This window comes from Nocardioides sp. NPDC006303, from assembly GCF_040613175.1.
Classification (GTDB): Bacteria; Actinomycetota; Actinomycetes; order Propionibacteriales; family Nocardioidaceae; genus Nocardioides.
In genome coordinates, this window is the sequence record NZ_JBEXRR010000016.1 from 1 (window position 1) to 56,880 (window position 56,880).

The 56,880-nt window shown below is 68.1% G+C and carries 52 protein-coding genes and 1 tRNA gene (1 of these 53 only partly in view); 16 read left to right on the forward strand and 37 right to left on the reverse strand.

Going from position 1 to position 56,880, the window contains the following annotated elements:
- Together ABZY89_RS14090 and ABZY89_RS14095 are read right to left on the reverse strand one after the other, a co-directional pair.
- Positions 1–1,018 (reverse strand): hypothetical protein (locus ABZY89_RS14090; RefSeq protein ID WP_355228053.1); only part of this gene is annotated, 1,018 nt, incomplete at its 3' end.
- A gap of 10 nt (positions 1,019–1,028) precedes the next feature.
- A complete protein-coding gene (locus ABZY89_RS14095) occupies positions 1,029–2,240 on the reverse strand; it encodes an SAM-dependent methyltransferase (protein ID WP_355228055.1) in 1,212 nt (403 codons plus the stop codon).
- 240 nt (positions 2,241–2,480) lie between these two features.
- On the opposite strand from ABZY89_RS14095, the gene ABZY89_RS14100 reads away from it, so the two are divergent.
- Positions 2,481–2,852, forward strand: a complete 372-nt coding sequence (locus tag ABZY89_RS14100) for a DUF4267 domain-containing protein (protein ID WP_355228057.1) — start codon at positions 2,481–2,483, stop codon at positions 2,850–2,852.
- A 20-nt stretch (positions 2,853–2,872) separates the two neighbouring features.
- Here the strand turns inward: ABZY89_RS14100 and ABZY89_RS14105 are convergent, their stop codons facing one another.
- A complete protein-coding gene (locus ABZY89_RS14105; RefSeq protein WP_355228059.1) occupies positions 2,873–5,671 on the reverse strand; it encodes an FAD-binding and (Fe-S)-binding domain-containing protein in 2,799 nt (932 codons plus the stop codon).
- Positions 5,672–5,822: 151 nt separating this feature from the next.
- Between ABZY89_RS14105 and ABZY89_RS14110 the strand changes: the two genes are divergently transcribed.
- Both ABZY89_RS14110 and ABZY89_RS14115 read left to right on the forward strand, forming a co-directional pair.
- Entirely contained in the window at positions 5,823–7,181 is a 1,359-nt protein-coding gene (locus tag ABZY89_RS14110) for an MFS transporter (protein ID WP_355228061.1), read from the forward strand.
- A gap of 19 nt (positions 7,182–7,200) precedes the next feature.
- Positions 7,201–8,160, forward strand: a complete 960-nt coding sequence (locus ABZY89_RS14115) for an ornithine cyclodeaminase family protein (RefSeq protein ID WP_355228063.1) — start codon at positions 7,201–7,203, stop codon at positions 8,158–8,160.
- A gap of 175 nt (positions 8,161–8,335) precedes the next feature.
- Here ABZY89_RS14115 and ABZY89_RS14120 read toward each other — a convergent pair whose 3' ends face one another.
- Positions 8,336–9,280: an NUDIX domain-containing protein gene (locus ABZY89_RS14120; protein WP_355228065.1), complete on the reverse strand. Its 945-nt coding sequence runs from the start codon at positions 9,278–9,280 to the stop codon at positions 8,336–8,338.
- On the reverse strand, positions 9,280–10,512 hold the full coding sequence (locus ABZY89_RS14125) for a geranylgeranyl reductase family protein (RefSeq protein WP_355228067.1): 1,233 nt from the start codon (positions 10,510–10,512) through the stop codon (positions 9,280–9,282). Before ABZY89_RS14125 ends, ABZY89_RS14120 begins: the two co-directional genes overlap by 1 nt.
- Positions 10,513–10,638: 126 nt before the next feature.
- Here ABZY89_RS14125 and ABZY89_RS14130 point away from each other — a divergent pair, with 126 nt between their 5' ends.
- Genes ABZY89_RS14130 through ABZY89_RS14140 form a run of 3 tightly spaced genes read left to right on the forward strand, consistent with a single transcriptional unit; the run spans position 10,639 to position 13,430 of the window.
- Positions 10,639–11,697, forward strand: a complete 1,059-nt coding sequence (locus tag ABZY89_RS14130) for an iron ABC transporter permease (protein WP_355228068.1) — start codon at positions 10,639–10,641, stop codon at positions 11,695–11,697.
- A 12-nt stretch (positions 11,698–11,709) separates the two neighbouring features.
- On the forward strand, positions 11,710–12,678 hold the full coding sequence (locus ABZY89_RS14135; RefSeq protein ID WP_355228070.1) for an ABC transporter substrate-binding protein: 969 nt from the start codon (positions 11,710–11,712) through the stop codon (positions 12,676–12,678).
- Entirely contained in the window at positions 12,675–13,430 is a 756-nt protein-coding gene (locus ABZY89_RS14140; RefSeq protein ID WP_355228072.1) for an ABC transporter ATP-binding protein, read from the forward strand. The genes ABZY89_RS14135 and ABZY89_RS14140 overlap by 4 nt, the downstream gene beginning before the upstream one ends.
- Positions 13,431–13,438: 8 nt before the next feature.
- Here the strand turns inward: ABZY89_RS14140 and ABZY89_RS14145 are convergent, their stop codons facing one another.
- The 4 genes from ABZY89_RS14145 to ABZY89_RS14160 form a co-directional block, all read right to left on the reverse strand.
- Positions 13,439–13,924: a pyridoxamine 5'-phosphate oxidase family protein gene (locus tag ABZY89_RS14145; protein ID WP_355228074.1), complete on the reverse strand. Its 486-nt coding sequence runs from the start codon at positions 13,922–13,924 to the stop codon at positions 13,439–13,441.
- 23 nt (positions 13,925–13,947) lie between these two features.
- Positions 13,948–15,015, reverse strand: coding sequence for a glycerophosphodiester phosphodiesterase family protein (locus ABZY89_RS14150; protein ID WP_355228075.1), 1,068 nt, complete (start codon positions 15,013–15,015; stop codon positions 13,948–13,950).
- Between the two features lie 30 nt (positions 15,016–15,045).
- Positions 15,046–15,507 (reverse strand): DUF4232 domain-containing protein, encoded by a 462-nt coding sequence (locus tag ABZY89_RS14155; RefSeq protein ID WP_355228077.1) that lies wholly within the window; start codon positions 15,505–15,507, stop codon positions 15,046–15,048.
- A gap of 305 nt (positions 15,508–15,812) precedes the next feature.
- Positions 15,813–16,199 (reverse strand): helix-turn-helix domain-containing protein, encoded by a 387-nt coding sequence (locus ABZY89_RS14160; RefSeq protein WP_355228079.1) that lies wholly within the window; start codon positions 16,197–16,199, stop codon positions 15,813–15,815.
- Positions 16,200–16,310: 111 nt separating this feature from the next.
- On the opposite strand from ABZY89_RS14160, the gene ABZY89_RS14165 reads away from it, so the two are divergent.
- The gene (locus ABZY89_RS14165; protein WP_355228081.1) at positions 16,311–17,192 is read left to right on the forward strand and encodes a zinc-binding dehydrogenase; all 882 of its coding nucleotides are present in this window, start codon (positions 16,311–16,313) and stop codon (positions 17,190–17,192) included.
- Between the two features lie 53 nt (positions 17,193–17,245).
- Here the strand turns inward: ABZY89_RS14165 and ABZY89_RS14170 are convergent, their stop codons facing one another.
- The 15 genes from ABZY89_RS14170 to rplJ all read right to left on the reverse strand — a co-directional run bounded on the left by ABZY89_RS14170 (position 17,246) and on the right by rplJ (position 38,061).
- Positions 17,246–21,121 carry a DNA-directed RNA polymerase subunit beta' gene (locus ABZY89_RS14170; protein ID WP_355228083.1) on the reverse strand — a complete coding sequence of 1,292 codons (3,876 nt, stop codon included), beginning with the start codon at positions 21,119–21,121 and terminating at the stop codon, positions 17,246–17,248.
- A gap of 88 nt (positions 21,122–21,209) precedes the next feature.
- The gene (rpoB, locus tag ABZY89_RS14175) at positions 21,210–24,680 is read right to left on the reverse strand and encodes a DNA-directed RNA polymerase subunit beta (RefSeq protein ID WP_355228085.1); all 3,471 of its coding nucleotides are present in this window, start codon (positions 24,678–24,680) and stop codon (positions 21,210–21,212) included.
- Between the two features lie 349 nt (positions 24,681–25,029).
- On the reverse strand, positions 25,030–25,971 hold the full coding sequence (locus tag ABZY89_RS14180) for a DnaJ domain-containing protein (RefSeq protein ID WP_355228087.1): 942 nt from the start codon (positions 25,969–25,971) through the stop codon (positions 25,030–25,032).
- Complete coding sequence (locus tag ABZY89_RS14185; protein WP_355228089.1) at positions 25,968–26,600, reverse strand: hypothetical protein; 633 nt, start codon at positions 26,598–26,600, stop codon at positions 25,968–25,970. Before ABZY89_RS14185 ends, ABZY89_RS14180 begins: the two co-directional genes overlap by 4 nt.
- Before the next feature lie 136 nt (positions 26,601–26,736).
- Complete coding sequence (locus ABZY89_RS14190) at positions 26,737–28,005, reverse strand: MlaD family protein (protein ID WP_355228090.1); 1,269 nt, start codon at positions 28,003–28,005, stop codon at positions 26,737–26,739.
- Positions 28,002–29,477, reverse strand: a complete 1,476-nt coding sequence (locus ABZY89_RS14195) for an MCE family protein (RefSeq protein WP_355228092.1) — start codon at positions 29,475–29,477, stop codon at positions 28,002–28,004. The genes ABZY89_RS14190 and ABZY89_RS14195 overlap by 4 nt, the downstream gene beginning before the upstream one ends.
- Positions 29,477–30,616, reverse strand: coding sequence for an MCE family protein (locus ABZY89_RS14200; protein ID WP_355228094.1), 1,140 nt, complete (start codon positions 30,614–30,616; stop codon positions 29,477–29,479). Before ABZY89_RS14200 ends, ABZY89_RS14195 begins: the two co-directional genes overlap by 1 nt.
- Positions 30,613–31,587, reverse strand: coding sequence for an MCE family protein (locus ABZY89_RS14205; RefSeq protein WP_355228095.1), 975 nt, complete (start codon positions 31,585–31,587; stop codon positions 30,613–30,615). Before ABZY89_RS14205 ends, ABZY89_RS14200 begins: the two co-directional genes overlap by 4 nt.
- Complete coding sequence (locus tag ABZY89_RS14210; RefSeq protein ID WP_355228097.1) at positions 31,584–32,636, reverse strand: MlaD family protein; 1,053 nt, start codon at positions 32,634–32,636, stop codon at positions 31,584–31,586. The genes ABZY89_RS14205 and ABZY89_RS14210 overlap by 4 nt, the downstream gene beginning before the upstream one ends.
- Positions 32,633–33,994: an MCE family protein gene (locus tag ABZY89_RS14215; protein ID WP_355228098.1), complete on the reverse strand. Its 1,362-nt coding sequence runs from the start codon at positions 33,992–33,994 to the stop codon at positions 32,633–32,635. Before ABZY89_RS14215 ends, ABZY89_RS14210 begins: the two co-directional genes overlap by 4 nt.
- Positions 33,991–34,818 (reverse strand): ABC transporter permease, encoded by an 828-nt coding sequence (locus tag ABZY89_RS14220; RefSeq protein ID WP_355228099.1) that lies wholly within the window; start codon positions 34,816–34,818, stop codon positions 33,991–33,993. Before ABZY89_RS14220 ends, ABZY89_RS14215 begins: the two co-directional genes overlap by 4 nt.
- A 12-nt stretch (positions 34,819–34,830) precedes the next feature.
- On the reverse strand, positions 34,831–35,616 hold the full coding sequence (locus ABZY89_RS14225; protein WP_160025586.1) for an ABC transporter permease: 786 nt from the start codon (positions 35,614–35,616) through the stop codon (positions 34,831–34,833).
- Complete coding sequence (locus ABZY89_RS14230) at positions 35,616–36,602, reverse strand: ABC transporter ATP-binding protein (protein ID WP_355228100.1); 987 nt, start codon at positions 36,600–36,602, stop codon at positions 35,616–35,618. The genes ABZY89_RS14225 and ABZY89_RS14230 overlap by 1 nt, the downstream gene beginning before the upstream one ends.
- A gap of 397 nt (positions 36,603–36,999) precedes the next feature.
- Entirely contained in the window at positions 37,000–37,386 is a 387-nt protein-coding gene (gene rplL, locus ABZY89_RS14235) for a 50S ribosomal protein L7/L12 (protein ID WP_141802532.1), read from the reverse strand.
- Between the two features lie 93 nt (positions 37,387–37,479).
- Complete coding sequence (gene rplJ / locus ABZY89_RS14240) at positions 37,480–38,061, reverse strand: 50S ribosomal protein L10 (protein ID WP_141802531.1); 582 nt, start codon at positions 38,059–38,061, stop codon at positions 37,480–37,482.
- A gap of 246 nt (positions 38,062–38,307) precedes the next feature.
- On the opposite strand from rplJ, the gene ABZY89_RS14245 reads away from it, so the two are divergent.
- Positions 38,308–39,297, forward strand: coding sequence for an aldo/keto reductase (locus ABZY89_RS14245; protein WP_355228103.1), 990 nt, complete (start codon positions 38,308–38,310; stop codon positions 39,295–39,297).
- A gap of 153 nt (positions 39,298–39,450) precedes the next feature.
- Here ABZY89_RS14245 and ABZY89_RS14250 read toward each other — a convergent pair whose 3' ends face one another.
- Entirely contained in the window at positions 39,451–40,185 is a 735-nt protein-coding gene (locus ABZY89_RS14250; protein WP_355228105.1) for a hypothetical protein, read from the reverse strand.
- Between the two features lie 266 nt (positions 40,186–40,451).
- Here ABZY89_RS14250 and ABZY89_RS14255 point away from each other — a divergent pair, with 266 nt between their 5' ends.
- The gene (locus tag ABZY89_RS14255; protein WP_355228107.1) at positions 40,452–41,666 is read left to right on the forward strand and encodes an MFS transporter; all 1,215 of its coding nucleotides are present in this window, start codon (positions 40,452–40,454) and stop codon (positions 41,664–41,666) included.
- On the opposite strand, the gene ABZY89_RS14260 is transcribed toward ABZY89_RS14255, so the two are convergent.
- A complete protein-coding gene (locus tag ABZY89_RS14260; protein ID WP_355228263.1) occupies positions 41,646–42,350 on the reverse strand; it encodes a maleylpyruvate isomerase family mycothiol-dependent enzyme in 705 nt (234 codons plus the stop codon). The two genes, ABZY89_RS14255 and ABZY89_RS14260, sit on opposite strands and share 21 nt — an antisense overlap.
- A gap of 107 nt (positions 42,351–42,457) precedes the next feature.
- On the reverse strand, positions 42,458–42,997 hold the full coding sequence (locus ABZY89_RS14265; RefSeq protein ID WP_355228109.1) for a CGNR zinc finger domain-containing protein: 540 nt from the start codon (positions 42,995–42,997) through the stop codon (positions 42,458–42,460).
- A 64-nt stretch (positions 42,998–43,061) separates the two neighbouring features.
- Here ABZY89_RS14265 and ABZY89_RS14270 point away from each other — a divergent pair, with 64 nt between their 5' ends.
- A complete protein-coding gene (locus tag ABZY89_RS14270) occupies positions 43,062–44,246 on the forward strand; it encodes an MFS transporter (protein ID WP_355228111.1) in 1,185 nt (394 codons plus the stop codon).
- 10 nt (positions 44,247–44,256) lie between these two features.
- On the opposite strand, the gene ABZY89_RS14275 is transcribed toward ABZY89_RS14270, so the two are convergent.
- The 6 genes from ABZY89_RS14275 to rplK form a co-directional block, all read right to left on the reverse strand.
- Positions 44,257–45,012, reverse strand: a complete 756-nt coding sequence (locus ABZY89_RS14275) for an amino acid ABC transporter ATP-binding protein (protein WP_355228113.1) — start codon at positions 45,010–45,012, stop codon at positions 44,257–44,259.
- Positions 45,012–45,830 (reverse strand): amino acid ABC transporter permease, encoded by an 819-nt coding sequence (locus ABZY89_RS14280; RefSeq protein WP_355228115.1) that lies wholly within the window; start codon positions 45,828–45,830, stop codon positions 45,012–45,014. The genes ABZY89_RS14275 and ABZY89_RS14280 overlap by 1 nt, the downstream gene beginning before the upstream one ends.
- Complete coding sequence (locus ABZY89_RS14285; protein ID WP_355228117.1) at positions 45,827–46,618, reverse strand: transporter substrate-binding domain-containing protein; 792 nt, start codon at positions 46,616–46,618, stop codon at positions 45,827–45,829. Before ABZY89_RS14285 ends, ABZY89_RS14280 begins: the two co-directional genes overlap by 4 nt.
- 79 nt (positions 46,619–46,697) lie before the next feature.
- Positions 46,698–48,272, reverse strand: coding sequence for a carboxylesterase family protein (locus ABZY89_RS14290; protein WP_355228119.1), 1,575 nt, complete (start codon positions 48,270–48,272; stop codon positions 46,698–46,700).
- 255 nt (positions 48,273–48,527) lie between these two features.
- Positions 48,528–49,244, reverse strand: a complete 717-nt coding sequence (rplA, locus tag ABZY89_RS14295; RefSeq protein WP_355228121.1) for a 50S ribosomal protein L1 — start codon at positions 49,242–49,244, stop codon at positions 48,528–48,530.
- Between the two features lie 61 nt (positions 49,245–49,305).
- Complete coding sequence (rplK, locus tag ABZY89_RS14300; RefSeq protein WP_141802520.1) at positions 49,306–49,734, reverse strand: 50S ribosomal protein L11; 429 nt, start codon at positions 49,732–49,734, stop codon at positions 49,306–49,308.
- Between the two features lie 212 nt (positions 49,735–49,946).
- On the opposite strand from rplK, the gene ABZY89_RS14305 reads away from it, so the two are divergent.
- Entirely contained in the window at positions 49,947–51,140 is a 1,194-nt protein-coding gene (locus ABZY89_RS14305) for a lytic murein transglycosylase (RefSeq protein WP_355228123.1), read from the forward strand.
- A gap of 143 nt (positions 51,141–51,283) precedes the next feature.
- Here the strand turns inward: ABZY89_RS14305 and ABZY89_RS14310 are convergent, their stop codons facing one another.
- The 4 genes from ABZY89_RS14310 to ABZY89_RS14325 form a co-directional block, all read right to left on the reverse strand.
- On the reverse strand, positions 51,284–51,748 hold the full coding sequence (locus ABZY89_RS14310) for a hypothetical protein (RefSeq protein ID WP_355228125.1): 465 nt from the start codon (positions 51,746–51,748) through the stop codon (positions 51,284–51,286).
- 237 nt (positions 51,749–51,985) lie between these two features.
- Positions 51,986–52,792: a transcription termination/antitermination protein NusG gene (gene nusG / locus ABZY89_RS14315; protein WP_355228127.1), complete on the reverse strand. Its 807-nt coding sequence runs from the start codon at positions 52,790–52,792 to the stop codon at positions 51,986–51,988.
- 62 nt (positions 52,793–52,854) lie between these two features.
- Complete coding sequence (gene secE, locus ABZY89_RS14320; RefSeq protein WP_160025598.1) at positions 52,855–53,130, reverse strand: preprotein translocase subunit SecE; 276 nt, start codon at positions 53,128–53,130, stop codon at positions 52,855–52,857.
- A 16-nt stretch (positions 53,131–53,146) separates the two neighbouring features.
- Positions 53,147–53,219, reverse strand: a tRNA-Trp gene (locus tag ABZY89_RS14325).
- Between the two features lie 128 nt (positions 53,220–53,347).
- On the opposite strand from ABZY89_RS14325, the gene ABZY89_RS14330 reads away from it, so the two are divergent.
- The 5 genes in view from ABZY89_RS14330 to rlmC are tightly spaced (at most 15 nt apart) and all read left to right on the forward strand, a layout consistent with a single transcriptional unit that may run on beyond the window.
- A complete protein-coding gene (locus ABZY89_RS14330; protein WP_355228129.1) occupies positions 53,348–54,631 on the forward strand; it encodes an aminotransferase class I/II-fold pyridoxal phosphate-dependent enzyme in 1,284 nt (427 codons plus the stop codon).
- The gene (locus ABZY89_RS14335) at positions 54,628–55,689 is read left to right on the forward strand and encodes an adenosine deaminase (RefSeq protein WP_355228131.1); all 1,062 of its coding nucleotides are present in this window, start codon (positions 54,628–54,630) and stop codon (positions 55,687–55,689) included. The genes ABZY89_RS14330 and ABZY89_RS14335 overlap by 4 nt, the downstream gene beginning before the upstream one ends.
- A gap of 15 nt (positions 55,690–55,704) precedes the next feature.
- The gene (locus tag ABZY89_RS14340; RefSeq protein WP_355228133.1) at positions 55,705–56,409 is read left to right on the forward strand and encodes a DUF4190 domain-containing protein; all 705 of its coding nucleotides are present in this window, start codon (positions 55,705–55,707) and stop codon (positions 56,407–56,409) included.
- A gap of 3 nt (positions 56,410–56,412) precedes the next feature.
- Positions 56,413–56,817, forward strand: coding sequence for a DUF4190 domain-containing protein (locus ABZY89_RS14345; RefSeq protein ID WP_355228135.1), 405 nt, complete (start codon positions 56,413–56,415; stop codon positions 56,815–56,817).
- 3 nt (positions 56,818–56,820) lie between these two features.
- Positions 56,821–56,880: the start of a 23S rRNA (uracil(747)-C(5))-methyltransferase RlmC gene (gene rlmC / locus ABZY89_RS14350; RefSeq protein ID WP_355228137.1), read on the forward strand. It continues 1,053 nt past the right edge of the window; 60 of the gene's 1,113 nt are visible here — the first part of the coding sequence; its start codon is at positions 56,821–56,823; the stop codon falls past the right edge of the window.

A 56,880-nucleotide genomic window follows, 5' to 3' on the forward strand; every position in this document is an offset into this window, starting at 1 on the left:
CTACACGATGGCCGACCAGCTGGCGTACCGGATGAAGCAGCGTCCGGTCCGGCTGGCGGCGGCGACCTCCACGGTCGTCGTCTCGATCTTCTACCACCAGGGCGATCGGGCCGGCGGAACCGCCGTCGTCGGCACCCTTGTCGCCGACGTCCTCCTCAGTCGCCGGCTCGTCTGCGTCCGGTGTCGGGTCGGCGGTCGGGTCGGCCGTCGGGGACGGCTCGTCGCCGAGCACCTCACCGACCAGCTCGGGGTCGACTCGGATCACCTCGGCGCGGATGCCCTCGCTGGTCACGACGACCTCGCCCTTCGAGGTGACCCCGATGGCCTCGCCCTGCTCCTGGTCGGGGGTCCGGAAGGAGCCCACCCGGTCCATCGAGGGCCAGGCGTAGATCGTGGCGGAGTAGTAGCCGCGTACGACCAGGTGCTTGCCGTCGGGGAAGAAAGCGCCGTCGGTGGCCATCGGGATGACCGGGGCGACCTCCTTCAATCGGTTGGGGCCGTCAGGGTCGAGACGCCTCGGCACGGCGTAGAGCCGCCCGCCTCCCCAGTCCTTCGTGGCGACGAAGACGCGGCCGTCGGGGTGGGCCAGCAGGGACTCGGCGTTGTGCGGCCCGTCGGGGTAGACGAGCTCGTAGACGGTCGGCGAGACCGTGCGCTCGCCCCGCCCGACGCGTACCTTCGCGATCCTGATCGAGTCCCAGACGCTGTTGTTGTCGCCGATGTCCCCGACCCAGACGTGGTTGCGACCGGCGGGCGCGAGGCCTTCGACGTCGACCGGGTCGGCGGCCCAGTGGGTCACGCCGACCGTGTCACCGCGCGAGTCGACGGTGAAGACGCGGCCACTGTCCCCGGAGTCGTTGGTGGTGGCGTACAGACCCTTGCCGAGCGGCGTCAGGGCGCTGGCCTCGCTGATGGTCGGGTCGGTGAAGGCGAAGAGCACGTCGTCGCCGGCGGCGCTCGCGGGCACTGCCGAGATCAGCACCAGCCCGAGTGCGCCCGCGGCGACGACCGCCTTCATCGCCCGGATCTCATCGCTCCGCGAGCAGCTCGCCGAGCTTCGGACGTACGCCCCACTCGGCCACGAGCTCGTCGTACTCCTTCTTCACCGAGCCGCCCTTGACCGGCGAGCCGGTGCGGATCGCGCGGAGCATGGTGTTGCGCGGGGTGTGCTGGCTCTCCACGAACTGCACCACCTCGACGCGGTAGCCGGACAGGCGAAGCAGGCTCGCACGCAGGGCGTCGGTCAGCGTGTCGGCGAAGCGCTCGCGGAGGATGCCGTGACGAGTGAGCATGGAGTAGGGCGCCGGAGTCGGGGCCTTGCGCAGCTGGGCGGCGATGTCGTGATGGCAGCACGGCGCGGCCAGCACCAGCGGCGCCTCCCACTCGATCGCGCGGGCGAGGGCGTCGTCGGTGGCGGTGTCACAGGCGTGCAGAGCGAGCACCACGTCAGGCTTCTCGTCGAGCTGTACGCCCTCGATCGTCCCGGCCACGAACTCGGCGTGCACTCCCAGCTCGTCAGCGATCTTCGAGTTGTGCTCCCGCGACTGCTCCTTGACGTCGACGCCGGTGACGACGACGGGCAGCTCGCGGACCTCGGTGAGGTAGCGCTGGGCCGCAAAGGTGAGGTAGCCGTTGCCGGCGCCCAGGTCGATGATCCGCAGCGGCTCCTCGGCGGTGGGCGTGCGGACCTTGCCGGACTTCATCGCGTCGGTCAGGGCGGCGTCGAGCTGGCGCAGGAACTCCTCGACCTGGCGGTACTTCGCCTGGCGCGACGGCTTCAGCTTCCCGTCCTTGTCCGAGAGTCCGAGCACCCGGAAGACCGGGTCGGACTCCGGCAGCAGCCGCTCTTTCGCCTGGTCATGGCCGCGTTCGGCCTCGACCGGAGCGGTCAGCTCCGTGGTCGACACGAGTGCCGTCGTCGGCGACTTCGCCTGGATCTGGGTCTGCTCGGTCGCGGTCGTCACGACCCAGTTGGCGAACGGTACGTCGAGCAGGTCGTCGAGCGCGGTCGGGTCACCGACCGGGTGGTTCGCGGTGAACGCCTGGGTCGCGTCGTACGTCGTGATCTGCAGGTGCCGCCCGGCCTTCAGGTCGACGTAGCGGATCTCGGCGCGACGCCACTTCGGCGTGCTGCCGCGCTGCTTGCCCGACGCGACCGCCTTGACCAGCTGCTCGGGATCGAGGATCACCGATCGCATCCGGTTCAGCGCCCGCAACAGCGGCTCGGACTCCCTGCTCAACTCAGCACCCCGGCAATGACGACCACCAGCAGAAGCGCGACCAGCGCGCCGGGAATGATCATTCGGCGGTAACGCGGGTTCACCGCTTCAGTCTAGGCGCGGGCCACACCCCAACGCCCATCGCCGAGGCCCGTCGCTCCCGAACGTCCCCGGGACAGAAATCTAGCAACGCTAGACACCCGCCGCTCTCGTCGCTAGCATTGCTAGAAAATCTGGCATCGAAAACACAGGGAGCTACAGATGCTGTACACCATCGGAATGGTCCTGATCTGGATCGTCGCCCTCGGGATCATCTACGTCGGCGTGATGTACCTACTGAGGAACGAGGCCAACGCCGCCGGCTTCGGCCTCCCGGTCCTACCCGCCCCCGAGGCCCGCGCCTGGTGGCAGCTCAAGGGCGTACGCGACATCGCCAGCGGCCTCGTTCTGATCCCGCTGATCTTCGTGGAACCCGACGCCGTGCCGTGGGTGGTCCTCGTCGAGGCCATGATCCCGGTCGGCGACATGCTCGTGATTCTCGGCAACCGAGGGAGCAAGGCGCGCGCCTTCGGGGTCCACGGACTCACCGCGGCCGTGATGCTCATCGCCGTGGCGCTGCTCTGGCTGGGCTGATCCAGCCGGGCCGACCACCTTCAGACGCGCGAGGCGAAGAGCTCCGCGAGGTGCATCGTGGGGACCGAGGCGAGGTCGTCGAGCTGGACGCGGCACGACATCCCGTCGGCCAGGATGACGGCGTCGGGGTGGGACCGGACAGCCGGGAGCAGGTGGGTCTCCGCGACCGCGACCGACACCTCGTAGTGCCCCTCCTCGACCCCGAAGTTGCCGGCCAGGCCGCAGCAGCCGGAGACCCGGGTGACCTTCGCGCCGGCCTGGGTCAGCAGCGCCTCGTCGTCGACCCAGCCCAGGACGGCGTGCTGGTGACAGTGCGGCTGGGCGACGACCTCGACCCCGGTCAGGTCGGGCAGCGTCGCCCGGCCCTCGCCCACCAGCCGCTTCACCAGCTCGGCGAAGGTGAGCATCCCGTCACGTACGACCTCGGCCTCGGGCAGCGCCGAGAGCTCCACGGAGTCCGAACGCAGCGTCGCGGTGCACGACGGCTCCAGGCCGACGACGGGGACGCCGGAGGCGACATAGGGGGCGAGCGTACGCACGGTCTTCTCCATGATCTTCCGCGCGTCGTCGAGCTGGCCGGTGGTGATCCAGGTGAGCCCGCAGCAGGCTTTCTCACCGATCACGCGGACTGTCAGGCCCTGCGACTCGAGCCAGGCGATCGCGCCATGGCCGGACTGGGCGAAGAAGTGGTCGGTGAAGGAGTCGGCCCAGATCCACACGTCCGGGGTCTCGGGGAGCTTCGCGGTCGGCGCCGACCGCTTCAGCGTCTTCGGCGCGAACGCGGGGATCGAGCGCCTCTGGTCGATGCCGGCGGTCTTCTTGGCGATCTTGGCGAGCGGTGAGATCTTCAGGGACGCGTTGGCCATGCCGGTGAACGGCGCGGCGAGCCGCGCCCACTTCGGCAGCTGCCCGAGAAGAGCGTGCGAGCGCGGCCGCCGCTCCCCGAGGACGTCGTGCTTCTGGTAGAGCGCCTCGGACTTGTACGTCGCCATGTCGATGCCCGTGGGGCAGTCGGAAGCACACCCCTTGCAGGCCAGGCACAGGTCGAGCGCCTCGCTCACCGCGGGGTCGCCGAGCCCACCGACGAGCGACCCGTCGAGCGCCTCCTGGAGCACCCGCGCGCGTCCACGGGTCGCGTCCTTCTCCTCGCGGGTCGCGAGGTAGGAGGGGCACATCACTCCGGCGGTCTTCGGGGCCACGCACTTGCCGACGCCGGTGCAGCGGTGCACGGCAGCACCCAGGTCACCGGAGTCGTGGATCAGCCGCAGGCCGGTCCGGGGAAGGGCACGGGGTCGCACCGGACGCAGGTCGTCGGTGATCGATGCGGGCCGCACGATGTTGCCCGGGTTGAGCAGCTCCGAGGGGTCACAGATGCCCTTGACCTGCTCGAAGAGATCGATGGAGGTGGAGTCGTACATGATCGGCAACAGCTCCGAGCGCACCCGCCCGTCACCGTGCTCGCCCGACAGCGAGCCGCCGTAGGTCACCAGCTGCGTGGCGCACGCGGTCATGAACTCACGGAACACCTGGGCCGACTCCGGCGCGTCCGGCGCGAACGGGAAGTCGATGCGGCAGTGGATGCAGCCGTCGCCGAAGTGGCCGTAGGGGTAGCCGTGCAGACCGAAGTCCGAAAGGATTCCCTCGAAGTCACGCAGCCAGGCACCGAGGTGCTCCGGCGGGACCGCGGCGTCCTCCCAGCCGGAGTGGGCCGGCGTGGGCAGCGAGACCCCGGCCAACCCGGCACCGTCCTCGCGGATCCGCCACAGCGCGGCCGCCTCGAGCGGATCGACGACCACTCGCGACTCGAGCGCACCCGACTCCGCGGCGATACGTTTCACCAGGTCAGGAGCGTCCTGTCCGGCGACCTCGACCATCAGCCAGCCGGCCCCCTTGGGCAGGTCCGGCACCGCGCGGCCCTTGGCGCGCACCAGGTCGGCGATCCGGGCGTCCATACCCTCGCACGCGATCAGCCTCCCCGGCGCCACCCGCAGGAGCGCAGGCACCGCGTCGGCGGCCTCCGCCATCGTCGGGTAGCCGAGCACCAGCAGCAGCCGCCCGGGCGAGTCCTCGACGAGCCGCACGGTCGTCTCCAGGATGGTCGCCAGGGTGCCCTCGGTGCCGGCCAGGAACCGGTCGACCCGACCGCCCTTCTCGGGCAGCAGGTGCTCGAGCGAGTAGCCCGAGACCTGGCGCCCGAACCGGCCGAACTCGGTCCGCACGTGCCCGAGGTTGGCGCCGACGAGCGCTTGGAGCCGCTCCGCGGTCTCCCCGGTCGAGACACCATCCGCGTAGATAGCCTGCTCGCCGTTGCCGAAGAGCACGGTCAGCGCCTCGATGTTGTCGACGGTGCGGCCGTAGCCCAGGGCACGGTTGCCGCAGGCGTTGTTGCCGATCATCCCGCCGATGGTGCAGCGGGTGTGGGTGGACGGGTCGGGCCCGAAGCGCAGCCCGTGCGGCGCCGCCGCCCGCTGCAGGTCGGCGTGCACGACGCCCGGGTCGATCCGCGCGGTGCGCGCCTCCGGGTCGATCTCGTAGATGGTCCGCAGGTCCCGCGTGTCCACGACGATCCCGGACCCGACGGCGTTGCCGGCGATCGAGGTGCCCGCACCTCGCATCGTCACCGGCGCCCCGGTCGAACGGGACACCGCGTGCACCGCGAGCAGCTCGTCGCGGGACTGCGGCCGTACGACGACGGAGGGCACGACCCGGTAGAGGCTCGCGTCGCTGGAGTAGAGCGCCCGGGCCAGCGGCGAGTCGTCGACCCGGCTGATCCCCTGGTTGCGCAGCTCATTCGCCAGATCCGAGGCAGTCGCATTCACCCGCTCATTGTCACAGACCTCGGCACGGTCACCGGTCAGCGCCCACCGTCGGCGACCACAACCCGAACCCGTCTCAGTGAGCGATATTCGACTCTCATATAATGGGACGGCCCGCGAGAGCGCGGGCACTTCCAGACCTCGGAGAGAGACCATGTCCGCCACCCCCGCACCGGCCAACCCGCGCTCGCGCGTGCTCGTCGCCAGTCTCATCGGGACGACGATCGAGTTCTACGACTTCTACGCGTACGCCACCGCAGCCGTCCTCGTCTTCCCCGCCCTCTTCTTCCCGGCCGGCGACCCGACCACCGCGCTCCTGGCGAGCTTCGCCGTCTTCGGCGCCGCGATGGTCGCCCGCCCGATCGGCGCGATCTTCTTCGGCCACCTCGGCGACCGGCTAGGCCGCAAGACGACCCTGGTCATCTCGCTGCTCACCATGGGCATCGCGACCTTCCTGATCGGTGCGCTCCCGACGTACGAGACCGTCGGCTGGGTCGCCACCGCGCTGCTCGTGCTGATGCGCCTGGCCCAGGGCTTCGCGCTCGGCGGCGAGTGGAGCGGTGCGGCCCTGGTCGCGACCGAGAACGCCCCCGAGGGCAAGCGCGCCATCTACGGTACGTTCCCGCAGCTCGGCGCGCCGCTGGGCTTCATCCTCGCCAACGGCCTCTTCCTGGCCATCGCGGCACTGCTCTCCGCTGAGGGCGCCGACCCGACCAGGCCGTCCGAGGCGTTCCTGGAGTGGGGCTGGCGCGTGCCGTTCCTCTTCTCCGCCGTCATGGTCGTCGTCGGCCTGTGGGTCCGGCTGCGCCTGGTCGAGAGCGACGTGTTCACCAAGAGCCAGGACGCCGGCCTGGTCCGCAAGGTCCCACTGGCCTCGGTCGTGCGCAACCAGGGCAAGCAGCTGGTCCTCGGCACCTTCTTCATGCTCGCGACCTACGTGCTCTTCTACCTGATGACCGCGTTCTCGCTGTCGTTCGGCACTGCCGCCAAGGACCTCGCCGTCCCCGGCCTGGGCTACGGCTACACGAGCTTCGTGCTGATGCTGATCTTCGGCGTGATCTTCTTCGGCATCTTCACCATGGTCTCCGGGCCGCTGGCCGAGCGCTTCGGCCGGCGCCGGCTGCTGATCGCGGTCACCCTCGGGATCATCGTCTTCGGCCTGGCCTGGGTGCCGCTCGTCAACGCCGGCACCGTCGGCGTACTCCTCTGGCTGGTTCTCGGCTTCTCCTTGATGGGCCTCACCTTCGGCCCGATGGGTGCGCTGCTGCCGGAGCTGTTCCCGACCAGCGTGCGCTACACCGGCTCCGGCATCTCCTACAACGTCGCCTCGATCCTCGGCGCCGCGGTCGCGCCGTTCATCGCGGTCGCGCTGTGGAAGCAGGCCGACGGCTCGCCGGTCCTGGTCGGCGTCTACCTCTCCGTGATGGCCGTGATCACCCTGATCTCGCTGATCATCGGCAAGGAGACCAAGGACGTGGCGCTCGAGGAGACCCCGGAGAAGACCTCGGTCTGACGGGTCTACGGTGGGCGGGGTGACCGTCAGGATCCTCTCCGCCACAGACGTACGCAGCATCTTCACGCCCCGCCTCGCGCTGGAGTCCCAGCGCGAGGCGTTCACCCGACTCGGAGCCGGGGAGGCCGTCCAGCCTCCCCGGCTCCTCGTGCCCGGACCGGACGAGTCGGTCTCGTTCTGCTACTCCTCCCGGATCGCCCCCGGCGCCCCAGCGGTGAGCAAGTTCGGCAGCGTCAACCCGGCCAACGCCGCCCGCGGGCTGGGTGCCGTGCACTCGGTCATCACGGTCCTCGACGCCGACACCGGTGCACCGCGCGCGATCATCAACGGCGACAGCGTCACCGGCCTGCGCACCTCGGCCGCGACCACCCTCGCCATGCAGCAGGTCGCGCCCGATGCCGAGAACGTCCTCGTCGTCGGCACCGGCGCCCAGGCTCGCGCCCACCTCGCGGCTTTCGCCGTCACCCATCCCTCCGCCGACCTCTGGGTCTTCGGCCGGAACCCGACCGCCGCCAGCGAGATCGCCGCCGAGCACGGCGCCGCCGCGAAGGCAGACCTGGAAGAGGCCGTACGCAGCGCCGACATCGTCGTCCTCTGCACCTCGTCCCTCACCCCGGTGATCGAGGACGCCTGGGTCACCGACGGCACCACCGTGGCCAGTGTCGGTTCCTTCGCCCCCGACCGCGTCGAGCTGCCACCGTCGCTGCTGTCGCGCTCCACGGTCGTCGTCGACTACCGCCCCTCGGCCCTGACCGACTCCGGCCCCGTCGTTCAGGCCGTCGCGTCCGGTTCGATCGACCCGGAACGGATCACCGAACTGGGCTCGCTCCTGATCGGCAACGTCGCCCTCGACCGCAGCTCGGCGGACGTCCTCACCTACCTCTCGGTCGGCGTAGGCGTCCAAGACGCAGCCGCCGCCAGGTTCATCCTGACAACAGCCGAAGAGCAAAACGCAGGCACCCTGGCCGCCCTGGACTGACCCCGCGAGAAGTCAGAATCTGGCGCCGAGACGTCAGTTCTTGGCGCCGAAGAGTCAGTCCTCGGCGTCGAGATGTCGATTTATGCCGTCGACATGTCGATTTTCCGTACGCCACATCGGCGGCAAACGCTGACCTCTCACCGTCAGAAATCGACGTCTCGGCGTCAGATTTCGACTACTCGGCGCCAGATTTTGACGCTTCGGCGGCTAGGGCTGCTTGCACCACGTCTAGGAGGGGGAGGCTCTCCAGGTCGGCGCGGGGCACCCAGCGGACGTCGTCGGTCGTGCCGTTCTGCTCGACCACCCTAGGGTTGGCGCCGTCGGGGACGGTCGCGGCGAAGATCAGGTGGACGCCGTGGAACTCCTCGTGACGACCGCTGGGGGCGGTGCCGGTGATGTTCACGTCGTGCACATCGAGCACGGCGCCGACCTCGCAGGTGAGGCCGCACTCCTCGACCACCTCGCGTACCAGCGCCTCGCGCGGCTGCTCGCCGAAGTCGACCCCGCCACCGGGCAGCGTCCAGGTGCCCGAGTGGTAGCCGAGCGGCGAGATCCGGGTGAGCAGGATCGCGTCGTCGGAGGGGCGGGTGATGAAGGCGTACGCCGCCAACCGCTGCATCCGCGACGGCTTGTGCACCTCGAGGGCGTCGGTGACCAGCGGAGACGTCGGGATCTCGCCGCTCGTCACAGCGGCCAAAGGCAGCCAGGCCGCCTCCGCGGTGGACCCGTCGACCTCCATCGTCTGCGGCTCGGGAGCGTCGTGAGGCACCCAGCCGTCGTAGACGATCCGGATCGCGTGGGAGTTGACCCGCCGGCCCAGCCGCCAGGCCTTGGCCTGATGGACCGAGTAGACCCGCGCCTCGACACCGACCTCGACCGGCACCCCGGCCTCCTCGTAGACCTCCCGCACGACCGCGTCGCGCGGGTCCTCACCGTGGTCGATCCCGCCACCGGGCAGCGTCCACCGCTCCTCCGGCGTGACCTTCTCCGAGAGCCGGCTGAGCAGGATCTCCGGCTCAGCGGCCGCGCCCGCTCGGATGATGACGGCGTACGCCCCCACCCGCTGCACCTTCGGAAGCTTGCGTCGCCGCCCGCTGCGGCCCCGATTCCGCGTCGCCATCAGCTGAACGGGGGTCGGGAGTCGAGAGCCAGCGACCGGCGACCGGCCCAGCGCCACACCTTGGCGACGCGGTCGCGGTCGTCGTCGGTGACCAGGTTGCCCATCCACCGCAGGGCCAGCGTCATCAGCCAGTCGGAGCGCATTCCCGCAGGTCCGAGGGTGGATACCAGGCGCGGACGGGTCGCGATCCCGGCCAGACGGCGGGCGATGGAGAACGCCTCGCCGTAGTGCTCACGCAGGGTCGCCGGCCAGGCGGTGGCCAGATCCTCACCCGCGATCAGCGCGTCGGCGACCATCCGTCCGGTCTCCAGGCCGTAGTCGATCCCTTCGCCGTTGAGCGGGTTCACGCACCCGGCGGCATCGCCGATCAGCGCCCAGTTGGCACCGGCGACCCCTGAGACGGCACCACCCATCGGCAGCAGCGCGGACTTCTCCGCCCGCAGCTCGCCGGTGAGCCCGAACTGCTCGCGGCATTGCTCGGTGTAGTGCCTCATCAGCGGCTTGATAGCGACATCTGCCGGCCGCTTCGAGGTGGCAAGCGCACCCGCGCCGATGTTCACCTCGCCCGATCCGAGCGGGAAGATCCAGCCGTATCCCGGCAGCGCCTCACCGGACTCGTCACGCAGCTCCAGGTGGGAGGAGATCCATTCGTCGTCGGCCTCGTCGGAGGCGATGTAGGCCCGTCCGGCGACGCCGTAGACGGTGTCGCGGTGCCACTCCCGGCCCAGCACCTTGCCGAGCGGCGAGCGCACGCCATCGGCGACCACCACCGACCGGCAGGCGACCTCGTGCCCGCCCTCGAAAACCACAGCGGCGATCCGCTCGCCGTCCCATCGCACGTCGACCGCACGCACGCCGTCGACCGCCGTCGCGCCGGACTTGATCGCCACCGTGCGCAGATGATCGTCGAGCTCGGTCCGCGGCACCGCCGAACCCCAGGACGGCAAGGTCCCACCGGGCCACGGCAGGTGCAGCGTCTGCCCGAAGCCGTGCGCCCGCAAGCCCTTCGAGACCGGGTGCGCACGCAGCCAGTCCTCCAGTCCGAGCCGGACCAGCTCGTGGGTCGCACGCGGGGTCAGCCCGTCACCGCAGGTCTTGTCACGCGGGAAGACGGCCGCATCGGTCAACAGGACATCGACCCCGGCGCGCGCCAGCCAGGCCGCCGCGGCCGAGCCCGCGGGCCCTGCCCCCACGACGAGCACGTCAGCTGACTGCGGAAGGGACGAGGTCATGCGCATATCTTCCCAGAACCGGGCAACGGCCCGCGAAAGAACCCTCACCTCTGGCCGAAGCGGGCCTCTGCTAGGTTATTGCAAGTTCTTCGCAATAGTCCCGGAGCAGTCTCGGAAGGCCCCCACGTGCACGACCCTCTCGGCGTACGTCGCCGCCGCCGGCGCGCCGCCATCTGGCTCCTGGGCCTCCTCGCGGCCACCGCTTTGACGGTCGTCGTGGCGGTCGGGCTGGGTGCTGCGTACGTCACCCCGGGGACGGTCGCCCAGATCCTCGGCCACCACCTCCTCGGCCTGCCCGAGACCGGCTGGAAGGCCACCGAGGAGGCGATCGTGTGGAAGGTACGCCTCCCCCGCGTGCTCCTCGGCGCCCTCGTCGGAGCGGGCCTGGCCGTCACTGGCATGGCGCTGCAGGCGATGGTCCGCAACATGCTCGCCGACCCCTACCTGCTCGGGATCAACTCCGGTGCCTCCAGCGGTGCCGCGGCGGCGATCCTCTTCGGCGCGGGCGCCGGCCTCGGGGCGTACGCCCTGCCCGGCTCGGCCTTCCTCGGCGCCCTCGCGGCGTCGTTTCTGGTGTTCGCCCTCGCCCGCAGCGGCGGTCGGGTCACCTCGCTGCGGCTGCTCCTCTCCGGCGTCGCGGTCGGCTACCTGCTCTACGGCCTGACCAGCTTCCTGATCTTCGCCTCGGGCTCGGCCGAGGGCGCCCGATCGGTGATGTTCTGGCTGCTCGGCTCGCTCGGCCTGGCCCAATGGAACGGCCTGCTGGCCGTCGTGGCCGTCGCCGTGCTCGCCACCATCGCCCTGCTGACCCTGTCCGGTCGTGGTCTCGACGCCCTCGCGATCGGGGACGAGACCGCCCACACCCTCGGCATCTCCCCCGACCGCTTCCGCACCCTGCTGCTGGTTCTCGTGGCGCTGACGGTGGGCGTGGTCGTCTCGGCCGCCGGCAGCATCGGCTTCGTCGGCCTGGTCGTGCCCCACCTGGCCCGGCGTGCCGTCGGCTCCGCCCACTCGGTGGCGATCCCGGCGGCCGCCCTCATGGGCGCGATCCTGCTGGTCTGGGCCGACGTGCTCGCCCGGGTCCTCCTCCAGCCCCAGGAGATCCCGATCGGGATCGTCACCGCGCTCCTGGGCGCCCCGTTCCTCATCGTCCTCATCCGGCGCTTCTCGGCGCGCGACGTCTGACAAGGAGCCGAAATGATCCGCCCCATGCTCGCCACCGCCGCCATCGTGCTGGCCACGACGACCGCGTGCGGCGCCGACGCCGCCGGCGACGAGCCCGCAACCGCCGGCTTCCCGGTCACCGTCGAGAACTGCGGCGCCGAGGTCACCTTCGACGCCCAGCCGGAACGCGTCGTGATGCTGAAGAGCTCCGCGGTGCCCTACCTGCACGCGCTCGGCGTGATGGACCAGGTCGTCGCCAGGGCCGGCGAGTATCCCGCCGATTACTACGACCCCGAGACTCAGGCGGAACTCGACGACATCCCGCTGCTCACCGACGAGATGGACACCAGCGGGCACCTGCAGATCTCCAAGGAGATCGTGATCGCCGAGGAGCCCGACCTGGTCCTCGGCGAGGTCGACAACCTCTCCCGCGACACCCTCGACGCCGTCGACATCGACCTCCTCGAGGAGCCGGCGATGTGCCCCGAGGGCATCGACGACCCCGGCTTCGACGACGTCTACAGCCAGCTGGAGACCTACGGGAAGGTCTTCGACCGCGAGGACGAAGCCGCCCAGGCTGTCGCTGACCTGCGCAAACGCGTCACGGAGCTGGAGAAGCAGAAGGTCGGCGAGGGACGTACGGCTGCGGTGCTCTACCCCACCGTCGGCGGCGGCGTGACCTATGCCTACGGCACCAGGTCGATGGCCCATCCGCAGCTGGAGGCGGCCGGGTTCGAGGACGTCTTCGCCGACGTCGACGAGCGTGTCTTCGAGGTCTCGACCGAGGATCTCCTCGAGCGCGACCCCGACGTGATCATCGTGCTCCACAACTCCGGCGACCCGAAGGATGTCGAGAAGTCGATCACCCAGCTCGCCGGCGCCGAGGACCTCACCGCGGTCAAGAACGGCGACGTGATGGCGCAGCTGTTCAACTTCACCGAGCCGCCCTCCGCCCTCTCCGTCGACGGCCTGGAGCGGATCATCGACAGGTTCGGCCGGTGATCGAGGCAGCAGGCCTGTCCTGGACGTACGGCACCACGACGATCCTCGAGGACGTCGATGTCGCCTCCCACGAGGGCCGGGTGCTCGGTCTGATCGGCCCGAACGGGAGCGGCAAGACGACGCTGCTCCGGCTGCTCTACGGCGCCCTCCAGGGCACGGGAACCGTCGAGATCGACGGCGACGACCTCGCCGGGCTCCCCGCGAAGCAGGTCGCCCGGCGCCTGGCCGTGGTGGTCCAGGAGTCCGGCACCGACACGAGCTTGACCGCCGGCGAGATGGTCCTGCTGGGACGTACGCCGCACCTGTCCGCCTTCGCCAGGGCCGGCGAGCACGACCTGGCGATCGCGGCGGAATGCCTGGAGCGGGTCGGCGGGACCCACCTCGGTCCGCGCTCCTTCGCCGCTCTCTCCGGAGGCGAGCGGCAGCGGGTGCTCATCGCTCGGGCGCTGGCGCAGGAGGCGACCCACCTGCTCCTCGACGAGCCGACCAACCATCTCGACATCCGCTACCAGCACGAGATCCTCTCCCTGGTCCGGAAGCTCGGGACGACGGCGATCGTGGTGCTCCACGACCTCAACCTGGCGGCCCGCTACTGCGACGACCTGGTGCTGCTCGACCAGCGCCGTGTCGCCGCGCGCGGCACCGTCGACGAGGTGCTCCGGCCCGAGATCCTGGAGCCGGTCTACGACATCGGCATCGAGCGGCTCGAGCTGCGCGAGGAGATCCACCTCCTCTTCCGCCCGTCGGTCTGAACAAGACCTCAGACCTCCGGGGCGGCCTCGACCCTGGTCTCGGGCACGGACTCGTCATCAGGATCGACGCCCGGAAGGTGAGCCTCCCAGAGCTCGACGTCCATCACGTAGAGCCGGAGCGACGCCTCGCCGCGCAGCTGCTCGGGCTTGAACCTCCGAGCCGTGCCGACCAGCCGGTGGAACGCCACATCGCAGCGCTTCTCGAGCTCGAAGTCGGGCACCTGGCGCGCCATCCCGGTGACGTACGCAGCGCTCGCCCCGTACCCCGGCAGCACCGAGGAGTCGAAGATGACCCCGGCCACGCGCGGGTCGCGGATGAGGTTGCGGGAGTGCTGCGCATCGGGCGCCGAGACCCAGTAGAGGTCTCGGTAGCCGTCGTGGGAGAAGTAGACCGGCGACGTACGCGGCCGGCCGTCGGGATCCGAGGTCGCCAGCACCAGGTAGGCGACGCCGTCGACGATCCCGCGGACGTGTCTGTCCAGATCAGCTGCCATACCCCAGAGGGTAAACGACTTTCTCAGCGGTGACCTCGGTATACGCGCGGCAGCTTGTAGCCGTGCTCGGCCAGCACCTCGCGCAGCACGTCCGGCCGGTCGGTGATGAGTCCGTCGACGCCGAGCCCGATCAGGTGCTCCATCGTGGCGACGTCGTCCACCGTCCACGGCACGACCGCGATGCCGCGCGCGTGCGCCGCGTCGACCAGCCCCTGGGTCGTGAAGGGCACATAGCCAGGGTCCGACACCGAGCCGCCCTGCGGGTCGCCGTGGACCGGCGAGACCGCGTTCGCCCCGAACGAGTCCGCGGCCGCGACGTACCGCTCCTGCAGCGACCCCCCGAAGTCGTCGATGTCGATCCCACCCAGCCACGGCGAGGCCCCCGGCTGTCCCTGCTGGAGGAACTGCCGCCCGTTGGTCAGCGCGACGATCGGCAGCCGCGGCTCGACCTCTCGGAACCGCTTCAGCGCACCCCAGTCGAAGCTCTGGATCGTGACCTGGTTGCGGATGTGTGCCCGCCTGATCTCGGCCAGGACGACCCGGACGAACTGCTCGCGCGGCGCGGTCTGCTCCGGCGCCCCGGCCTCGACCTTCGTCTCCACGTTCAGCTGGACCTGGCCGGCGTGGTAGCTGTTGACCAGCGCAAACACCTCCGAGAGCAGCGGCATCCGCTCACCGGGCGAGAGCACCTGGTCGGGGAACTGCGGCTGTCGAAGCGACCCGCAGTCGATCGTGCGCACCTGCGCGAGGGTCAGGTCCTTGATGTAGGTCCGGTTCGGCACGTACGGGAACTCGGGGTCGCCCGGGAACGCCGGCGCGGTGTCGACGCACTTGGCCGGGTTCGGGTCCCGGTCGTGGGTCACTACCGCCTGGCCGTCCTCGGTGATCTGCACATCGAGCTCGAGGGTGCTCACGCCCAGCTCGAGCGCCCGCTCGAAGGCCGGCAGCGTGTTCTCGACCGTCAGCGCGATGCCGCCGCGGTGCGCCTGGAGGTCGAAGGTACGCGGATCGTTCTCGGCGTACGCCGGGGTGATGGCGGAGCTCGCCAGGAGCGCCGCGGTCACGAGGACGCCTGCTCGGACACGTCTCATGCCCGACAGGATCCCGCAGTCGGATGGCCGCTAGTGGAACGCGTGATGAGACAGGAGCGACACGTTCTTGTCCGCACACCCGGTCGTCTCGTGACGCACGAACTGGGAGTCGTAGGAGTCCGGCACGTAGACCCGGAACCCGTCCACCTCGGTCGGCTTGCAGGCCGAGGCCGGGTAGTTCTCGGCAGTCGACTCGGAGACCTCGCTCACCGCCACCTGACCCGGCTTCATGATCACCGTGCGCCACTTGCCCTCACGCGCCGCTGGCGCGCCGACCTGGGTGCCGTCGCCACCTCCGACGTACGACAGTCCGCCGAAGCCACCGAGGGCACACGCACGGTCGGAGACGTTGGTCAGCGTGATCTCACCGAACCGCGATCCGGCGCCGGCATCGGTCGCGCGATAGCCGGCCTTCAGGTCGGCGTTGGTGCACTTCGGTGTCTTCCGATCCGCCGGCGCAGGGTCGGAAGGAGCAGAGGACTCAGTCCTCACCGGCGAACCCCCCGTGGCCGCCGGTGAGGACTGAGTCGGGGACGATGGTGTGCTGCTCGCTTGGGCGGGATCCGCGGTCCCGGAGGCAGATGGTGACGAGTCGACCGCCCCGTCCTTCGTCGACCCACAACCTCCCACCGCGAGCACGCCGAGGACCCCGATTCCGACCACCATCAGTCGTAGGTGCCGCATCTTCGCTCCTCGAGTAGCAGATGCCAGCCAGATAGATCCAGCCAGTTAACTCATCGTCCCAACCCTGAGACGCGCGGACCGCACGCTTCGTTGCGTCGGATCTCGAGAAAATCTCAGCCCCTGCTGTCGTACACCGTCCGAGCCGCGTCGACCTCCGGCATGTGCTCCTCGGCCCAGGCCTTGAGGTGGCCGATGACCGGCAGCAGCGTCTGCCCGAGCGGGGTGAGCTCGTAGTCGGTCCGCACCGGCACCGACGGGGTCACCGTGCGGATCAGCAGGCCGTCGCGCTCCATCTTCCGCAGCGACTGGGTCAGCATCTTCTGGCTCACCCCCTCGATCTGCGAGGCCAGCTCCGAATACCTCAGCGGGCCGCGAAGCCCCAGCGCCACGATGGCCAGGCTCACCCACTTGTCACCGATCGTGTCCAGCAGCCGCCGGCTCGGACACAGCGCTGAGAACGCGTCGAATCCGCTCGGTCGCTCGGCCGTCGTCGTTCCCATGGCAAACCTCCAGGTGCGTACGCCACTTCAAAGTGCCTTCTTCCCAAAGGAGAGTAGGGCACCGAAAGTAGTGCATGCAACCAGACAAGACCACCGCAAAGGACGAACACCATGTACGCACTCATCTCCCGCGCCGGCAACCCGACCCCGCGCCTCGAGGAGCTCCCTGCCCAGACGCTCGGCCCCGACGACATCCGCGTCGAGGTGGCCGCCGCCGGCTTCACCCTCTTCGACGCCTTCGTCGCGAGCGACCACGCAGCCATCGGCCTCCCCGACGTCATCGGCCTCGGCTTCGACTTCAGCGGCGTAATCACCGAGGTCGGCGAGGCCGTCTCCGGATTCGCCGTCGGCGACCGCGTCGCCGGCCTCCACGGCAACCCGGCCGCAGGCGCCCGCGCCCACGCGACCGAGGTCGTGCTTCCCGCCGCCGCCGCAGCGGCCGTACCCGACGGGCTCACCCTCGAAGCCGCCGCCGCGGCCCCGCTCAACGCGCTCACCGCCCGCCAGTCGCTCGACCTGCTCGGCACCGAACGCGGCAGCCTCCTCGTCACCGGTGCCGCCGGCGGCGTCGGCCTGTGGGCCCTGGCACTGGCCAAAGCCGACGGTTGGACGGTCGACGCCCTGGTACGCCCCGGCACCGAGCACCTCGCCACCGGCGCCGACCGCGCCGTCACCGAGATCGAGCCGCACGCGCACGACGCGGTCCTCGACCTGGCGGCGCTCAACGAGCCGGCCCTGTCGGGCGTACGCGACGGCGGCCGCTACGTGAGCGTCAAGCCGGGTCGGGCGCCGGCGCCCGAGCGGGGCATCGAGGTCTCGACCGCGCTGAACCAGCCCGACGGCGCGGTGCTAGCCGACCTCCTCCCGTTGGCGGCAGACGGCACAGTACCGACCCGGGTCGCCGCGACCCGCCCGCTGAGCAAGGCCGCCGAGGCTTACCAGGAGGCGGAGGCGGCGCCGGGATCCGACGGACGCTGGCTGCTGATCCCGTGAAAAGGACGAAGGCCCCGCCACCCGAAGGTGGCGGGGCCTTCTAGACCACTCGATCAGCTCTGGTACGAACCAAAGTCGAAGTCGTCCAGCGCGACGGCCTGGCCGCCGGTGTTGCCGAACTCGTAGTCGTAGTTGTCGTAACCGGTCACGGAGTACGCCGCGGCGCGAGCCTCATCGGTCGGCTCGACCTTAATGTTCCGGTAGCGCTCCAGGCCGGTGCCGGCCGGGATGAGCTTACCGATGATGACGTTCTCCTTCAGACCGCGCAGCGAGTCCGAGCGGCCGTTGATGGCAGCGTCGGTGAGGACGCGGGTGGTCTCCTGGAAGGAGGCCGCCGACAGCCAGGACTCGGTGGCCAGCGAGGCCTTGGTGATGCCCATCAGCTCCGGACGACCCGAGGCCGGCTTGCCGCCCTCGGAGACCACGCGCCGGTTCTCCGACTCGAAGTCGATGCGGTCGGCCAGGTCGGAGGGCAGCAGGTTGGTGTCACCGGACTCGAGCACCGTGATCCGGCGCAGCATCTGCCGCACGATGATCTCGATGTGCTTGTCGTGGATGGACACACCCTGCGACCGGTAGACCTGCTGGACCTCGTCCACGAGGTGCTGCTGCGTCTTGCGGACACCGAGGATACGGAGGACCTCCTTGGGGTCCGGCGTACCGATGGTCAGCGGTGCGCCGACCTCGATGTGGTCGCCGTCGCCGACCCGCAGACGAGAGCGGCGCGACACCACGTACTCCTTGACCTCGGAGCCGTCGTCCGGGGTGACCAGGACCTTGCGGGCCTTGTCGGTCTCCTCGATCTCGACGCGTCCGGCGACCTCGGAGATCGGCGTGACACCCTTCGGCGTACGCGCCTCGAAGAGCTCGACGACACGCGGCAGACCCTGCGTGATGTCGTCGGCCGAGGCCACACCACCGGTGTGGAACGTACGCATGGTCAGCTGGGTGCCGGGCTCACCGATGGACTGGGCGGCGATGATGCCGACCGCCTCACCGATGTCGACGAGCTTGCCGGTGGCCAGCGAGCGGCCGTAGCACTTGGCACACGTACCCGTGCGAGCCTCACAGGTGAGGACCGAACGGACCTTGACCTCGGTGATGCCGGCGCGAACCAGCTCCTCGATCTTGACGTCGCCCAGGTCCTCGCCGGCGACCGCGAGAACCTCGCCGGTCGACGGGTGCTCGATGTCGACAGCAGCCGTGCGAGCGTACGCAGCGGTCTCGGCGTTGTCGTCCTTGACGACGACGCCGCCCTGGTCGACACCGATGACCTTGGGCAGACCGCGCTCGGTGCCGCAGTCGTCCTCACGGATGATGACGTCCTGCGAGACGTCCACCAGACGACGGGTCAGGTAACCCGAGTCGGCGGTACGCAGCGCGGTGTCGGCCAGACCCTTACGAGCACCGTGGGTGGAGATGAAGTACTCCAGGACGGAGAGACCCTCGCGGAAGTTCGACTTGATCGGCCGCGGGATGATCTCGCCCTTCGGGTTGGCCACCAGGCCTCGCATGGCGCCGACCTGGCGGATCTGGTTGAAGTTACCCGAAGCACCCGAGGTGACCTGCATGAAGATCGGGTTCTTCTTGTCGAACGCCGCCTCCATGGCAGCACCGACGACCTTGGCGGCCTCGGTCCAGATCTCGACGAGCTCCTGGCGGCGCTCCTCATCGGTGACCAGACCACGCTCGAACTGCTTCTGCACCTTGGCAGCCTGCGTCTCGAACGTCTCCAGGATCTCGGCCTTGTTCGGCGGCGTGGTGACGTCGTCGATGGAGACCGTGACACCCGAACGGGTGGCCCAGTGGAAGCCGTTGTCCTTGAGCGCGTCCAGCGACGCCGCGACCTCGACCTTGGTGTAACGCTCGGCCAGGTCGTTGATGATCGCGCCGAGCTGCTTCTTACCGACCTCGTAGTTCACGAAGGGGTAGTCGGCGGGGAGGGTGTCGTTGAAGATCACCCGGCCCAGCGTGGTCTCGAGGACGATCGGGTCGCCCGCGGTCCAGCCCTCCGGCACGTCGTAGCCGATCGGCGGGACGATGTCGTCGAGGCGGATCTTGATCTTCGACTGCAGCGTGATCTCGAGGTGGTCGAAGGCCATGATGGCCTCGGCCGGGGACGAGAAGGCACGGCCCTCGCCGGTCTCACCCTCGCGGTCGGAGGTGATGAAGTAGAGACCGATGATCATGTCCTGGGTCGGCATGGTGACCGGGCGACCGTCGGACGGCTTGAGGATGTTGTTGGTCGAGAGCATCAGGATGCGAGCCTCGGCCTGGGCCTCCGCCGACAGCGGCAGGTGGACAGCCATCTGGTCACCGTCGAAGTCCGCGTTGAACGCGGTGCAGACGAGCGGGTGCAGCTGGATGGCCTTACCCTCGATCAGCTGGGGCTCGAAGGCCTGGATGCCGAGGCGGTGCAGGGTGGGCGCACGGTTCAGCAGAACCGGGTGCTCGGTGATGACCTCTTCGAGGACGTCCCACACGACCGGGCGAGCACGCTCGACCATCCGCTTGGCGGACTTGATGTTCTGAGCGTGGCTCAGGTCAACCAGACGCTTCATCACGAACGGCTTGAACAGCTCCAGGGCCATCTGCTTCGGCAGACCGCACTGGTGCAGCTTGAGCTGCGGACCCGACACGATGACCGAACGGCCGGAGTAGTCGACGCGCTTACCGAGCAGGTTCTGACGGAAGCGACCCTGCTTGCCCTTGAGCATGTCGGAGAGCGACTTCAGCGGACGGTTGCCCGGCCCGGTGACCGGGCGGCCACGACGACCGTTGTCGAACAACGAGTCGACGGCCTCCTGCAGCATCCGCTTCTCGTTGTTCACGATGATCTCGGGGGCACCGAGGTCGAGGAGACGCTTGAGGCGGTTGTTGCGGTTGATCACACGACGGTAGAGGTCGTTGAGGTCGGAGGTCGCGAAGCGGCCACCGTCGAGCTGCACCATCGGGCGCAGGTCCGGCGGGATGACCGGGACGGCGTCGAGCACCATGCCGGTCGGCTGGTTGCCGGTCTTGCGGAAGGCGTCGACGACCTTGAGGCGCTTGAGCGCGCGGACCTTGCGCTGACCCTTGCCGGTGGCGATGGTCTCGCGGAGGTTCTCGACCTCGGCCTCGATGTCGAAGTTCTCGAGGCGCTTCTGGATCGCCGTGGCGCCCATGTGGCCCTCGAAGTACTTCCCGAACCAGGTCTTCATCTCGCGGTAGAGCAGCTCGTCGCCCATGAGGTCCTGGACCTTCAGGTTCTTGAAGGTGTCCCAGACCTCGTCGAGACGGTTGACCTCACGCTCGGTGCGGTCGCGCAGCTGCTTCATCTCGCGCTCGGCGCCGTCCTTGACCTTGCGCTTGGCGTCGGACTTGGCGCCCTCGGCCTCGAGCGCGGCCAGGTCGGTCTCGAGCTTCTTGGCGCGGTCGTTGATCGCCACGTCGAGCCGGCCGGTCAGCATCTTGCGCTGCTGGTCGACCTTGGCCTCGAGCGAGGACAGGTCGCGGTGACGCGAGTCCTCGTCGACCGAGGTGATCATGTACGCAGCGAAGTAGATGACCTTCTCCAGGTCCTTCGGAGCGAGGTCGAGCAGGTAGCCCAGCCGCGACGGAACGCCCTTGAAGTACCAGATGTGGGTCACCGGGGCGGCGAGCTCGATGTGGCCCATCCGCTCGCGGCGTACCTTGGAGCGGGTGACCTCGACGCCACAGCGCTCACAGATGATGCCCTTGAAGCGCACGCGCTTGTACTTGCCGCAGTAGCACTCCCAGTCCCGGGTGGGACCGAAGATCTTCTCGCAGAAGAGGCCGTCACGCTCGGGCTTGAGCGTGCGGTAGTTGATGGTCTCAGGCTTCTTGACCTCGCCGTGGCTCCACGCGCGGATCTCGTCCGCGGTGGCCAGGCCGATCTTGAGCTGATCGAAGAAGTTGACGTCGAGCACGGTGGCTTCCAGTTCCTTCGTTAGTTCTTGGAAAGTTCAAAGGGGACTGAGGGAGGGGAGGTACGCCCGGGGGCGTACCTCCCGCTCGTCAGACTTCCTCTACGGAAGAGGGCTCGCGACGGGAGAGGTCGATGCCGAGCTCCTCGGCGGCGCGGAAGACGTCTTCCTCCGCGTCACGAAGCTCGATCGCCGAACCGTCCTGGCTCAGCACCTCGACGTTCAGGCACAGCGACTGCATCTCCTTGACGAGAACCTTGAACGACTCCGGGATACCCGAGTCGGGGATGTTCTCGCCCTTGACGATCGCCTCGTACACCTTCACACGGCCGGGCACGTCGTCCGACTTGATGGTGAGGAGCTCCTGGAGGGCGTAGGCGGCGCCGTACGCCTCCATCGCCCAGACCTCCATCTCACCGAAGCGCTGGCCACCGAACTGGGCCTTACCGCCGAGCGGCTGCTGGGTGATCATCGAGTACGGACCGGTCGAACGCGCGTGGATCTTGTCGTCGACCAGGTGGTGCAGCTTCAGGATGTACATGTAGCCCACGGCCACCGGCTCCGGGAACGGCTCGCCGGAGCGACCGTCGAAGAGGCGGGCCTTGCCGTCGGTGCCGACCACACGCCGACCGTCCCGGTTGGGAAGGGTCGCGCTGAGCAGACCGGTGATCTCGTCCTCACGCGCACCGTCGAAGACCGGGGTGGCCACCTTGGTGCCCGGGTCGGCCTTGTCGGCGTGGATCTTGATGAGGCGCTGCTTCCAGGCGCTGTCCTCGGGGTCCTCGGAGAGGTTGAGGTCCCAGCCCTGCTTGGCGAGCCAGCCGAGGTGGAGCTCCAGGACCTGTCCGATGTTCATACGACGCGGAACACCGAGCGGGTTGAGCAGAACGTCGACCGGGGTGCCGTCCTCCATGAACGGCATGTCCTCGACCGGCAAGATCTTCGCGATGACGCCCTTGTTGCCGTGACGGCCGGCGAGCTTGTCACCCACGGAGATCTTGCGCTTCTGCGCCACGTAGACCCGAACCAGCTGGTTCACGCCCGGGGGCAGCTCGTCGCCCTCCTCACGGTCGAAGACGCGGACACCGATGACGGTGCCCTCCTCGCCGTGCGGAACCTTCATCGAGGTGTCGCGGACCTCGCGCGCCTTCTCACCGAAGATCGCGCGGAGCAGGCGCTCCTCCGGGGTCAGCTCGGTCTCGCCCTTCGGGGTGACCTTGCCGACCAGGATGTCACCGGTGGTGACCTCTGCGCCGATGCGGATGATGCCGCGCTCGTCGAGGTCGGCCAGCATCTCCTCGGAGACGTTCGGGATGTCCCGGGTGATCTCCTCCGGACCCAGCTTGGTGTCGCGGGCATCGACCTCGTGCTCCTCGATGTGGATCGAGGTGAGGTAGTCCTGCTGCACCAGACGCTGGGAGAGGATGATCGCGTCCTCGTAGTTGTGGCCCTGCCACGACTGGAAGGCGACCAGGAGGTTGGCACCCAGCGCCATCTCGGCACCCTGGGTCGCCGGACCGTCGGCCAGCGGGGAGCCGACCTCGACCCGGGCGCCCTCGTCGACCAGCGGCTGCTGGTTGACGCAGTTGCCCTGGTTGGAGCGCTCGAACTTCGCGAGCTTGTACGAGGTGTAGGTGCCGTCGTCGTTGAGGGTCTCGATCAGGTCGGAGGAGACCTCCTTGACCACACCGGCCTTCTTCGCGACGAGCACGTCACCGGCGTCGACAGCCGCGCGGTACTCGATGCCCGTGCCGACCAGCGGCGAGTCGCTGCGGACCAGCGGCACCGCCTGACGCTGCATGTTGGCGCCCATGAGCGCACGGTTGGCGTCGTCGTGCTCGAGGAACGGGATCAGCGCGGTCGCGACCGACACCATCTGGCGCGGCGAGACGTCGATGTAGTCGACCTCGTCGGCCAGGAGCTCGGAGACCTCACCGTCGCGCTGGCGGACCAGCACGCGCTCGGTCGCGAACTTCATGTTCTCGTCGACGGCCGCATTGGCCTGCGCGATGACGTAGCGGTCCTCGTCGTCGGCGGTCAGGTAGTCGATCTTGTCGGTGACGACACCGTTCTCGACCTTGCGGTAGGGCGTCTCGACGAAGCCGAACGGGTTGATCCGGCCGAAGGAGGCCAGCGAACCGATCAGACCGATGTTGGGACCTTCAGGGGTCTCGATCGGACACATCCGGCCGTAGTGCGACGGGTGGACGTCTCGGACCTCCATGCCGGCGCGGTCACGGGAGAGACCACCCGGCCCGAGAGCCGACAGACGCCGCTTGTGCGTCAGGCCCGCGAGCGGGTTGTTCTGGTCCATGAACTGCGACAGCTGCGAGGTGCCGAAGAACTCCTTCAGCGCAGCGACCACGGGACGGATGTTGATCAGTGACTGCGGCGTGATCGCCTCGACGTCCTGGGTCGTCATCCGCTCGCGCACCACGCGCTCCATACGAGCAAGGCCCGTACGCAGCTGGTTCTGGATCAGCTCGCCGACCGTACGCATGCGGCGGTTGCCGAAGTGGTCGATGTCGTCGGCGGCGATGTCGATCGTGCCCTGCGGCATGTCGAGCTGCGTACGCCCGTCGTGGAGCGCCACGACGTACTTGATCGTCGCGACGATGTCGTCGACGGTCAGGGTCTGCTGGTCGAAGGCCTCGGTCAGACCGAGCTTCTTGTTGACCTTGTAGCGACCGACCTTGGCGGTGTCGTAGCGCTTCGGGTTGAAGTAGTAGTTGTTCAGCAGCGTCTGCGCGGCCTCACGCGTCGGGGGCTCGCCCGGGCGCAGCTTGCGGTAGATGTCGAGCAGCGCGTCGTCCTGAGCGGTGGTGCTGTCCTTCTCGAGGGTCAGCATCATCGACTCGTACTCGCCGAACTCCTCGCGGATCTGCTCGTTGGTCCAGCCGAGGGCCTTGAGCAGCACCGTGACGTTCTGCTTGCGCTTGCGGTCGAGACGGACGCCGACCAGGTCGCGCTTGTCGATCTCGAACTCGAGCCAGGCGCCGCGGCTGGGGATCAGCTTGGCGGTGTAGATGTCCTTGTCGGACGTCTTGTCGGCGGTGCGCTCGAAGTAGACGCCCGGGGACCGGACGAGCTGCGAGACGACAACACGCTCGGTGCCGTTGATGACGAAGGTGCCCTGTTCGGTCATGAGCGGGAAGTCGCCCATGAAGACCGTCTGGCCCTTGATCTCACCGGTGTCGTTGTTGGTGAACTCCGCCGAGACATAGAGAGGCGCGGAGTAGGTGAAGTCCTTCTCCTTGCACTCCTCGACGGTGTACTTGGGGTCGTAGAAGACAGGGCTCTCGAACGAGAGGGACATCGTCTCCGAGAAGTCCTCGATCGGGGAGATCTCCTCGAAGATCTCCTGTAGACCGGACTTGTGAGACACGTCCTCCCCCGCTGCTTCGCGGGCGGCGACCTGCTCCTGCCAGCGCTCGTTACCGATCAGCCAGTCGAAGCTGTCGGTCTGGAGGGCGAGGAGCTTGGGAAGCTCGAGAGGCTCTGAGATCTTAGCGAAAGAGATGCGGCGAGGGGTGGAGTCACCCGACGAGGTGCGCGCGGCCAAGAGGAATCCTTCGACAAGGTTCGCAGGTGGATTCGCGCTGCCGACCACCGAACAGCCACCGGGCAGGCTGAGGGGCATATGAAGGCATGCGCAAAGCGCCATAGTACGGCACAAAAGCGCACTTCACAACACCGGGCCCAATTATAAGTCCGGCGTACCTTCATTCACACCTGCGGCGCTCGAGCGTCGGCGTTGTCGGTGCAGTGCCATTGTCGAGCATCGCGGATGATCATGCGCCCCATCGGCCCCCCGGGTCAAGCATCCGCGCCAATCGGTCCGACCCACGGAAAAGTTATTCCAATCACTTGACAGGTAGCGCAAAAGCCTGGAAGGCCAGGTCAGCTCGGACCTAGTCCTGGCTCGGCTGCGTCTCGACCTTGTCGACCAGCCACTCGTCGCCGACCTTGGCCATCGTGAGCATCGCGTACTCCTGGTAGCCGATCGGGGTGCTCCGCTGGGCGTTGGTGACCTGACGGTCGACCAGCACGAGGATCTGCACGGTGTCCTCGGAGACCCGAATGACGCCGGCGTCGACCGGGGCGAGCGTCTTCACCACGGTCTTCGTCTCGGGGACGTTGTCGACGAGCACCGCGAAGAGCCGGTCGTAGTCCTCGCGGTAGTCCTTCGTCATCACGTCGTGAGCCTTGCTCTTCGACTCGTCCATCTTGCTGTAGTCGTAGGACAGCAACGGGACGACGGCCTTCTTGGCCGCCTCGAGCGCCTCACCGCCCTGCTCCTCGACGAGGAGCTTGTGGTTGCGGGTGATCTGCTTGCCCACCGCACCCTCGACGGTGCTGGTCGTGACGTTGTTGTTGGCGACGGTGCTGACCTTCTCCTGCCCGAAGAAGACCACGCCGGCAGCGACGACCGCAGCCAGGGCGAGGGCGCCGGCCGCGACCAGCCCCCACGTCGGGAGCAGCGGCAGCGTACGTCCGGTGGCCGCACTCTCCTCGGCGTCGAGCTCCTCGTCGGCAGGCTCGTCGTCGTCAGCTGCGTCGGCTGCCACGTCGGCGTCGGCGGTCTCCTCGTCGGCCTCGCGGTCCTCGTCCTCGTCCTCGTCCTCGTCCTCGACCGCAGCCTCCTCGAGAGCGGCCAGCTCCGCGTCGTACGCGGCCCGCTTCTTCTCGTCCAGCAGGACCGCGGCGGCATCGTTGAGGGTGCGGAAGCGGCGGTCGGTGGGGTCCAGGTCGGCGATCGCGGACTTCCACGCCGCGCGGATGTCGTCGGTGGCGGCATCGGGCTCGACGTCGAGCAGGTCGTACCAGGTCGGACTAGTCATCGTGGAACTCATGGTGTCACCCCTTCGCTGCTTTCCGAAGTAGGAGCTTCCTCGGCGGGGTACCAGTCGTCGACCAGCCACTTCCCGTTCTGCTTCACCAGCTCCACCTCCGTCCGGGCGAGCTGACGCGCCGCCTCGACGCGCTCCTCGGAGCCCTCGGACTTCGGGTAGCTGATCGCGAGCTCGGCGACGACGAGCACGGTCGCGCTGTCCTCATCGAGGCCGGCGACGCCCGTGCTGTGCACGCTCGTGGTGCGACCGACGCCCTGCTGGACGACGGTGGCCTCGGCGAAGGCGACGTTGCCCAGGAAGCTCTTCTCGAACTTCGGGGTCAGCAGCTCACCCACCCGCTCGCGATACTTCGGCATCGTCTTCTTGTCGCTGCCGACGTCCTCGGGACCGTAGGTGTTGACCCGGCCGACGAACTTGTCGGCAGCCGCCATCACCTGCTCGCGCTGGCTCACCACCGACTCGTCGGCGCCGCGGGTCAGCTGCCAGCCGACGTAGCCGACGGCAGCCAGGATCACGGCGATCAGCAGGGCCAGGACGCCCCAGCGGAGCAGTGCGCCCCGGTTCGCGGTCGCCTGGTCGGTCTCTGCGCCGGTCTCCGTGTCGGGTCCGGGGTCGGTCGTGGTGCTCAAGACGGATCACTCTCTGTGGTCAGCGGCTCCAGGAGCCATTTCCAAGCATCAACACCGTACGCCGCGGGCGAGTCGGTCGATGCGGCAGCACTTCGGGCCCCGACCCCGGTCGGCTGCGTGGTGGTCAGGGGTCCGGCTACTCGGTCTCCATCGGCTGCAGGTAGAGCCACTTCCAGGCGTCCTCACCGTAGGAGGCGGGAGCCGCGGTCGACACCGTGGTCTCCTCGGCCTCGCCCCAGGTGAGCTCGCCGGTGTCCGGGTCGAAGCTGGCGATCGAGGCGGTGCCGCCGACGGCCGCACGCGGAACCTGGCTGGAGCCACGGGGGTTCGACTTGCTCGGGTCCTCGGTGCAGGAGACCTCCGTGTTGAACGGACGGCTCTGCAGGTCCAGCGGGCTGCGCTTCTTCGTGCTCTCGTAGCCCTTCTTGCACGGCGCCTGAGTGGTCAGCGCCAACCCGAAGTGGGCCTGCGCCAGACCGGGGTGGCCGACGTCGACGACCGCGAAGCTGCCCTCGACGACGACCGGGAAGATCGAGAGCAGGTGCCTGACGCCCGGCAGGTTCTTCCGGACGACCTTGCCGGTCACCAGCACCTCGTTGAGGAGCTCGCTGATCTCCACGTCGTTCTGCTCCAGGAACTGCCGCAGCTCGATCGAGCTGGCCGAGCCACTCTCGATCAGCCTGATCAGGTCCTTGTTGGAGCCGGCCAGGGTGCCGGTGAACAGCTCCAGGTCGGTCGCGAACGACTTGATCGCCGAGCTGCTGTCCAGCTGGCCCTGGAGGACCGTGTTGCTGTCCCGGATCAGCTGCGTGGTGAGGGCGAAGTTCTGGTCGGCGGTCTCCACGAAGGCGGTGCCGGTGTCGATGATGGTCTGCAGGTCCTGACCGGTGCCGGCGAAACCCTTGCCGAGCTCGTCGATCGTCGTGGTGAGCGCCTTCTGGTCGACCGAGTTCACCGTCGTGGTGACGTCCTCGAGGAGCTTCTCGGTCGGCAGCGGCGTGGTCGTCGCGGCGCGAGCGATCTCGGAGCCGTCCTCGAGGTAGGGCCCACCCTTCGACTGCGGCTGCAGCTCGACGTACTGCTCACCGACGGCGGAGCGGTTGCCGACCACGGCGAGGCTGTCGGCCGGGATCTTGTCCTTCCACCCCTTGTCGATCTTCAGGGTCACGTCGACGCCGCTGCGGTTGAGCACCAGCTCACCGACCTGGCCGATCTTCACGCCTCGGTAGTCGACCTCGGCGTCCTCGTAGATGCCGCCGGACTGCTCGAAGTGGGCCATCACGACGTAGTGGTCCTTGACGAACAGGGACCCCAGGCGGGCGTAGCGCGCACCGACGAAGCTGACCCCGACGAGGGTGATCAGCAAGAAGACCATCAGCTGCATCTTCGTACGGCGGGTGATCATGAGACGCCCTCCTGATGAGTGTTGCTCGAGGTGCTCAGCGCGGGGATCATCAGCGAGGTCAGCCCCGGGTCGAGCTCCTTGCTCAGCTCGTCGTACGTCACCGCATGTGTCCCCGGTGTCGCACCGGCACGGCAGAACAGGAGCAGTACGCACCCGGAGCCGTCGTCGGTGGTGCTCCCGCCGTTGGACGAGGGAGCGCCGAGCCCGAGCAGGCCGTCGAGGGTCTTCCCGATCGAACCCAGCACGCCCGTCACGCACGCCTGGGGCGCCGAGGACGACTGTCCGGTCAGCACCTCCTGGCAGGTGTCGATGGCGCTGGCCAGCCCGCCGTCCTTGCAGACGTTCGTGAGGTTGTTGAGCCAGTCGAGAGCCGTCTCCTCGTCCGGATACGTCTTGAGCTTCCGGTTGATCTCCTCGAGACCCCAGCAGACGGTGCTGCCGACCCGAGGCGCGTTCTGGAGCAGCGTGTCGAGGTTGAGGTCGACGGTGACGTCGAGGTTGACGAAGTCACCCATGTGCAGGTTGCGCGCCGCCTGCGGCGAACCACCGACCGCCGCGTCGACGAACGGATAGGTGAGGATCGTGTTCATCGCCCGGACGAAGTCGTCGCCGGAGTCGGCCAGGTTCGACAGGACCGGCCTGAGGTCCTTGATGATGCCGATGGTGTTGTCCTTGGACGCCCGAATGACACGTACCCCGGTGTCTCCGAGCCGCTCCAGGGCCTTGAGCATCTTGACCAGGTCGGCGCGCTGCTTGTCGATGCTGGAGATCGCCGAGGGCAGCTCGTCGAGGGCGGCGTCGATGGAGCCCATCTGCGCGTTGGTGGCCTTCGCCAGCGCATCGAGCGCCTCGATGGCCGCGACGATCTTCTCCTTGTTGTTGTCGAGGTCGCGCGCCAGCTTCTCCACCTGGTGGAGTACGGAGCGGGCGGAGTCCTCACGGCCGGCGAGCGCCTTGTTGAGCTCGGTCGAGATCGTCTTCAGCTGAGCGACGCCACCACCGTTGAGCAGCAGGCTCAGCGCACTGAAGACCTCTTCGATCTCCGGGTTGCGGCCGGTCTGCGACAGCGGGATGGTCGAGCCGTCGGCGAGCTTGGTCGAATCGGGCTCGGCCGGCCGCTCCAGCGAGACGAACTTCTCGCCCAGCAGGGAGGTCTGCTGGATCGACGCACGGGCGTTGCTCGGCAGGCTGACGTCCTTCTTCAGCAGCATCTCGACGGTGGCGACGCCGTCGTCGAGCCAGATCTTGTTGATCTTGCCGACGTCGATGTCCTCGAGCTTGACGGTCGACTGGGGCACCAGGTCGAGGGTGTCCTCGAACTGCGCGGTGACCGAGATCGCGTCGTCACCGGCGTCCACGCCGCCCGGGAGCGGGAGGTCATAGACCGAGAAGGTGCCACAGCCGGTCAGCATCAGGGCGCCGGCGACCACACCGACGAACGCCTGGACAGCGCGCTTCATCGTCGTCGTCATCATTTCACCTCCACCAGGCCGCCGAGGGACATGTCATAAGGCACTCCATAGGACGAACCGGTGCCGAGACCGATTGCCGCGGAGCGGTTCAGGCCCGGCACCTGCCGGATCTGCGAGCAGATCTCGGCGCTGCTGCCGTCGGTCGCCTGGTCCACGAGGCTGCACAGGAACGAGGCCGGGTTCTCGATGATCTCGTCGAGGATCATGGTGATGTTGGCGTTGGTGTCGAGCGTGGCGGTCTCCGGGTTGTAGGCCAGGCCAAGGTTGTTGAGCGCCAGCGGAGCGGTCCGGAGGCTCTCGTCGAGCGCCTTGCGCTGCTTCACGAGGACCTTGCCGATCCGGTTGAGGCTCTGGATGTCCTCGCGCAGGATCGCCTTGTTGTCCCGGACGAACTGGGTCACCTTGTTCAGCGCCACCGAGAGGTTCTTCATCGACGCGGCGAGCTCTTCGCGTTCACCCTCCAGCATCGACGAGACCTCGGCGAGCGCCTGGGCGAAGTCGCGTACGGTCTTGTCGTTCTCGGCGAGCGTGCCGATGAAGCCCTCGAGCTGCTCGGCCGAGTCGAAGAACTGCTCGTCGCGGTTGTCGAGCACCTTGGTCAGCTTGCCGAGGTCGCCGACGGTCGAGTTGATCTTCTCGCCCTGGCCGCCGAGGTTCTTCGCGGTCTGCTGCAGCAGGTCGGTGAGGGCGCCGTTCTTGTTGGCTCCGTCGGGACCGATCGCAACCACGAGGTCGTCGACGCTGGAGTAGATCTGGTCGAGCTCGACCGGGACCGAGGTCTTGTCGGTGCTCAGCACCGCACCGTCGGCCAGCTTCTTGCCGCCGTCGTAGGCCGGCGTGACCTGGACGTAGCGGTCGCCGACGATCGACGGCGAGATGATCACGGCCTTGGCGTCCGCGGGCAGGTCGACGTCGCCCTTGTATTCCAGGGTGACCTTGACGTCGGTGCCGTTCGGCTCGACCGAGGTCACCTTGCCGACGGCGACGCCGAGCACGCGCAGGTCGCTGCCCTCGTAGAGCGAGACCGTGCGCGGGAAGTGCGCCACGAGCGTCTTCTCACCGGTGTCGCGGACCAGCGCCCAGGCCCCGACCCCGAGGACGAGAGCACCGATGATGATCGGAACGATGATCTTGTTCACGGGGTCCTCCCAGTGAGAGCCGGGACGGGAGGCATGTTCTGGATGTAGGTGTCCCACCAGGGGCCGTTGCCCAGGGTGTTGTTGAAGACCTTGTAGAACGGCGCCATCAGCCGCAGGGACTTCTCGAGGTTCTCCTCGTTCTTCGTGAAGACGTCGAGGATCACGTCGAGGCTCTCCAGCGCCGGCTTGAGGTCGGCACGGCTGTCGTCGACCAGCTGGGAGAGCTCCTTCGAGAGCAGCTGGGTCGAGATCAGCAGGTTGTGGACCGCCTCGCGCCGCTCGACCAACGCAGCGAAGAGCTGGTTGGCGTCGTTCATCAGCGTGATCAGGTCCTCATCGCGCTCGTCGAGCACCTTCGTCACCCGGTCGAGCTGGGTGAGCAGCGACTCGATGCGCTCGTCCTTCGCGGCCAGGTTGCGGGAGAGGTCGGAGACGCCGGTGAGGGCGGCCTGGAACTCCTCCGGCGTCGACCGGGTCAGGTCGGCGAGCGTGGTGAGCGCCGCGGCGAGCTGGTCCTTGTCGATGTTGGCGGAGGTGTCGGCCAGGCCCTCGAAGGCCTCGACCACGTCGTAGGGAGACTCCGTGCGGTCCACCGGGATGGTGGCTCCCGCCTTCATCTGGCCCTCTCCGGCCGGCTGCAGCTCGAGGAACATGTCGCCGAGCAGCGTCTTCACGCGTACGCCGGCTCCGGAGTTCTCACCGAAGTTGACCTTCTCGCGGATCTTGAAGCCGACCTTGACCTGGTTGCCGTCGAGCTCGATCGAGTCGACCTTGCCGACCCGGACGCCGGCCACCCGGACCTCGTCGCCGGTCTTGAGGCCACCGGCCTCGGAGAAGTTGGCGTAGTAGGTGGTGCCACCACCGATCAGCGGCAGGCTGTCGGCCTTGAACGCCATCACCATCAGCATGGCGAGGACGGCGATCGAGACGGCGCCGATCTTGACTGGGTTACGTTCGCGGAAGGGAATCATCCGAGGTTGCACCTCGCTTGACCGGGCTCGTAGAGCGGAATCTCGAGGTCCTTGCCCTCAGGGTCGCGGATCGTGCCTCGCAGACCGCACAGGTAGAAGTTGAACCAACCGCCGTAGCTGGCCGTCGCGCCGATCTTGTCCAGCTTGATCGGCTGGAGCTCGAGGGCGTCGTCGAGCTGGCGCTTGTCCTTGGCCACCTCGTCGGAGAACCTCCGGGCCTGCCGCAGGTCCTCCAGCAGCGGGTCCTTCGCCTCGTGCACCAGGTCGGCGGTCTCCACGGAGAGCGCCGAGATCTGGTCCAGGGAGCCGAGGATCGCCTCGCGGTCGTTGTTGAGACCGCCGACGAAGTCGCGGAAGGTCACGATCAGGCTGGAGAGCTCCTTCTCGCGGTCGCCCACGTGCTCGAGCACCTCGGTGAGGTTGTCGATCAGGGCGTTGATGACCTGGTCCTTCTCGGCCAGCGTCGAGGTCAACGAGGCGGTGTGGGAGAGCAGGCTCTCCAGCGTGCCGCCCTCGCCCTGGAAGACCTGGACGATCTCGTAGGACAGGGTGTTGACGTCGTTGGGCGACAGCGCCTGGAAGAGCGGCTTGAACCCGTTGAAGAGCACCGTCAGGTCGAGCGCCGGGTGGGTCTGCCCGACCGGGATGGTCTGGCCCTCCTGCATCGCGGAGGCGTCGCCCACCAGCTGGTTGGTCAGCGCGAGGTAGCGCTGGCCGATCAGGTTGCGGTACTTGATCGTCGCCTCGGTCGTGGTCGCGATCTGCTGCGCGCTGTCGACCGTGAAGGTGACCACGGCGCTGCGGGCATCGTCGGAGATCTCGATGCCCTTGACCGAGCCGACCTTGACCCCGGAGATGCGTACGTCGTCGCCCTTGTTCACACCGGTGACGTCGGTGAAGACGGCCTTGTACTCATCGGTCTGCCCGAAGGTCACGTTGCCGATCGTGATCGCGAGCAGGCCGGTGGCCAGCGTCGTGACGATCACGAAGATCACCAGCTTCCAGAAGTCCTGGAAGGTCTTGGCGTCGAAGAGCTTCACTGCGCTCATTCGTACGTCACCTCAGCTCCGCGTGCGGCCGGGCCGAGCAGCAGCCCGCCGAGGTCCGGGACCTCGCTGGCGGTCATGCCCATGCCCGGGGCGAACAGCTCGTTGATGACATCGGTCTCGGCCGACGTACCGACGTAGGACAGGGCCGAGTAGCCGGTCGTCCCGGTGGCGGAGCGCATGACACCCTTTCCGGTGGGCTCGTCGACGCCGTCGTTCTTGTTGGGGAACGGCGCGAACGGCTTCTTCTGGCTCCAGGACGCGTTCGGCATCTCGCCGCAGTAGGGCCCGCTGTCCTCGCCGTAGCGCGGCTTGTCCTTGGTCGAGTAGGGACGCGCCTGGTGCGGCAGCGTCTCCAGCGTGATGTGGACGGTGTTGTTGCGGAACACTTCGGTGAACTCGTCGGTCAGGATGTCCATGCCGCCGATGAGGCACGGGAACATCGGGGCGTAACGGGCCAGCGTCTGGGTGACCGGCCGACCGACCTCGCCGACCTGGATCAGCGTGTCGCCGTTGTCGTCGAGGAACTTGTCGGCGGTGTTGGAGAACGCGGTGACGTCGGTCAGCATCCTCTTGAGCTCCACCTCGCGGTCCTCGAGCGTGGTCGCGGTGACGATGGTGTTGCGCAGGATCTGACCGATCTCCGGAAGCACGGCCTGGTAGGTGCCGGAGACCTCGGTGGCGAGCTCGAGGTCCTCGATCAGCGCCGGGATCTCGGGGTTCAGCCGCTTCAGGTAAGAGTCGAGGGTGTCGAGCGACTCTCCGAGCTTGTCGCCGCGACCCTCGAGCGCGGTGGCGAGCGCGTTGAGCGTGTTGTTGAGGTCGGCCGGCTGGATCGTCCGCAGCAGCGGGTAGAGGTCACGCAGCACGGCCTGGACTTCGGTGGCCATCTTGGTCTTCTCGATGACCGCACCGGCCTTGATCGGCTCGGTGAAGTCGGTGTCGGGCGGGACCAGCGAGACGTACTTCTGGCCGAAGAGGGTCTTCGGGAGGATCGCGCCGGTCACGTCCGGGTGGACCTTGCTGATCTCCTCGGGGAACAGCCCCAGGGTCAGCTCGGCACCCTCGTCGGTGGGCTTCATCTCGAGGACCTCACCGACGATCAGGCCACGGACCTTCACGTCGGCACGCTCGGGGAGCTGAAGACCGATGCGGTCGGCCTTGAGGGTGATCTCCTCGTACTGTCCGAACCGGTTGGTGAACTGCGCCCAGGTCAGGACGAGCGCGGCCAGGAGCAGCGCGAGGAAGAGGATCCCGAGGATCTTGCCCTTCTGCCGGCCCCAGGCGAGCGCCACGGCGCTTCTCTTGTGCGGCGTGGGCAGGTCGTGATGGACCTCGTCGCGAGCGAGTGTCTGAGTCATCCCGCCAACCTCACTGTCGTCGTGCTGCCCCAGATCGCCATCGAGAGCATCAGGTCGAGCACGGAGACGGCGACGATGCTCGTACGCACCGCCTTACCGACCGCGACACCGACCCCTGCGGGGCCGCCGGAGGCGTTGTAGCCGTGGTAGCAGTGGATCAGGATCACGACGACGGCGAAGATCAGCACCTTGCCGAAGGACCACAGCACGTCGATGGGCGGCAGGAACGTGTTGAAGTAGTGGTCGTACGTGCCCGCACTCTGGCCGTAGAAGAGGATCACCGTGAACCGGGTGGCGACGTAGGAGGAGAGCAGGCCGACCACGTAGAGCGGCACGATCGCGATCAGGCCGCCGATCATCCGGGTGGTCACCAGGAACGGCAGCGACGGGATCGCCATGACCTCGAGGGCATCCACCTCTTCGGAGATGCGCATCGCGCCCAGCTGGGCGGTGAAGCCGCAGCCGACCGTCGCCGCGAGCGCGATGCCGGCGACCAGCGGCGCGATCTCGCGGGTGTTGAAGTAGGCCGACACGAAGCCGGAGAACGCCGAGGTGCCGAGCTGGTCGAGGGCGGTGTAGCCCGAGAGGCCGACCTGGGCACCGGTGAAGAAGGTCATCGCCAGGATCACGCCGACGGTGCCGCCGATGACGGCCAGCGCCCCCGAGCCGAGGGTGACCTCGGCGAGGATCCGGAGGATCTCCTTCTTGTAGCGCCTCAGTGTGCGCGGGAACCACGAGATCGCGCGCAGGTAGAAGCCGAGCTCGTCACCGAGGTGGTCGAGGCTCTTGGCGGGCTTCTCGTAGATCGCTTTGAGGTTTGCCATCCGTCTCGCCTCCTATCCGGACTTGCTCGGGATGATCTGCAGGAAGATCGCAGACATCACGAAGTTCACGATGAACAGCAGCAGGAACGTGATGACGACCGACTGGTTCACGGCGTCACCGACGCCCTTGGGGCCGCCGCCGGCGTTCATGCCCATGTACGAAGCCACGATCGCCGCGATCAGACCGAACACGAGAGCCTTCGCGAGGCCCTGCCACAGGTCGGCCATCTGCGCGAGCGCGGTGAAGCTGGCCAGGTAGGCACCCGGAGTGCCGCCCTGGATGATGACGTTGAAGACGTACCCGCCCATGACGCCGACGATCGAGACCAGGCCGTTGAGGAAGACCGCGATCATCATGCAGGCGAGAACCCGCGGGACCACCAGCCGCTGGATCGGGTCGATGCCCAGAACCATCATGGCGTCGAGCTCTTCACGGATCTTCCGAGCGCCGAGGTCGGCGGCGATCGCCGAGCCACCGGCGCCCGCGACCAGCAGCGCGGTCGCGATCGGGGCAGCCTGCTGGACGACCGCGAGGACCGCGGCCGACCCGACGAAGGACTGCGCACCGAACTGGGCCACGAGGCCACCGACCTGCAGCGCGATGACCGCGCCGAAGGGGATCGCGACCAGCGCGGTCGGGACGATCGTCACTGACGCGATGAACCACGCCTGCTGGATGAACTCTCGGAACTGGAAGGGGCGCCGGAACACGGCGCGCCCCACGTCCAGACCGAACGCGAAGAGCGAGCCAGCGGTCCCGATCGGTTTCAGGACCCTGGCGGCGGTCAGAGATGACATCAGTAAGGAGCCTCTGTGGGATCTGCTGCTTTCACGCCGCCGGGGGCCATGGCCGCGTCTGCCTGGAACGATCCCGGCGGCGGGGTGACACCGTTCTCTCGGCACCAAGCGCCGGGGGGACGCTGGTACTTGCGCGGGATGCCGTTGGACGGCTCGAGCTGCATCGGGATCGGCGGCAGCGGCGGCAGACCCATGTCCTTCTCGGCGGCCAGCTCGTCGGCGTCCTTCTCCTCGGACATGCCGATCGGGCCGATCGTCTGGGCGTTGAGGAACTGCCGCACCACCGGCTCCTCGGAGCTCAGCAGCATCTCGCGGGGCCCGTACATCGCCAGGTGCTTGTGGTAGAGCAGGCCGATGTTGTCCGGGACCGTACGCGTCGAGTTGATGTCGTGGGTGACGATCAGGAAGGTCGCGTCGATCTGCGCGTTCAGGTCGATGAAGAGCTGGTTGATGAAGGCCGTACGCACCGGGTCAAGACCCGAGTCGGGCTCGTCGATCAGCAGGATCTCGGGGTCGAGGACCAGAGCACGCGCCAGACCGGCACGCTTGCGCATACCACCGGAGATCTCGCCGGGGAGCTTGTTCTCGGCGCCGATGAGACCGACCAGGTCCATCTTCTCCATGACGATGTTGCGGATCTCGGACTCGCTCTTCTTCGTGTGCTCACGAAGCGGGAACGCGACGTTGTCGAAGAGGTCCATGGAACCGAACATGGCGCCGTCCTGGAACAGCACGCCGAACAGCTTGCGAACCTCGTAGAGGTCTCGCTCCGAGCAGCTGGCGATGTCGACGCCCTCGATGACCACGGAGCCCGTGTCGGGCTTGATCAGACCGATCAGAGTCTTGAGGAGCACCGACTTGCCCGTGCCGGACGGACCCAGCATCACGCTGATCTCGCCCGCAGGCAGGGTCAACGAGACATCTTTCCAGATGAGCTGCTTACCAAAGCTCTTGGTCAGCCCTTCGATCTTTACGTCTACACCCATCCGGGCCGGCTCCCTTCCTGTTCGCGTGGGGGTCTCCCTCAAGTCCCCACTGCCCGACTAACGGCAGAGTGTGACGGGGGTTACGCACTTTCCGCGACACGCGTCACACTTTTGTAAACCATAGTGGCCTGCGAACGATGACGGTGATCACCACCCGAGACGGACTCCCCCGGCCAAAACGTCGACGGTCGGATTGCGACCCTTCACGCCCGGCGTGTGTTCAAGATAACGAAACAAACCGCGAGTGGCTACTCAGGAGTAGCAACCCGCGGCTTGAACGATCGGAGCACTGCGCTGCAGCTTGCCCGATCTGTTGCGGAACTGTTTCCGCAATGTAGAGAAAGCCCGGGCCCGGCGGAATCCGCCGAACCCGGGCTCAAGGGCCGAAGCCCTCAGATCACTTGACGGTGACCGTGGCGCCGGCGGCCTCGAGGGCCTCCTTCGCCTTGTCAGCGGTCTCCTTGTTGGCGGCCTCGAGGACAGCCTTGGGGGCACCCTCGACGAGCTCCTTGGCCTCCTTCAGACCGAGGGAGGTCAGAGCGCGCACCTCCTTGATGACGTTGATCTTCTTGTCACCAGCGGCCTCGAGGATGACGTCGAACTCGTCCTTGGCCTCCTCAGCGGCGGCGGCCGGGGCGCCCGGGGCGCCGGCAGCGGCAACGGCGACCGGAGCGGCAGCGGTGACACCGAAGGTGTCCTCGAAGGCCTTGACGAACTCGGAGAGCTCGATGAGGGTGAGCTCCTTGAAAGCGTCGAGCAGCTCGTCGGTGGAGAGCTTCGCCATGATGGCATTTCCTTTCGTGGTGGCCCTGTGCGTTTTTCTGTGAGTACGCAGCGGGGCCGGGTTACAGGTGGTGGTTAGTTACGACCGGGGCCATCAGGCCTCGGCCGGAGCCTCCTCGGCGGCAGCCGGCTCAGCGGCACCACCTGCGAGGATCGAGGGGTCCTCCGCGGCCTTGGCCTCGAGAGCGGCAGCGAGCTGCGCGGTCTTCGAGGGCAGAGCGTTGAAGGCGTACAGAGCCTGCGACAGCGACGCGGTGAACGCGCCCGCAAGCTTGGCGAGCAGGACCTCGCGCGACTCGAGGTCGGCAAGCTTGCCAACCTCAGCAGCGTCGATGGCCTTGCCGTCGAGGTACCCGCCCTTGATGACAAGGTTGGGGTTGGCCTTGGCAAAGTCACGCAGACCCTTGGCCGCCTCGACGACGTCACCCTTGATGAAGGCGATCGCGGTCGGGCCGGTCAGCAGGTCATCGAAGCCTTCGATGCCGCTCTGAGAGGCAGCGATCTTGGCCAGCGTGTTCTTGACCACGGCGTAGTTTGCGTGCTCACCGAGCGAGCGACGAAGAGTCTTCAGCTCGCCCACGGTGAGACCGCGGTACTCGGTCAGCACGGCACCGGTCGAGGCGCTGAACTCGTCAGCGATCTCGGCAACGGCAGCCTGCTTGTCAGCCCGCGCCATGGGTCTCCTTCTTCCGGGAATCGATTCCGTCGGTGAGGGCCCATGAATGACAAACGCCCCGAGCGCAGGCTCAGGGCGTGACGTACGATCTCGTCTTGCTCTTCACCTACGCTGGTCGTCCGCATCCTGCGGAACCTTCGATCGAGTGCATGCGCACCTGACAACCGGCGGTCTCTGGTTTCAGACATCAATTATGCGTACGCCGCCGGGTGCCGCCAAATCGGCGGACGGCAGTACGTTTGCCGCATGGAGAGCCACACCTTCGGAAGGATCGGTCGCTCGGCGTCGGTCATCGGTCTCGGCACCTGGCAGCTCGGCGCCGACTGGGGCGAGGTCAGCGAGTCGGATGCCCTGGCGGTGCTCGAGGCGGCGGTCGGCGACGGGGTGACCTTCCTCGACACCGCCGACGTCTACGGGGACGGCCGGAGCGAGCAGGTGATCGGGCGGTTCCTGCGGTCGCACGACGGGATCTTCGTGGCCACGAAGATGGGGCGCCGGGTGGACCAGGTGCCCTCGAACTACACGCTCGCCGCCTTCCGTGAGTGGCTCGATCGCTCGCGCACCAACCTCGGGGTCGACACGATCGACCTGGTGCAGCTGCACTGCCCGCCGACGGAGACGATCGAGTCCTCGGCGACCTATGACGCGCTGGAGACCCTGGTCTCGGAAGGGGTGATCGCTGCGTACGGCGTCAGCGTGGAGACCTGCGATCAGGCCCTGGCCGCGATCGCGAGGCCCCACGTGGCCTCTGTCCAGATCATCCTGAACGCGTTCCGGCTCAAGCCGCTGGATCTGGTGCTTCCGGCGGCCGCGGAGGCCGGCGTCGGGATCATCGCGCGGGTGCCGCTGGCCTCCGGGCTGCTGTCCGGTCGCTACTCGGAGTCGACCACCTTCGCCGCCGACGACCACCGCACCTACAACCGCCACGGCGAGGCCTTCGACGTCGGTGAGACCTTCTCCGGCGTCGACTACGCCACCGGGGTCAAGGCCGCCCAGGAGTTCGCCGCCCTAGCCACCGAGCATGGCCCCGAGGGCGCGACGCCCGCGCAGGTCGCCCTCGCCTGGGTCGCTCAGCAGCCCGGCGTCACCACCGTCATCCCCGGCGCCCGCAAGACGTCCCAGGCCCACGCCAACTCCGCCGCCGGCTCGCTGCCGGCGCTCTCCGAGGAGCTGCTCTCCGGCGTACGCCAGATCTACGACACCCACTTCCGCGAGGCCATCCACTCCCGCTGGTGACTCACCCCGGCCGAGGCGTCGCTCGCGTCGGCCGAGTGGGCACTGAGTTGCCGTCTCGGCCGACCTGAGTGACGTCTCGGCGTTTCGTGTTTCGCGCGGTCACGCCCTCACACCGGTCGTCCCTCGACTCCCGGGACCCGATCCGGGTGTCTGCTACTGGTTGCGCGCTGCCTGGGCAGCCAGCTCGAGCCTGCTGACCAGGTCAGCAACCGGCAACTTGAACCGAGCGCCGGCTTGGCGAACAAGATCAACGACGAGCTCGATCCCCACATCTGATCGGTCTTCGGGGAGGACATCGAGATCGAACACCGCAGAGACCTTGCACCGCCCGTTACGGCGGGAAAGCTTCGGAGCCTCAACGGCGCCATCCATGTGCCATGCGAAAATCTCGACATAGACCGACTTGACCTTGCCGCTGTCAATGACTGCCTGAAGCGCGTTGTCGCTTTCGACGATCCCCTCCGCACGTTCAAACCCGCGCGCGATGTTAGGCGCACGGGCGGCGACCTCAGTGACACCCGGAACCGAGAAGATCACCTTGCCGTCGGCCCAATCTTGCTCAGGCTCTTCAGTCTCCGCCTCCAAGACCTCCATCAGATCAAGCCCCCGCTCCACCGGCTCAGGAACGGTCACCACACCAGCAGCGATCGCCTCCGCAGTGCGGTCCCGCCCGCTCGCCAAGAGCATCATTGCCGCAGCCAACTTCGCATCCCCGACATAGGAACAACCCGCGTCATCGACGATATCGACCACCGACACAGTCTCGAGCGTCCTGTCTAGGTGACCCCGAAAGTCCTTGAGCTGTCGCTTCGAGAACAGCCGCAGCATGTTGCGAAACATGGCGAGGTCGTCCGAATCATCGACACCTGTTGAGAGCAACTCCCACATGATTCGGGAGCGTGTTAATTGGGCCCTCATCAGATACAGCTCACGTACTGTCCGGGCGGGCAGTGCCCATGCCTTTTGGCATATTTCCAGATCAAACCAGGCTCCGCCATACGGGCAGGCTATCGGCGAATGGTTTCGGGAACGGGGCCGAGGACCATCCTCGGCCGAAGCGGCAGTCTCGGCCGACCGGGCTGACCTCTCGCTCGGGTCGTCTCGGTCGGCGTACAAATAGTGAGCCTCGGTAACGAATCGGGCAGAGTAAAGGGGTGACGACGGAGACGACGACGGAGTTCCGGTTCCGAGACATCGCGCTGGTGGCGTACGCGCCCTCGATCGTCAGTTCCATGGGGCACGGCGCGGTGATGCCGGTCCTGGCGCTTCGGGCCTCCGACCTGGGGGCGGACGCGTCGACGGCCGCGTTCGTGGTCGCGCTGCTCGGGATCGGGTCGCTGGCCACCTCGTTGCCCGCCGGGTCGTTGGTGGCCCGGATCGGCGAGCGGCGGACGCTGATGGGTGCCGGGGCTCTCGACGCGGTCGCGATGACCGTGGCGTTCCTCAGCAGCTCGGTCGCCGTGCTCGCCATCGCCGTGTTCGTGAGCGGGATGAGCTGGACGGCGTTCCTGATCGCGCGGCAGGGCTTCCTCATCGACGCGACCCCGCTCTCCCACCGGGCGCGGGCGATGTCGCTGCTGGGCGGGTCGTTCCGGCTCGGGGTCTTCGTCGGACCGCTGCTCGGCGCCGGGCTCATCCACGCCTTCGGCCTCCCCGTGGTCTTCCTGTTCGCGGCCGCGATGTCGCTGTGCTCGGCGGTGATCGGCGGCTGGATGCCCGAGCTCGGCCGGACTCGATCTCGCGAGCAGGGGCATCTGAGCGTACGCAGCGTGCTGTGGACCCACCGCCGAACCTTCGCCACGCTCGGGGTGGCGGTGGTGATCATCGGGATCTCCCGGTCCGTACGCACCGGCCTGCTCCCGCTCTGGGCCGACCACATCCATCTCGAGGCCTCGGTGGTCTCGCTGCTCTTCGCCGGGGCCGCGCTGGTCGACATCGCTCTCACCCTCCCCGGCGGCTGGCTGCTCGACCATCGCGGGCGCCAGGTCGTGGCGATCCCGGTGGTGCTCGCCGTCGGCCTCGGATGTCTGCTGCTCCCCCTCACCCACGACGCGCTCAGTCTGGGTGCCGTGATGGCGCTGATCGCCATCGGCAACGGCCTCGGCTCGGGCATCGTGATGACGCTCGGCGCCGATGCCGCACCGGAGGACGGACGAGCCCAGTTCCTCGGCGGCTGGCGGCTCTGCGGTGACCTCGGCGGCACCGGCGGGCCGCTCCTGGTCTCCGGTCTGGCCGCGGTCTTCTCGATCGCCGCCGCTCCGGTCGCACTCGGGCTCTTCTCGCTCGCCGGAGCGGTGTGGGTGGGCTACTGGACCGGCCGCGCCGACCGTACCCGACTACAGTCTCGGCTACGGGACGAGCGCACGTGAGAGCGCTTCGGCCAGGGCGGCCTCGTCACCAGTGACGGTCAGGTCGGCGGACCGCGGCGTCGTACGACCCCAGAGGAGCAGCGCCAGGTCACGAGCGGATCCGGTGACGGACACCTTCTGCACCGCGTTCGGAGCGCCGATCGCCCAGGTCTGGTCGATGTCGGTCGCGGTCAGCTCGATGCGGGTGACGACCTTTCGCGTGCGCTTCAGGGCGATCTGCCGCGGGTACATCACGGTCAGCACCTCATCGACCGTGTCGGCCCAGAGCTCCGGGGTGGCCTCCGGTGCGTCGAGCCCGAGCGCAGTACGGATGTCCCAGAGGTGGACCAGGGTCTCGTGCACCTGACGCCGGAACCAGAACGAGACCGGCCCACGGCCGTCCTCGGTCAGCCCGTTGAGGATCCGGCCGGTCGCCTCCGGCCCCAGCGCCGAGAGCGTCTCGCGCAACTCGGCCGCCTGCTCCTCATAGGCCACGACCAGGTCCAACGGCACCGGCAGCGGCTCCTCGTCCTCGCCGCGCGCCATCGCCGCCGCCCAGTGGTGCACGCCGGCCAGATGATCGGCCAGATCGCCGATCGACCAGTCGTCACAGGACGGAACCGGCACATCCGGGTCGGCCTGCTTCAGCGCGGCCGCGAACTCCGACTGCAGCGCACCAAGGGTCACGAAGTAGTCATCAGGCATTGGCACGACGCAGACCCTACCGACCGCGAAGGTCGCACACGGCCACCGAGGTAGTTCGGGACGTTCTCGCCCATTACTCGACAGTAGAGGGACCAGAACGTCCCGGACTACTTCTGGCGGGCGCGATGGGCAGCCGCTTTCACGCGGCTCTGGCAGCGGGTGGAGCAGAAGCGCCGGCCGGCGTTCTTGGAGGTGTCGACGAAGACGCGATCGCACGGGTCGGCCTGACAGACGCCGAGGCGGCCGGCCAGGTCGGAGCCGATCGCCAGCGCGAGGCCGGCGGCGATTCCCGCGCCCCAGCCGATGACGAGGCCGGGGTCACGGCCGTGGAAGTGCAGGGCCCAGCCTCCCCCGCGGGCCCGGTCGAGCTGTGGGACCGAGCCCATCTCGCGCATGAGCGCGTTGACCGCGGTGGCGGCGGTGTCGAGGTCGCCGCCGGACGCTGCCTCGAAAACGACGCGCAGGGACTCGGCGAGCGCAACCATGCCGTCGGCATCGGTCTCATCGACCTGGGGCTGGTAGTCGGGACGGGCCAGCAGGTCGCTGACGATCTGCGCCCGCCGGCCGGAGGGAGGGGTCTGCACCGGGCGGGTGCCGTCATGCCCCGGGGTCAGCGCGTTGACGAGCTTGCAGGCCTGCTCGGTCACCGTATGCACGTGACTGTCGAAATGTATTTGACCAGTCACGAGTTCGGGTCCTACGGTCTCAGCCATGACCGTCATTCAACCATTGATCAGTCACCGAGGCGCACGGTGGCCGCGATCCCTCGTCGTGCTGGTCATCGCCCGAGCGGTCAACCGGCTGGGTTCGTTCGCCATGGCCTTCATGGCGGTCGCCCTGGTCGAGGTGCATGGGGCCTCGCTCGCCACGGCCGGTGCGGTCGTGACGGCCTTCGGTGTCGCCACCATCCCGTCGAGGCTCCTCGGCGGCTGGATGGCCGACACGGTGGGCCGCCGGCCGACCATCGTCGCGGGCCTCGTCGCCTGCGCGGTGGCCCAGCTGGTCATCGCCGCGTCCCCTGGGATCGCCGGTGCACTGATCGGCGCGACGCTGCTCGGGCTGGCGTACGAGATCTACGAGCCCGCCTCCCAGGCGCTGATCGCGGAGTCGGTGGAGGTGGAGCGGCGACCGCAGGCGTACGGACTCTATGGCGCTGCGATGGCGGTCGCCGGTGTGGCGGCGGGAGCAGTGGCCGCCCTCGTGGGCGGCATCGACCTGCGTCTGCTCTTCGTCGCCGACGCGCTCACCTGCCTGTGCGCCGCGGTTCTCGTCCTCGCACTCGTGCGGGACACCACGGCTCGAGGTGTGCGCCGGCAGCGGTCCGGGCCGAGCCCCTGGCGTGACCGTCGGCTCCTGACGATGCTCGCGCTCGGCACCGGGTTCGCCACCGCATGGATTCTGAGCACGATCGCTCTCCCCCTCACCGTCTCCGCCCGCGGGCACGACGCCGCGGCCACCGGCTGGCTGCTCGTGGTCGCCGCGCTGACCACGATCGCCGGCCAGCGCCTGCTCCGCGGCGCCGCCGCTCGGCCCTTCACGCTCATCCGCTCGGGACTGGTCCTGATGGCAGTCGGCTTCGCCGTGATCGCGTACGCCGCACCGCTGCCGCTCCTCGCACTCGGCTCCGCGATCGTCGCCCTCGGCGAGGTGCTTCTGCTAGGCCCGCCGATCGCGCTCGTGGCCGGCTTGGCGGCCACAGACGGCTCGCGGGCGGGCTACCTGGCGGCCTACGGGACTTGCTGGGGGATCGCGCAGACGATCGGGCCGATGCTTGCCACCGGTCTGTTGTCACACGGGGTCCCGACGGTATGGCTCGCCGGCGCGTGCCTCTGCCTCGCTCTAGCAGTGGTCACCGCGCCGGTGGCGAGCGTGACGTTCACCGAGCTGCGTCGGTGAACGTCACGCCTCAGAGCACGCGGGCGAGGAACGCCTGGGTGCGTTCGTGCTGGGGGTTGCCGAGGACGTCGGCGGGGAGGCCCTCCTCGACGATCACGCCGCCGTCCATGAAGACGACCTTGTCGGCGACCTCGCGGGCGAAGCTCATCTCGTGGGTCACCACCATCATGGTCATGCCCTCGGCAGCCAGGTCCTTCATGACCGCCAGGACATCCCCGACGAGCTCGGGGTCCAGCGCGGAGGTCGGCTCGTCGAAGAGCATCATGTCGGGGTTCATCGACAGCGCCCGGGCGATGGCGACGCGCTGCTGCTGGCCACCGGAGAGGTGGGCCGGGTAGGCGTCGGCCTTGTCCGAGAGCCCGACCTTCTCCAGGTTGGCCCGAGCGATCTCCAGCGACTCGGCCTTACCGCGCTTGAGCACCTTCTGCTGCGAGACCGTCAGGTTGCGCAACACGGTCATGTGCGGGAACAGGTTGAACTGCTGGAAGACCATCCCGATCCGCGCGCGCAGCGCGTCTACGTCGGCGTCCGGATCGGTGATCTCGTCGCCCTCGACCAGGATCGTGCCGCTGGTCGGCTCCTCGAGCATGTTCACGCAGCGCAGCAGCGTCGACTTGCCGGACCCGGAGGGCCCGACCACGCAGACCACCTCACCCCGGCCGATGTGGAAGTCGATGCCCTTGAGCACCTCGTTGTCGCCGAAGTACTTGTGCAGCTGCCGTACGTCGATCGCGGCTGCGCCACGATCGGAGGTCGTCTGGGTCATCAGCGGGCCTTCCCGGACTTGGCTTCCATGCGGCGTACGACGATCGAGAGCGGCACTGTGATCATCAGGTAGCACAGCGCGATGGTGACCATCGGAGTCAGGTTCGCGTTGGCGTTCATGGCCTCGCGCCCGAACGCGGTGAGCTCGTACTCATCCAGCGACAGCCCGAGAATGTAGACCAGCGAGGAGTCCTTGGTAAGCAGGATCAGCTCGTTGGTCAGCGGCGGCAGGATCACCCGGAACGCCTGCGGCAGGACGATGGTGACCATCGCCCGGCTGTGCGTCATGCCCAGGGTGCGTGCCGCCTCGTACTGACCCTTCGGCACCGCCTGGATGCCGGCCCTGATCGTCTCGGCCATATAGGCGCCGCCGACCAGACCAAGCGCCAGCGTCACCGTGCCGAGGTTGCCGCCCGGGAGCTGCCGGCCGAAGGCGAGCGAGTAGCCGAGGCCCAGCACCAGGAAGACGACCAAAGCAGGCAAGCCACGGAAGAGCTCGATGACTCCGGTAGAGATCCACCGGTAGGGGCCCACGCTCGAGAGCCTCATCAATGCGAGCACGAGACCCAACGCCAGTCCGAACGCGAACCCGCAGGCGGTGTAGATGATCGTGTTCTTGAGCGCGATCACGATGACGTCGGGGAACTGCGCCGCCGCGATGTCGAGGTCGAAGAATGCCCGCCTGATCTCGCCCCAGTCGGCGATCAGCGCGATGCCGACGACCAGCAGCACCAAGATGGCGTACTGGATGTAACGGACGAGCGCCGCGCGCTTGCGCGGCGACATCCGCTTCTTGGGAACTACGGCCGCGCTACTCACTGCGCGGCAGCCTCCCCGAACCACTTGTTGTAGACCTTGTCATAGGCAGCCTTGTCGTTGATGCCCTTGTTGAGCACCTCGAGCAGCTTGTCGTTGCCGCCCTTCTTGACCGTGAAGCCGTACGCCTCACCGGTCTGGAACTCGCTGGTGATCTCCATGTCCGAGTTGGACTTCACGAAGTCGTAGAGCAGACCGTTGTCGTTGACGCCCGCGTCGGCCTTGCCGGACTTGACCGCCTGCATCATCAGCGCGGAGTCCTCGAGCGTGATGATCTTGGTGTCCTCGGGGGCGTTCTCCTTGACGTAGTCGGCGCCGGTGGTCGCCTCCTGGACCGCGATGGTCTTGCCGCCGAGGTCGTCGAGCGACGCGTAGCCCGCACCCTTCTTGGTCATCAGGGCCTGGGTCGCCTCGAAGTAGGGCTCGGTGAAGTCCATGACCTTCTCCCGCTCCTCGGTGATCGTCATCGCGCCAGCGGCGACGTCGCACTTGCCGGAGTTGAGGGCCTCACCGGAGACGATGGTCTCCCAGCCGATGTTGACGACCTCGGTCTCGAGCTTCTCGGCGTCGGCCGCGATCTTGAGCACGTCGATGTCGAAGCCGACGACCTCGCCGCCCTCGTTGAACTCGAACGGCTTGTAGGGAAGGTGCGTGCAGATGGTCAGGGTGTCGGCCTTGACCAGCTTCGCACCCGACGGGGAGGTGCCACCCTCGTCGCCGCCACCGCAGGCGGCGAGCGCCAGGCCGAGGACGGGAACGGTCAGGGCAGCAGCGAACTTCCGCAGATTCATGCGTGGCACTCTACGTGTCTTTGGCCACCGACGGCCCGCTACCCCTTGAGGTGGCGGGCCATCGTAGTGAGATCGTTCATCAACCGAGAATGTCGGCCCAGAACTCACAGTGGCTCGTCGCGGCCGTATCCACCGGGTGAACCCCAGCCTCACCAGGAGCCAGCTGAAGTACGTCGCCGGAATCCCGGAAGGCCGGCCAACGAGGCGCACCGGGTGCGACCGGACGACCGTGATGGGCGAACGAGGTCCAGTAGGCGACCATCGTGTCCGACAGCTTCTGCTGTCCTTCGTCGAGCTCTCCCAGGAGCCCGGGGAACAGGAACGTCAGCTCGGTGGCGTGCTCCGCACCCTCCTCGTAGCCCGGCAGGTCGATCAGCGGCGGTGCGCCCCGGTCGGCGAACTGGTAGGCGAAGACCGACACCCCGGCGGCCTCGAGCTTCGCGAACGCCTCCTGATGGGCGCAGGTGGACAGTGCACCGGCCGAGTCGGTACGGATCGCTGCCAGGGCGTGGCGCGGGTCGTCGTAGGCGCTCGCCGGGTAGAGGCCGAGAACGGCCTCGGCTGCGGGGCCGTAGGTGCTGCGTACGACCTGCTCGTACTTCTCCACCGTCATCGGCTGCGGATACTCGAGCCCGACGTAGAGCCGCATCTCGTCCAGGGTCGATCCGTGCAGCACCGGCACCCGGTTGAACCTTCCGGAGTCGATGGCATCGGGGTACGTCTGCGGCAGCACCCGCGGGTCGCCGACGACCGGTCCGGCGTTGAGCCCGGCCGCGGCGAAGGCCTCGATCAGCTCCATGACGGGGGTGGCTCGCAGGCAGGCGGCGACATCAGCCGCCTCTCCGCAGCCCACCGCGGCGGCGAGCCGCTGGCCCTCGGCCGCGGAGCCCGCGTCGCTGCGCGCGCCGGCCGCACAGCTCCCGCTCTGCGGGATCGCCTTGTGGAACAGTCCGGCGGCGGCCGGCGAGGCGATCTGGGCGCAGGTGTCGATCGACCCGGCCGACTCACCGAAGATCGTCACGTTGCCCCGGTTGCCACCGAAGGCGGCGATGTTGCGCTGCACCCAGCGCAGCGCAGCCTGCTGGTCGAGCAGCCCGTAGTTGCCGGACTCGTACGCCCCGTCCAACCCGGGATGCGCCAGCCAGCCGAGCGCGCCGAGGCGGTAGTTGACCGTCACGACCACCACGTCACCCTCGACGGCGAGCTTGCTCGCGTCGTAGCCGGAGCTGGAGCCGGTGGTGTTCCCGCCGCCGTGGAACCACACCATCACCGGCAGCTTCCGCTTCGCCGGCCGGTCGGGGGCGAACACGTTGAGGAACAGACAGTCCTCCTCGTAGGTCGTCGCGCCTCCGTACGCCGGGGCCTGCTGCGCACACTGGCTGCCCGGTTCGGTGGCGTCGCGCACTCCTGTCCACGAGTCAGCCGGCGCCGGGGCGCGCCAGCGGAGCCGGCCGACGGGCGGGGCGGCGTACGGGATCCCCTGGAACGTCCGGAAGCCGTCGTGGGCAACGCCCCGGACCGCTCCCTTGTCGGTCCGGACCACCGGTTCGGACGGTTCAGGCGGTTCGGGCGGGTCGGCCGCGGCGGCGGTGACGCCCGCCGTCGCGACCAGGGCTACGGCAAGGACCGGGACGAGAGCACGAAGTCTGAGCACCGATGTTCCTTTCGTCGACCGTCCGAACCTAGGGGTTGGCACCCTCGCCCGGCAGTGACAGAAGAACAGAAAGAAGACGTACGCAGCGCACAAATGCATCGAGCGCCGCCGCCCGGTCTGGGCGACAGCGCTCGGTGCTCAGGTCACACGTGAAGGGTGGATCTCGACCCGCAGTCGCGGCTTCGCAAGCTCAGCCGCGCGCTCGCTCGATCCCTTCGCGTTGTGACCCTGCTCGTTCCTCGCAGGGTCACAGGCTCAGGCCTCGTCCTCACCCGCCACGTTCTTGACGCGGTTGGGGTCGACCTGGACACCGGGGCCCATGGTGGTCGACACGGTGACCTTCTTCAGGTAGCGGCCCTTGGAGGAGGACGGCTTCAGACGAAGCACCTCCTCGAGAGCAGCGGCGTAGTTCTCAGCGAGCTGGGCCTCGGAGAAGGAGGCCTTGCCGATGATGAAGTGAAGGTTGGCGTGACGGTCGACCCGGAAGTCGATCTTGCCGCCCTTGATGTCGGACACGGCCTTGCCGGGGTCCGGGGTGACGGTGCCGGTCTTCGGGTTCGGCATGAGGCCACGGGGGCCGAGCACGCGGCCGAGGCGGCCGACCTTGCCCATCATGTCGGGGGTCGCGACGACGGCGTCGAAGTCGAGCCAGCCACCGGAGACCTTCTCGATGAGGTCGTCGCCACCGACGACGTCCGCGCCGGCCTCGCGAGCGGCCTCGGCCTTGTCCGGAGCAGCGGCGAAGACGATGACGCGCATCGTCTTACCGGTGCCGTGGGGCAGGCTGACGGTGCCGCGCACCATCTGGTCGGCCTTGCGGGGGTCGACGCCGAGACGCATGACGACGTCAACGGTCTCGTCGAACTTCTTCTTGCTGGAGGACTTGGCGATCTTGATCGCGGCCAGCGGGGCGTAGAGCTCGTTCTTGTCGAACGTCTCTTCCGCCGCGCGGTAGGTCTTGCTGCGCTGCATGGTGATTCCTTCGGTAGTTAAGAGGAGATGTGGTTAGCGAGCCAGCGCGGCTCTCCCACGGTCAGTCGGTGGTGACGCCCATGGAGCGGGCGGTGCCCTCGACGATCTTCATCGCGGCGTCGATGTCCTCCGCGTTGAGGTCGGGCAGCTTGGTGGTCGCGATCTCGCGCACCTGGTCCTTGGTCAGCTTGCCGACCTTGTCCTTGTGCGGGACGGACGAGCCCTTCTTGAGGCCGGCGGCCTTCTTGATCAGCTCAGCGGCCGGCGGGGTCTTGGTGATGAAGGTGAAGCTGCGGTCCTCGTAGATGGTGATCTCGACGGGGATCACGTTGCCGCGCATGGCTTCGGTCTGGGCGTTGTACGCCTTGCAGAACTCCATGATGTTGACGCCGTGCGGACCGAGCGCGGTACCGACGGGCGGGGCCGGGGTCGCGGCACCGGCCTGCAGCTGCACCTTGACGAGCGCTGCGATCTTCTTCTTCGGAGGCATTCTTGAGATCTCTTCCTTCTCGTGGTCATGACGAAGCCGCTTGTACGTTGCGGCCTCTGCCACCTGCTGTGTTGCTCTCGCAACTGGTCAATTGTCCGTGATCCGTCCGGCTTCACGAAATCAGCGGGGGCGGCCCACTGAGTGGGACCCCCTGAGTGACGGCCACCACTCCCCTTGGCATACTCCCCCGGGGATTTACAAAGGGAGCTGAATTGTTCAATCGACGTCTGTCCATGTTCGCCGCGCTCGTGCCGCTGGCCGCGCTCTCGGCGGGATGGACCGCCGCCGCCACCGGCACCGGGTTCGATCCGATCGAACCCGTGACGCTGCCCGGTGGCGAGACCCTGGTGACGTCGGCGATCGAGCAGCCTGCGAGCGTCACCAAGCCCGCGCCGGCACAAGGGGCTCGCAAGGGCGCCCGAACCGGCACGATCGCCGTCGCGATGGCGCAGGGAAGCGACATCCCGATGTCTGCACTGGCCGCCTACCAGCGCGCGGCCGCCGTCGTCACCACCGCCGACCGGGCCTGTGCCCTCGACTGGACGCTGCTCGCCGCCGTCGGGATGGTCGAGTCCGACCACGGGCGCCTGAAGAGCAGCCGGCTCGACGACTCGGGCAAGGCCACGCCTCCGATCTACGGTCCCGCACTGACCGCTCCCGCTGGCGACCCCGCACCCGACACCGACGCCGGTGCCGTCGACAAGCTCACCAGCGGCGACCGGGCCGTCGGGCCGATGCAGTTCATCCCCTCGACCTGGCCATTGGTGGCCGTCGACGGGGACGGCGACGGCGTACGCGACCCGCAGGACATCGACGACGCCGCGCTCGCCGCCGCCGTCTACCTCTGCTCCGGCGACGAGGACGTCTCCACCGACGCGGGGAAGAAGGCCTCGCTCACCCGCTACAACCGCAGCGAGGCGTACGTCTCCACCGTCCTGAAGATCGCCAAGGGCTACGCCGACAGCCCCTACGGCGGCGACGACGTCGAGCTCGCCGCCGCGCCCGCGCACGCCGAGCCGAAACCTGGCCGCCCGGGACAGAATGCGGCGAAGAAGGCCGACCAGAAGCCCGGGAAGAAGAAGCCCCCCGCCGTCACCCCGAAGCCGAGCTCGGGCGCCCGGCCGTCGAACCAGCCGAGCCCGACCCCCTCGACGGCCCCGAGCCCCAGCCCCACCCCGACCGATGACGGCAGCTGGGCCTCGATCTCCGAGCGCCGCGGCATCTGTGCCGCCGAGCTCTCCTCCCGCTTCCCCGACCTCGCGCCGGGCTGGGACACCAACCGCGCCATCGACGCCTGTGGCGTCCGGCTGCTCGGCAGGACCGTCACCGAGACCAAGGCTGACGTCCCCGGGGTCGTCACCGACATCACCGGGTACGTCGAGTGGCTGATCAAGACGCTGCCCTGATCAGACCGTCGGTCGAGCGTCGGCCACGCCTGCAACTTCCCTGCATCTGCACGGTTGTCGCATCGTCTTCGCAGGTCGGGGCCACAATTTCCACACACATGAACGGAAGTGGCAACCCCTGGCCGACGCAGGTCGGCCGGCGATCAGTTTCCCTTGCACACAGCCAACGCGTCCTCGGCCTTCGTCACCGCACCCTCGGCCTCCTCGAGCTTCTCCTCCGCAGCCGCCACAGCCTCCTCGGCCTTGGCCGCCTTGGCGGTGAGGTCGGCAGCCTTCGCCGTGGCCTCCGCAGACTTCGCCATGATGTCGGCGAACGCAGCAGCATCCTCAGCGCTGGTGCCCATACTCGCGGCGTCAGCCGCTTCGCCGACCTTGTCCGCTTCCGCTCCCGCCTTCTCAGCTGCGGCGGACGCCTTGGTGAGCACTGCTTCCAGGGTCTTGACCTCGGCCTGCAGCGGCACGACTGCCGCCTCTGCGGTCTTGACCGCCGCCTCCTCCTCGAGGCATGAGGCTGCGCCCGGCTCTGATCCGGCACCGCACGCGGCAAGGAGGGGCATGGTGACGGCGGCGAGCGACACCGCGATCCGAGTCCTGATAGGTACGTTCATCGTGGCTCTCCTTCAATCTGGCGACGGCATCGATCGGCGACAGTTCGCCGCCTGCCGGCCTCCCCGAGACGTCGCCGCCCGGCAGCGTCCCAGGCCACGGGGATGCTAATCGGCATCCACCCGCGCCGCATTGGCAAAAACAGACGTTCCGCGCGGTCGACTCCTGCGCCATCCGACGGGCATCAAATGCCGAATGCCCGGGCCTCGGCCCGGGCATTCGTTCGTGTCTGAGCTCGCTCAGACTTTTTCGATCTGGTTGAACGAGAGCTCGACGGGGGTCTCGCGGCCGAAGATCTCGACGAGCGCCTTGACGCGCTGGGACTCGGCGTTGAGCTCGGTGATGGTCGCGTGAAGCGTGGCGAAGGGGCCGTCGACGACGGTGACCGAGTCGCCCTCGGCGAAGTCGACGACCTCGACGGGCTTCTTGGCGGTGCCGGTGGCGCCGGAGCTTGCAGTCGCGGCCTCACCAGCAGCGGCAGCCTCGGCCTCGGCCTGGGCGACGACGGCGGGGGCGAGCATGTTCTCGACCTCGGTCATCGACAGCGGGACCGGCTGGTGGCTGTGGCCGACGAAGCCGGTGACCGACGGGGTGTGGCGTACGGCGGCCCAGGACTCGTCGGTGAGGTCCATCCGGACCAGCACGTAACCCGGGAGAACGGTGCGCTTGACCATCTTGCGCTGGCCGTTCTTGATCTCCGGGACCTCCTCGGTGGGGACCACGATCTCGTGGATGTAGTCCTCCATGTTGAGGGAGACGATGCGGTTCTCCAGGTTGGACTTCACCCGGTTCTCCATGCCGGAGTAGGTGTGGATCACGAACCAGTCGCCCGGCTTGGCCCACAGCTCACGGCGGAACGCCTCGAGCGGGTCGTCGTCAGCGGCCTCGGGGGCCTCGCCCTCGACGATCTCGTCGAAGGAATCCTCGGCCTCGACAGCGTCACCGGACTCGTCGGCCTCGTCGAGCTCAGCCTCTGCAGGCACGTCGGAGGCGGCCTCGGCCGTCTCGAGGACCTCGGTCTCCTCGGTGTAGTCCTGCTCAGACACGTCCTGCTCCAAACCGTTGATTGTGTGTATCGGGTGTGTTCCGCGGGCCGGGGCCCACGCGATCACGCGTCGCGGCCGCCGAACACCCAGAACATCAACTTGCCGAACCCGAGGTCAAGGCCCGCGACGATCGCCATCATGACCAGGACGAAGACCAGAACCACGATGAAGTACGTCGTGAGCTGCTGCTGCGTCGGCCAGACGACCTTGCGGAGCTCGGCCACGACCTGGCGGTAGAACGTCGGGAGACTGGTGCGCTTCTCCGTCTTCTTGTCGTTCGGAGTCGGGACTGCCTTGCTGTCCGTCACGCCGCCACCTTCTCTCGAAAACGTTTCCATCGCTGGTCCGGCTTTGCAGGGCACGAGGGACTTGAACCCCCAACCTTCGGTTTTGGAGACCGATGCTCTGCCAGTTGAGCTAGTGCCCTACGGAGGTCTGCATCAGACGCGCGGTTGAGGGCGCAACTGACCATGTGGGAAGACCACCAACGGTGAGTCTACGCACGCGGCTCAGCACGTTCCAAACCGGGACCCCTTGACCCATAGGATTGCTGGCATGACCTCAGATCCCCGTCCCCTCGCCGAGCTCTCGCGCGAGGAACTCGAAGCGTTCGCAACGGAGCAGCGCACGGCGTACGACACCTTGGTGGCCAAGGGCCTGAAGCTGGACCTGACCCGGGGCAAGCCCTCCGCGGACCAGCTCAACCTCTCCGACGGCCTGCTCCATCTCCCCAAGGCGACGACCGCCCCGGACGGTACCGACACGCGCAATTACGGCGGCCTGGCGGGCGGCATCGAGATCCGCGAGATCTACGCCGAGCTGCTCGGCCTGGACACCGACCAGCTCATCGCCGGCGGCAACTCGAGCCTCACGATGATGCGCGACACGCTGATGTACCTGTGGCTTCACGGTGGCGTCGACAGCGAGCGGCCGTGGGGCCAGGAGGAGACGGTCAAGTTCGTCTGCCCGGTGCCGGGCTACGACCGCCACTTCACGCTCCTGGAGTGGTTCGGGATCGAGATGGTGACCGTGCCGATGCACGCCGACGGGCCCGATGCCGACGCCGTCGCCGCCCTGGTCAAGGACGACCCCACGTTCAAGGGCATGTGGCTGGTCCCCACCTACGCCAACCCGACCGGCGACACCACCTCGCAGGAGATCGCCGAGCGGCTCACCTCGATGCCGACCGCGGCTCCCGACTTCAAGATCTTCTGGGACAACGCCTACGCGCTGCACCACCTGACCCCGGCCGAGACCAAAACCGCCGACGTCGTCTCGCTGGCCAACGCCGCCGGCAACCCCCACCGTCCGCTGGTCTTCGCCTCGACCTCCAAGGTCACCTACGCGGGTGCCGGAGTCGGCTTCTTCGGCGGCTCGAAGGAGAACGTCGCCTGGTGGCTCGACCACCTCAGCCACGGCGCGATCGGCCCCGACAAGGTCAACCACCTGCGGCACGCGGAGTTCTTCGGCTCCGCCACCGGCGTACGCGAGCACATGGCCAAGCACCGCGACCTGCTCGCGCCGCGGTTCGCGGCCGTCGAGGACGCGCTCACCGACCAGCTCGGCGCGCTCGGCGTGGCGACCTGGACCAAGCCCGCCGGCGGCTACTTCGTCAGCCTCGACGTGCTCCCGGGCACCGCGACCCGGGTGATCGAGCTGGCCAAGGGCGCCGGCGTCGCGCTGACCCCGGCCGGTTCGGCGTTCCCCGGCAAGGTCGACCCCGAGGACACCAACATCCGGCTGGCGCCGTCCTTCCCGCCGTTGGAGCAGGTCAGCGGGGCCATGGAGGTCGTCACTGTGTGCGTGAAGCTGGCCGCTGCGGAGAAGCTGCTCGCGTGACTTCTGTGTCTGTCGAGGCCCGACGCGACCTACGTACGCTGCCGAAGGCGCATCTGCACCTGCACTTCACGGGTGCGATGCGCCACGAGACCCTGCTCGAGCTGGCCACCCGCGACGGGATCCGGCTGCCCGAGCAGCTGGTCGCGGACTGGCCGCCGACGCTGAGCGCGGCCGACGAGAAGGGCTGGTTCAGGTTCCAGCGTCTCTATGACGTGGCGCGCTCGGTGCTGCGCACCGAGGCGGACATCCGGCGGCTGGTCATGGAGGTCGCCGAGGACGACGTACGCGACGGCGGCAGGTGGCTCGAGATCCAGGTCGACCCGTCGGGCTATGCGGCGAAGTTCGGCGGGATCACGGCCTTCACCGACCTGGTGCTCTCGGCCGTCGGCGACGCGGAGCGGGCGACCGGGCTCGGGATCGCGGTGATCATCGCCTCCAACCGCACCCGGCACCCGATGGACGCGCGCACGCTGGCGCGTCTAGCCGCGCAGTACGTCGACCACGGCGTGGTCGGCTTCGGGCTCTCCAACGACGAGCGGCGCGGACGTACCGAGGAGTTCGACCACGCCTTCCAGATCGCCGAGCGGGCCGGTCTGCGGCTGATGCCGCACGGCGGTGAGCTGCGCGGGCCCGAGCACATCCGCACCGTGCTGCGGTCGCTGCACGCGACCCGGCTGGGTCACGGCGTACGCGCTGCCGAGGATCCGGCGCTGCTCGACGAGATCGTGCGCGCGGGCGTCGCTCTGGAGGTCTGCCCGACCTCCAACGTGTCGCTCGGCGTCTACTCCGACCTGACCTCGGTGCCGCTGCCGCAGCTGCTCGACGCAGGGGCGACCGTGGCGCTGGGGGCCGATGACCCGCTGCTGTTCGGGTCCCGGCTTGCAGCGCAGTACGCCACCATGCGGGCCGCTCACGAGCTCACCGACGAGACCCTCGCCGACCTGGCGCGGATGTCGATCACCGCCTCGACCGCGCCCGAGTCGACCAAGAAAGCTCTGCTCGCCGAGATCGACGACTGGCTCAGCGCGCCCTCGCAACCCACGGATCCGGCAAGTTAAGACAGAATGTCGGCCATGACGAACCCGTCCGACGATCAGCCCGATCCCAACAAGCCGGCCGACGCCTCCACTCCGCCTCCGCCGACCCCTTCCGAGCCGACTCCCGCCGAGCCGACTCAGGCCGACGAGACCCAGGTGGCGACTCCGCCTGCGTCGACTCCGCCTGCGTCGACGCCGCCGGCGCCGACCCAGCCGATGTACGGCCAGACCTACGGTGAGCAGCCGCCCAACCCCTACGGCGGCGCGACGTTCGACCAGAAGCCGCCGGTCCCGCCGACGGCCGGCTACGGGCAGACGCCTCCGCCGCCCGCCTACGGCGGTCAGCCGAACTACGGTGGTCAGCCGGGCTACGGCCAGGCGCCCTACGGTGCTCCGGCTGCGTACGCCGGTCCGGTCGGCACCCCTGACTCGGGGGCGACCACGGCGATGGTCCTCGGCATCGTCGGGCTCGTGGGGTCATTCCTCTGTGGTCTCCCCATCGTCCTCTCGCCGTTCGCCCTGTTCATGGGTCTCTCCGCCAAGAAGCGGATCGACGCGTCGGCCGGTGCCCTGACCGGCCGCGGCAACGCGCAGGCGGGCTTCATCCTCGGCATCATCGGCACCGTCCTGATGGTCCTGAGCATCCTTCTGATCGTCGTCATCGTGATCATCGGCGTCAGCGGCGGGTTCGACGACCCGGGCTACGACAGCGGCTACGAGACCTACGACAGCGAGTTCTGAGATATGACGGACACGCCCCCGCCCGGGTATCAGCCCGCACCGGCGCCCTACGGCTTCCCGCAGCCCCCTCCGCATCCCGAGGCCAACACGGCGATGGTCCTCGGGATCGTCGGGCTCTGCCTCTCGGTCATGTGCGGCGGGATCGGCGTCTTCATCGCACCGTTCGGATGGGTCAAGGGCAAGCGCGTGATGGCCGAGATCGACGCCAACCCAGCTGCCTACAGCGGGCGCGGCAACGCTCAGGCCGGTTTCATCACCGGTCTCATCGGGACGATCTTCGGGGCGCTCTACATGCTCTTCTGGATCGCCTACATCATCTTCATCATCGTGATGATCGTCGTCGCCTCCAACGAGACCGACAGCACGACGTTCGACAGCATCAACGCGATGCTGAGCAGCCGAATCTGACGGATGGACTGCGGCTACTTCACCTCCGGCGCCTGCCGCTCCTGCCGCTGGCTGGAGATGGCG

Excerpts from the sequence above, each read along its gene's own strand:
- ABZY89_RS14310 (WP_355228125.1), bottom strand. The coding sequence starts at position 51,748 with ATGAACGTACCTATCAGGACTCGGATCGCGGTGTCGCTCGCCGCCGTC.
- ABZY89_RS14110 (WP_355228061.1), top strand. The coding sequence starts at position 5,823 with ATGTCCGCCACCCCCGCACCGGCCAACCCGCGCTCGCGCGTGCTCGTC.
- ABZY89_RS14150 (WP_355228075.1), bottom strand. The coding sequence starts at position 15,015 with ATGAGACGTGTCCGAGCAGGCGTCCTCGTGACCGCGGCGCTCCTGGCG.
- rplL (WP_141802532.1), bottom strand. The coding sequence starts at position 37,386 with ATGGCGAAGCTCTCCACCGACGAGCTGCTCGACGCTTTCAAGGAGCTC.
- ABZY89_RS14245 (WP_355228103.1), top strand. The coding sequence starts at position 38,308 with ATGGAGAGCCACACCTTCGGAAGGATCGGTCGCTCGGCGTCGGTCATC.
- ABZY89_RS14250 (WP_355228105.1), bottom strand. The coding sequence starts at position 40,185 with ATGTGGGAGTTGCTCTCAACAGGTGTCGATGATTCGGACGACCTCGCC.
- ABZY89_RS14120 (WP_355228065.1), bottom strand. The coding sequence starts at position 9,280 with ATGGCGACGCGGAATCGGGGCCGCAGCGGGCGGCGACGCAAGCTTCCG.
- ABZY89_RS14275 (WP_355228113.1), bottom strand. The coding sequence starts at position 45,012 with ATGACCCAGACGACCTCCGATCGTGGCGCAGCCGCGATCGACGTACGG.
- ABZY89_RS14260 (WP_355228263.1), bottom strand. The coding sequence starts at position 42,350 with ATGCCTGATGACTACTTCGTGACCCTTGGTGCGCTGCAGTCGGAGTTC.
- ABZY89_RS14180 (WP_355228087.1), bottom strand. The coding sequence starts at position 25,971 with ATGAGTTCCACGATGACTAGTCCGACCTGGTACGACCTGCTCGACGTC.
- rplK (WP_141802520.1), bottom strand. The coding sequence starts at position 49,734 with ATGCCTCCGAAGAAGAAGATCGCAGCGCTCGTCAAGGTGCAGCTGCAG.
- ABZY89_RS14165 (WP_355228081.1), top strand. The coding sequence starts at position 16,311 with ATGTACGCACTCATCTCCCGCGCCGGCAACCCGACCCCGCGCCTCGAG.
- rplJ (WP_141802531.1), bottom strand. The coding sequence starts at position 38,061 with ATGGCGCGGGCTGACAAGCAGGCTGCCGTTGCCGAGATCGCTGACGAG.
- ABZY89_RS14195 (WP_355228092.1), bottom strand. The coding sequence starts at position 29,477 with ATGACGACGACGATGAAGCGCGCTGTCCAGGCGTTCGTCGGTGTGGTC.
- ABZY89_RS14220 (WP_355228099.1), bottom strand. The coding sequence starts at position 34,818 with ATGGCAAACCTCAAAGCGATCTACGAGAAGCCCGCCAAGAGCCTCGAC.
- ABZY89_RS14215 (WP_355228098.1), bottom strand. The coding sequence starts at position 33,994 with ATGACTCAGACACTCGCTCGCGACGAGGTCCATCACGACCTGCCCACG.
- ABZY89_RS14340 (WP_355228133.1), top strand. The coding sequence starts at position 55,705 with ATGACGAACCCGTCCGACGATCAGCCCGATCCCAACAAGCCGGCCGAC.
- ABZY89_RS14160 (WP_355228079.1), bottom strand. The coding sequence starts at position 16,199 with ATGGGAACGACGACGGCCGAGCGACCGAGCGGATTCGACGCGTTCTCA.
- rplA (WP_355228121.1), bottom strand. The coding sequence starts at position 49,244 with ATGCAGCGCAGCAAGACCTACCGCGCGGCGGAAGAGACGTTCGACAAG.
- ABZY89_RS14270 (WP_355228111.1), top strand. The coding sequence starts at position 43,062 with ATGACCGTCATTCAACCATTGATCAGTCACCGAGGCGCACGGTGGCCG.
- ABZY89_RS14230 (WP_355228100.1), bottom strand. The coding sequence starts at position 36,602 with ATGGGTGTAGACGTAAAGATCGAAGGGCTGACCAAGAGCTTTGGTAAG.
- ABZY89_RS14190 (WP_355228090.1), bottom strand. The coding sequence starts at position 28,005 with ATGATCACCCGCCGTACGAAGATGCAGCTGATGGTCTTCTTGCTGATC.
- ABZY89_RS14345 (WP_355228135.1), top strand. The coding sequence starts at position 56,413 with ATGACGGACACGCCCCCGCCCGGGTATCAGCCCGCACCGGCGCCCTAC.
- ABZY89_RS14330 (WP_355228129.1), top strand. The coding sequence starts at position 53,348 with ATGACCTCAGATCCCCGTCCCCTCGCCGAGCTCTCGCGCGAGGAACTC.
- ABZY89_RS14100 (WP_355228057.1), top strand. The coding sequence starts at position 2,481 with ATGCTGTACACCATCGGAATGGTCCTGATCTGGATCGTCGCCCTCGGG.
- ABZY89_RS14205 (WP_355228095.1), bottom strand. The coding sequence starts at position 31,587 with ATGATTCCCTTCCGCGAACGTAACCCAGTCAAGATCGGCGCCGTCTCG.
- ABZY89_RS14145 (WP_355228074.1), bottom strand. The coding sequence starts at position 13,924 with ATGGCAGCTGATCTGGACAGACACGTCCGCGGGATCGTCGACGGCGTC.
- ABZY89_RS14135 (WP_355228070.1), top strand. The coding sequence starts at position 11,710 with ATGATCCGCCCCATGCTCGCCACCGCCGCCATCGTGCTGGCCACGACG.
- ABZY89_RS14125 (WP_355228067.1), bottom strand. The coding sequence starts at position 10,512 with ATGACCTCGTCCCTTCCGCAGTCAGCTGACGTGCTCGTCGTGGGGGCA.
- secE (WP_160025598.1), bottom strand. The coding sequence starts at position 53,130 with ATGGAAACGTTTTCGAGAGAAGGTGGCGGCGTGACGGACAGCAAGGCA.
- ABZY89_RS14285 (WP_355228117.1), bottom strand. The coding sequence starts at position 46,618 with ATGAATCTGCGGAAGTTCGCTGCTGCCCTGACCGTTCCCGTCCTCGGC.
- ABZY89_RS14210 (WP_355228097.1), bottom strand. The coding sequence starts at position 32,636 with ATGAGCGCAGTGAAGCTCTTCGACGCCAAGACCTTCCAGGACTTCTGG.
- ABZY89_RS14225 (WP_160025586.1), bottom strand. The coding sequence starts at position 35,616 with ATGTCATCTCTGACCGCCGCCAGGGTCCTGAAACCGATCGGGACCGCT.